The sequence below is a fragment of the Cupriavidus phytohabitans genome (genome assembly GCF_000426345.1).
GTDB lineage: Bacteria > Pseudomonadota > Gammaproteobacteria > Burkholderiales > Burkholderiaceae > Cupriavidus.
On record NZ_AUFE01000023.1, the window covers coordinates 1 to 57,671 of the forward strand.

Consider the following 57,671-nt stretch of genomic DNA (forward strand, 5'->3'; position numbering starts at 1 on the left):
CGCGTGGTGACGCAGTTCCTCGGCCATATCGTGCGCGGCGAGCCGATCAAGCTGGTCGATGGCGGCGCGCAGAAGCGCGCCTTCGCCGATATCTCGGACGGCATCAGCGCGCTGATGCGCATCATCGAGAACCCCGGCGGCATCGCCAGCGGCAAGATCTTCAATATCGGCAATCCGGCCAATATCCACTCGGTGCGCGAGCTGGCCGAGATGATGCTCAAGATGGCCGCGGACTACCCCGAGTACGCCGAGGAGGCGCGCAAGACGCAGATCGTCGAGACCTCGTCGGGCGACTTCTACGGCAAGGGCTACCAGGACGTGCAGCATCGCGTGCCGAAGATCGGCAATACCATCGAAGAGCTGGGCTGGAAGCCCGAGGTCACGATGGAGCAGTCGCTGCGCCGCATCTTCGAGGCGTATCGCGGTCACGTATCCGACGCGCGCACGCTGGTGAACCAGTCTTAGGCTCGGGCAAGCGGCAACGGCCCCAAGCGCGACGAACGAGCCACTAAGCGTCCGCGCGGTCGAACCCCGCCTTGCGCGCCAGCACGATGGCCTGCGCACGGTTCTCCACTTCCAGCTTGGCGAAGATGCTGGTGATGTGGTTGCGTACGGTCTTCTCGCACAGGTCCAGGCGCGCGGCGATCTGGGCGTTGTCGCGGCCCTGGGCGATCAGTTCGACGATATCGCGCTCGCGCCGCGTCAGCGCGGTAAAGGCGGGATCGCGCACCGGCGCCGCGGCCGGCAGGAAGGCACGCACCTCGTCGAGCCAGCGGCGCCAGGCGGGCTCGGTTTCGAGCAGCAGGTGGTTGCCGCTTTCCAGCGGCACGAAGCGCGCGCCGGGAATTTCGCTGGCGATCAGGCGGCCCTCGTCGAACGGCACGCGCGCGTCGCGCACTGCATGCAGTACCAGCGTCGGACACGTGACCCTGGGCAGCAGTGCGACCACGTCGATGTCGTTGAACACGCGCATGAAGCGCGCGGCATTCAGCGGCGACGTGGAGACGCGCTCCAGCTCGTTGAACCACGCATGCTGCTCGGCCGTGCCGCCCGGGATGAACTGGGTCGTGAAGAACTGGCGAAAGGCGGGATTCTCCTGGCCCCAGCCGAGTTCAGCGAGCTTGTTCATCAGCTCGGCTTCCTCGCGCAGGCTTGGGCTCAGGTTGTCGCGCTTGAGCCGCCCGCGCGCATAGCCGCCGTGCAGGATCAGGTGGCTGACGCGGCCGGGGTGCGCCACGGCGTAGGCGACCGCAATGGATGCGCCCTGCGAGATACCCAGCAGCGGGAAATGTTCCACGCCGTTGGCATCGACGATGGTTTCCAGGTCGCGCAACCATGCGTCGAACGACAGGTCTTCGATATCGCGGTCGGACAGCCCGCAGCCGCGTTCGTCATAGCGGATCAGCGTGTGGTGCGCCGACAGCGCCGTGATCATGTGGCTCCACACCGGGCTGCCCACATCGAACTCGAGGTGGCTCATCCAGTTGGCCGCCTTGACCAGCGGCGCGCCGCTGCCCGTGACGGCGTACGCAAGACGAACGCCATCCCGGCTGGTGCACAGGCGTATCTGCTGCTTGAACATCGGCATGTCGGGCCGCGCGGTGCTGGGACGGCCTGCCGGCAGCGCGGCCATCGGGCCTTGCTGCCAGGCGGGCGCGCCGCGTGACTTCACTAGTGTAGGAAAGGATCGGTGCGACCTTGCAGGGGATTGCGCCAGCGCTCACGGCGTTTGCGCGAATGCGGCGGCCCGGCATGAAACCGGGCCGGTGGTCAGGGATGAGCGTGTGCCAGCGCTGGGCACTCGCGTGTCATGACGCGCATGCGGGCGCACATGCGCTGGCATGGTGTGTCACTGAGGCACCCGATTATGCATGGCTAAGGCATTCGCCACTGTCGCGCGAGCCGCTGCGCGCGCCGTCGCTGTAGCCGTCGCGCGAACTGATGCGGGCCCCTTCGGTAAACGGGTCGAACGCTCCCATGCGGGCGCCGTCGGTATATGGATCGGGCCTGCGCATGCCGTCCCGGTACGGATCAAAGCCACGAACCGCGCACACGGACATGCCCTGGCGTGCCACCACGGGCAGCATCGAGGCCTCGGTCGCGGGCCGGTGCGCTCCGGCGGTGAGGGCGTCGCGCTGTCCATGGCGGGCATGCGCGGCGGTCCACGTGGTTTCGCCACCCACCGCGGCGTGGGCCGCCGGGCTTACACCTGCAGCCAGTGCGGCGGCGATCGTGGTGACGGTGAGCAGGGTCTTGGCAAACTTCTGATGCATTGCTATCTCCAACCGGGGATGCCGGCAGCAAGGCTGCTGCGGTCCCTCATGCAGGCGATCACCAACGGAAAGCACGGGCCGCACGGGATCGCCCTTGCCGTGCGGGCCGATTGCCTGGCGCCGGCCGGTTGCCTCGCATCGCTGCAGCGGCGCGGCGCCTGACTCCTGGATCAGGAAGATGGCGGGTGTGGGGGAGCGGGCGCGCCCGGCGCCCCGCTTCGGTCGCTCAACGTCAGTGCAGCCATCCGAACATCGCGATCAGCGGCGCCAGCGGCAGCGGCGGCAGCGGCGGCAGCGGCAGCGGCGGCAGCGGCCGCATCAGCCGCGCCGGACTGCGCCAGCGTGCCGCCAGGCACGCCGACACGCGGTCGGCGGCCAGCTGCACCGCGGTGCGCCAGAGCGCCGCATCCGGTGCCTGGCGACCGCGCAGGGAGCGCGCCAGCGACAGCGCGCGTCCCAGCTCGCGCGCCGGCGCGCCGTGATCGTGGTCCAGCTCGCGCAACGAGGCGAGCCACGACTCCCAGTTCGCGTGTGAATGACAGAAGACGTAGAGCAGCAGCAGAGCCGGCAACAGCAACACCGCGCCGGTGGGCGCGATGCGCTGGCGCAGCATGCGTCGCAGCCATGGCGGCAGCGCACGTCGCGGCAGGCGTGCACGACGGGCTTCGTCGGCATGCCGGCTGGACGGGCGAGACCACTGCTGCAACGAACGCATGGCACGGCTCCTCGAGGAGGTGGACGCCACGAAGGGGTCCTGTGACAGGTTGAGGGTTGCATTGTCCGGCGCGAGGGACGGGCCGCGCATGAGGCCGTGGTCCCGGGCGGGTTGCTTCGACGCCCGGGATTCCGGGACAAGCGCCCCGGGAAGGCGCCGGCGGGTGGCGCATGGCAGATCCGCCCCTTGTCCGCGCTGGCAGCGTGAAACAAAAAGCCCCGGGACACGCCTTGCAGCGCCATCCCGGGGCTTGCAGCGGCGGGCAACGGGCCCGCCGGCTTCAGATCTCGACCTTGGTGCCCAGCTCCACCACGCGGTTGGCGGGGATCTGGAAGAAATCCGACGGCTTGGCGCCGTTTTGATGCATCCAGGCGAACAAGCTCTCGCGCCACATCGGCATGCCCGGCAGCTTGGACGGGATCACCGATTCGCGCGCGATGAAGAACGAGGTCTCCATCAGCTCGAAATGCATGCCGAGCTTGCGGTCGGCCAGGTCCAGCACCTTCTGCACGTCCGGAGTCTCCTTGAAGCCGTATTCCGACTTCAGGATAAAGACGCCGCCGCCCAGGTCCTTGCAGCTGAGGCGATGATCGTCGTCGACATACGGCACGTCGCGCGTGATGAAATGCAGGAACACCACGCGTTCATGCAGCACGCGGTTGTGCTTGAGGTTGTGCAGCAGAGACACCGGCACCGACTCGGTATTGCCGGTCAGGAACACCGCGGTGCCCTCGACGCGGTGGGGCGGGTGCGCCAGCAGGCCGGCGATGAACGGCTCCAGCGGGATGCCGTCTTCCAGGCTGCGCGCGCGCAGCAGCTTGCGGCCGCTGTACCAGGTCATCAGCATGAAGAAGGCCATGCTGCCCAGCAGCAGCGGGAACCAGCCGCCTTCGGCAACCTTGAGCAGGTTGGCGGCGAAGAACGACAGGTCGACCAGCAGGAAGGCCGAGCCGACCAAGGCCACCAGCGCCGTGTTCCACTTCCACACGTTGCGCATGCACACCGCCGCCAGGATGCTGGTAATGACCATGGTCGTGGTCACGGCGATGCCGTAGGCCGCCGCCAGGTTCTCTGACTTCCTGAACGAGATCACCACGCCGAACACCAGCACCAGCAGCAGCCAGTTGACCACCGGCAGGTAGATCTGGCCGATCTCCGCGGCAGAGGTGTAGCGCACGCGCATGCGCGGCACGAAGCCCAGCTGGATCGCCTGGCTGGTCAGCGAGAACGCACCGGAGATAACCGCCTGCGAAGCGATCACCGTGGCGCAGGTGGCCAGCAGCACCATCGGGATCAGCAGCGGCTCCGGCACCATCAGGTAGAACGGGTTCTCAACGCCGGCCGGGTTCTGCAGCAACATCGCGCCCTGGCCGAAGTAGTTCAGCATCAGGCACGGCATCACCAGGATGAACCAGCCCATGCGGATCGGGCGCGCGCCAAAATGACCCATGTCGACGTACAGCGCCTCGGCCCCGGTCAGCACCAGGAACACCGAGCCCAGCACGATGAAGGCCTGCAGCGCATGCTCGACCAGGAAGGTGATGCCGTACAGGGGATTGACCGCCTTGAGAATTTCCGGCGCCTGGACCAAGTTGAACACGCCCAGCGCGCCCAGCGTCAGGAACCATGCCGTCATGATCGGCCCGAACAGCTTGCCCACCGCGTGGGTGCCATGCCGCTGGATCAGGAACAGGCCGGCCAGAATGGCCAGCGTGATCGGTATCACGAACTGCGACAGCTGCGGCGCGGCGATCTCCAGCCCTTCCACCGCCGACAGCACCGAGATCGCCGGCGTGATGACGGCATCGCCATAGAACATGCAGGCGCCGAAGATGCCGAGCATCATCAGGACCTTGGCCTTGCCCGAGCGCGGCGCCACGGAACGCAGCACCAGCGCCATCAGCGCCAGCACCCCGCCCTCGCCGTCGTTGTCGGCGCGCATGATGAACACCACGTACTTGATCGAGACCACAATGATCATGGCCCAGAACAGCATCGAGATGACGCCGAGTACGGCGTCGGTGCTGAAGGCGATGCCATGTTCCTTGCTGAAGCACTCCTTGAGCGCGTACAGCGGGCTGGTGCCGATGTCGCCGAAGACGACGCCGACCGCGCCGAGCACCAGAGCGCGCGTGCTGGGACTCTCGACGAAATAATGGCTGGTTGTGGACTGGGTAGTCATGAGATTGGGTCTGCCCGGCCGGCTCACCGGCGGTTTGGTTGGCTCTGGCAGTCGCCACCCGACGCATGGGCACGGACTGCTGCGACCGATTTACGGCGCTTTTAGCGTTCTATTGCATCGCACAAACCCGCGCAATTCTAGATGAACTGCCCGCCAACGACCACTCCGGATGATTCGGGTGCCGTTTTCGGGACTCGGCAAGCATGGTGGGGAAGTGGCCGGTGGTCAAGGGGCGGATAGGCAAAACAGCAGTGCTTACGCCCGCAAGCTCCGTGGCGGCAAGGCAACATTTGTGCGCCAAAACGCACTCACGAGGATCAGACGCCGAGGTAGCGGTCCAGCGCCTCAGGCTTGCCGGCCAGGTCGGCCGCCGGACCGGCCAGCACCACCCGGCCCTTTTCCAGCACCACCGCGCGGTCCGCGTGCGCCAGCACAAAGCGGAAGTTCCGGTCGACCACCACCGAAGCGATCCCGGTGGCTCGCACAGTGGCGATGACCTCCCAGATCTCGCGCACGATGCGCGGCGCCAGCCCTTCTGTGGCTTCATCCAGCACGAGGCAGTCCGGATTGGTCATCAGCGCGCGGCCGATCGACAGCATCTGCTGCTCGCCGCCGGACAGCTGCTGGCCGCCGTGCGACAGGCGCTCCTTCAGGCGCGGGAACAGGTCGAGCACGCGCGCCTCGTCCCAGTCGTTGCGGCCGTTGCAGCCCTTGCGGGCGGCCATCAGCAGGTTTTCGCGCACCGACAGGCTGGGGAAGATGCCCCGCCCTTCCGGCACATAGGCAACGCCCAGGCGCGCCACCTCGTACGGCTGCGCACGCGACATATCGCGGCCGGCCACGCGGATCCGCCCCTGGCGCTGGCGCACGTGACCCAGCAGCGTGCGCAACAGCGTGCTCTTGCCCATGCCGTTGCGGCCCAGCAGGCCCACGGTCTCGCCCACGCCGACGGTGAAATCGATACCGCGCAGCACATGGCTGGAACCGTACCAGGCGTTGATGCCGGTGGCTTCGATCATCGGCGTGCTGATTGGCGTGCTGATTGGCGTGCTGATTGGCGTGCTGATTGGCGTGGTGACGGGCGTACTCATGCGGCCTCGCTTTCTTCCTCGCCGAGGTAGGCGAGCTGGACTTCGCGGTTGGCCCGGATCGCCTCGGGCGTGCCGGTGGCGATCACCGTGCCGTTGACCATCACGGTGATGCGGTCGGCGACCGAGAACACCGCGTCCATGTCATGTTCGACCAGCAGGATCGCATGGCCCTCGCGCAGGCCGCGCAGCAGCCCCAACATGCGCGCCGACTCTTCCGCGCCCATGCCGGCGAGCGGCTCGTCAAGCAGCAGCGCCACCGGCTGCGTCGCCAGGCACATCGCCACCTCGAGCTGGCGCTTCTGGCCATGCGCCAGGTCGCTGGCAAGCCGGTCCGCCAGCGGCGCCAGTCCGGCGCGCTCCATGGCCTCGTCGGCCAGCGTGGCGCTGGTGCGGCAGCCCTGCGCGCTTTCCCACAGGCGCCAGGCACGCTGCGCACGCGACTGCGCCGCCAGCCGGCAGTTCTCGCGCACGGTCAGCGGCAGGAAGATATTGTTGCGCTGGTAGCTGCGCCCCACGCCGTGCCGCGCCAGCCGCGGCTGCGACCAGCCGGTGACGTCCTCGCCCTTCAGGAACAGGCGCCCGGACGTGGGCGGCAGCTCGCACGACAGCATGTTGATCAGCGTGGACTTGCCGGCGCCGTTGGTGCCGATCACGGCATGGATCTCGTGCAGCGCCAGCGACAGGTCAACGCCGGCCACGGCGGTGAGGCCGCCAAAACGGCGCGTGAGCTGCTGCGCCTGCAGTACCGGCGTATTCATGCGGCCTCCGTATTGCGCGCGTTGCCATCACCGGCCTTGCCGGTCTCACTGGCTTCGGTCCCGTGCCCGCCGTTGTTGCGCCCCGTCTTACCGCGGCGCCCGTGCCGCAGCACCGCGGGCAGGCTCACCAGCCCGCGCGGCAGCAGTGCCACGGCAACAATGATGAAGCCGCCCATCACCAGCTGCCAGTGCTTGGTCAGCGTGCTGAACCATTCGGCGAGCAGCACGAACGAAAACGCACCCAGCACCGCCCCGGCCAGGCTGCCGACACCGCCCAGGATCACCATCAGCATGGCATTGCCCGACTGGTGCCACGATGCGATCTCCGGATTGACGAAGCCGAACTGGATGGCATAGAGGAAGCCCGCCAGCCCCGCCAGCACCCCGCCGGCGACAAAGGCGCCAAGCTGGTAGCGATAGGTGGCATAGCCGGCGGCACGCATGCGCTGCTCGTTATGGCGGATGCCCACCAGCGCGTGCCCGAAGCGCGAGCGCAGCACCAGCGCCAGCAGCGCGACCGTGGCCAGCAGGCCCGCCCACACCAGCCAGTAGAAGTGCATGGGATCGGTGACGGTCAGCAACTGCTCACCCGGCACCGGGAATTCCGGACGGAAATAGATATAGGTGCCGTCGCTGCCGCCCGCGAGCTTGGTGTCATGGAAGACGAAGTACACCATCTGCGCGAAGGCCAGCGTGACCATGATGAAATACACGCCGCGCGTGCGCAGCACCAGCGCGCCCACCACCAGCGCCAGCCCTGCCGAGGCGGCCAGGGCGCCGGCCAGCAGCAGCCAGCCGTTGCCCGGCCCGGATTGCGGCGCGAGCATCGCGGTGGCGTAGGCAGCCATGGCAAAGTACGCGGCATGCCCCAGGCTCACCAGCCCGGTATAGCCGATCAGCAGCTGCAGCGACAACGCGAAGATCGCCATGATCATCACCTTGCTTAGCAGCTCGACATAGAACTTGTGGCTGTCCGCGGTCAACAGCAGCGGCAGCACGGCCAGCACGGAGAAGGCCACCAGCCAGCCCAGTGCGGCAAGCAGCGCGGCATTGCCGCGGGAATGCCGGCGCGCCGGCAATGTTGTCGGATTCATGTCATCCCGCCTTGAACAGCCCCTGCGGCTTCCACAGCAGGATCACCGCCATCAGCAGGTAGATCAGCACGCCGGCCGCCTCCTGCCAGAACACCTTGCCAAAGGTATCGACGAAACCCAGCAGCAGCGACGCCACCAGCGCGCCCTTGACCGAGCCGATACCGCCGATCACCACCACCACGAAGCACACGATCAGCACCTGCCCGCCCATGCCCGGATACACCGACGACACCGGCGCCGAGATCATCCCCGCCAGCACCGCCAGCGCCACGCCAAGGGCGAACACGAAGCGGTACAGCACGGTGATGTTGATGCCGAGCGACTGCACCATCTCGCGGTTGGCCGCGCCGGCGCGGATCATCATGCCCAGCCGCGTGCGCCGGATCACGTAGTACATGGCCCCGGCCACCGCCAGGCACACCGCCGAGATAAAGAGCCGGTACACGGGGTAGGTCATGTCATTGCCGATCGGCAGCGCGCCGTCCAGCAGCGCCGGCACCTGCACGCCGTGCACATCGTCGCCGACCAGGATGCTGCGCAGCTCTTCGAACACCAGGATGAGGCCGTACGTCATCAGCACCTGCTGCAGATGGTCGCGCTCGTAAAGGTAACTGAAGAAGGCCCACTCGAGCACGTAGCCGAACACCACGGCCAGCACAATGCCGAGCGGGATGGCGGTAAACAGGTTTCCGGTCAGCCCGGCGAGCGTGAAGGCAAGGTACGCGCCCAGCATGTAGAAGCTGCCGTGCGCCAGGTTGATCACGCCCATGATGCCGAAGATCAGCGTCAGGCCGCTGGCGACCAGGAACAGCAGCAGGCCGTACTGCACGCTGTTCAGGCACTGGATGAAGAAGGAGACGATGTCCATGCGGGCAATACATCAAGGAACGGAAACGCCACGCATGCTGGTGGCAAGCTCCCCTCCCCCGCGCGCGGGAGAGGGGTTGGGGGAGAGGGCCGGCGTTTGCGCGTGGCGACCTGCCGTTACTTCGTGGAGGCTCCCCTCACCCCCGGCCCCTCTCCCGCGAGCGGGAGAGGGGGAGCAAACCAAGCGATATGGAAAGTTACAGCCTGCACCCGCGCGCCGGATCAGCCAGCGCCTTCACCGCCACCGAGCTGACCTTGTTCTCGCGCCCGTCCACCTTGCGCAGGTAGAAGTCCTGCACCGGGTTGTGCGCCTTCGACAGCGTAAAGGCACCGCGCGGGCTGTCGATCCTGGCCGCGCCCATGGCCTTGTACAGGTCGGCCTTGCGCGTCATGTCGCCCTTGACCGCATTGGCACCGGCCGCGAGCAGCTGCGCCGCGTCATAGCCCTGCACCGCATAGACATCGGGCTGCAGCTTGAAGGCCTTGGCATAGTCCAGCCGGAAGTTCTTGTCGCGCGCATTGGTCAGGCCGTCGGCATAGTGCAGCGTGGTCTCCAGCCCCTGCGCGGCATTGCCCTGCGCTTCCAGCGTGCCGTCGGTCAGGAAGCCCGAGCCGTACAGCGGGATCTTGTCCTTCAGCCCTGCCGCGGCCCAGTCCTTGACGAACTTGACCGCGCCGCCGCCGGCAAAGAACACGAACACGGCATCCGGCTTGAGCGAAGCCACCTCGGTGATCAGCGCCTGGAACTCGACGTTGGGGAACGGCAGGCTCAGTTCCTTCACCACCTTGCCGCCCTTGGCCTCGAAAGCCTCCTTGAAGCCCTTGACCGACTGCTCGCCGGCCGCGTACTTCCACGTCAGCGTCACCACCTTCTTGAGCCCGCGCTCGGCCAGCACCTGGCCCATTGCATAGCCCGGCTGCCAGTTCGAGAACGAGGTGCGGAAGATGTTCGGGCCGCACAGCGGACCCGTGGCTTCGTCGACGCCGGCGTTGGGGATGATCAGCAGCGTGTTGTTTTCCTTGGCGACCTTGACGATGCCCATCTGCACGCCCGAATGCACCGTGCCGACCACCACGTCGACCTGGTCGCGCTTGACCAGCTTGGTGGCGTTTTCCGGAGCCTTGGCAGGGTCGGATTCATCGTCGACCTTGAAGTACTCGATCTCGCGCCCGCCGAGCTTGCCGCCCTGCTGCTGCACATACATGCGGAAGCCGTTCTCGATGGCGGTGCCGAGCGCCGCATAGGTGCCGGTGTACGGCAGCATGAAGCCGACCTTGATCTTGCCGCCCGCCGCGGCCGGCGCCGGCTGTGCGGTCTGGGCGAAGGCGCCGGCCATGGCAAACACGGTGGCGACGGCAAGGCAGGCAGGCGCGAGCCTGCGCGGGGGGATGCGACGCATGTTGTCTCCTGGTGGTCAAGCCGACGGCTCGCTGGACCGTTGCCGGTCCCCCTGCCGCTGCCGTGGCCTGCGACGGCGCATTGTGCGCCGCGGACCCTGCGGAGCGGGCGGGAAGCCCAATTATTTTAGGTATGAAGTATGTGTGTTTATATGCCGAACCGCGGCCTGCGTCAACGCCTCAAACTGGTCCCGGTGTGGCGAGTGCCCGCATCGCGCGAGTTTAAGCAAGGTGGTTTGTGGGGCATATCGATGGATACCCTCGATCTGCGCCATGGTGCCGTACTCGTCGTCTTCGCCCTGCACCGCCAGCACAGGTCCCTTCAGCCCGGACAGCAGCGGGCGCAGGTCCCACTGGCGGAATTCCGGGTCGAGCCAGATATCGTTCCAGCCCCAGAATGCGGAGTCGACATCGTCATGATGGCGCCCCAGCCGCTCGCGCAGGTCGGTGTCGAGGTAGACCTGACGCGTGGCGGCGATGCTGCGCACCGACAGGTCTTCCACCACGATATGCGGTGCCAGCACGGTGATGCCGTCCACGGCCTGCGGAAAGCTCGCGGCATAAATCAGCGCGATGGAACCTCCATCGCTATGCCCCATCAGCCAGGGAACGCCATGCTTGCGGCCGGGGCCGATTTCGAGCGCGTCGAACAATGCCGGCAAGGCCTCGCGCGCCTGGCGGTGCATGAAATCGGGGCGCCACTTCTCGGCATGCGGGCGCGGCGTGGAGCGGCCGTAGCCGTAACGTGAGAACACCAGGCCGCGATAGTCGCCGGCCTCGCAGAAATTGCGCGGGAAATCGCGCCACATGCTGACCGAGCCCAGGCCTTCGTGCAAAAAGACCACCAGCGGACGCTGCGTACGCGCGGGGCGCAGCCACTGGTATTCGATCTGGATACGACGTTCATCGAAGGGGATTTCCACCAGGCCGGCCGGCATCGGCATCTCGTTGTCTTGCATCGCTCTTGCATCGCTTCAGGAAGGCGTTGTCGGGGACTGGCGCGCGGCTTCTTCGCGCTGGCGCAGCCGGAACCGCTGGATCTTGCCGGTGGCGGTCTTGGGCAGTTCCGTCACGCATTCGATCTGGCGCGGGTACTTGTACGGCGCCAGCCGCGACTTGATGAATGCCTGCAGCTCCGCGGCCATGCCGCCATGCCATTGCTGGCCCGGCCGCAGCACGACGAAGGCCTTGGGCTTGACCAGCTCGTCGGCATCGGCCACGCCGATCACCGCGGCTTCCAGCACGGACGGATGCAGCGCCAGCGCGGCCTCGACCTCGAACGGCGAGACGTAGATGCCGCCGACCTTGAGCATGTCGTCGCTGCGCCCGGCATAGGTGTAGTAGCCGTCGGCATCGCGCAGGTACTTGTCGCCGCTGCGCGTCCATTCGCCGACGAAGGTGTCGCGGGTCTTGTCGCGATTGCACCAGTACATCAGCGCCGCGCTCGGGCCCTTGATGTAGAGGTCGCCGATCTCGCCGGGCGCACATGGTTCGCCGCGCTCGTCCAGCAACTTCAGCTGGTAGCCCGGCACGGCCTGGCCCGTAGTGCCGTAGCGTACCTCGCCGGGCCGGTTCGACAGGAAGATATGCAGCATCTCGGTGGAGCCAATGCCATCCAGGATGTCGCAGCCGAAATGCGCCAGGAAACGCTCGCCGATATCGCGCGGCAATGCCTCGCCGGCGGAGGTGCACACGCGCAGCGCCACTTCGTCGCGCGCCGGCAAGTCGGGCGCGGCGAGCATGCCCGCGAACAGCGTGGGCACACCGTAGAAAACGGTGGGCCGCTGCTCGCGCAGGCGCCGGAACACTGCCGTCGGCGTGGGCCGTTCGGCCATCAGCACGGTGGTCGCACCAACCGACATCGGGAAGGTCAGCGCATTGCCCAGCCCGTAGGCAAAGAACAGCTTGGCGGCCGAGAACACGACGTCGTCCTCGCGGATACCAAGCACCTGGCGGGCATAGAGGTCGGCGGTATGGAACAGGTTGCCGTGGGTATGCACCGTGCCCTTGGGACGGCCGGTCGAGCCCGACGAATAGAGCCAGAACGCCATGTCATCGGGGCCGGTGCGCGCGACCGGCGCTGGCGAACGGGTGCGAGCCAGCATCGCGCCCACGCTGCATGCCGGCGCCGCATCGCCGTGCGGAGCGGCCTGGATCACCGTCGGTGACAGACCGCTCTTGTCGATCGCGGCCTGCATCACCGGTAACAACGGCGTCGATACCACCACCGCGCGGGCGCCGCTGTGCTCGAGCATGTAGGCATAGTCGTCCGCGGTCAGCAGCGTATTGACCGCTACCGGCACCACTCCCGCCAGCAGGCAGCCAAGGAACACCGTGGGGAAGTCGACGGTATCGAGCGCGCACAGCAGCAGGCGCTCTTCCTGCCGAAACCCCGCGTCGCGCAGCGCGCCGGCAAAGCGGCGGGCGCGGGCATCGAGTGCGGCATAGGTCAGCGAAGTGGCGTCGTCGACATAGGCGACCTTGTCGCCCCGTCCTGCAGCGAGGTTGCGCGCAAGCAGGTCTTCGGCGGCGTTGTAGCGCGGCGGCAGCACCGCGACGGTGCCGGCGGCGGTCGCGGCAGTATTGGGGGGCGTCATGTCTCCACTCCTTGGTGTCGCAAGCCGCGCGCCACCGGGACCGGTAGCTGCGCGCCAGGCGCCAGGCCAGTCGCAGTTATCGCGATGTCCGGATCACGTTACGTGCCGGCACCGCGCTTTGCGATGCATTTTATTTCATATCAACTATTATGCAAGCAAGGGGATGCACTATAAGACAGCGCCTTGCGGGGAGTCGCTGAGCGGGGAGCCCGACGCGCCACAAGACACCGCAAGCCTGCTCGTATAATGCGCCCTTGTTTTTTTGCCGGGCGGCCCAGGTGCCGCTTGGCCAACATGACCTTCGACACCATGCGCCGCGACCCAGCCCCGCTGCCCGCCATCGATTCCGACGCCCGCCCCGCACGCGACGCGTCCGCGCCGGCCGCCAACAGCGAGCGCGACCCCTACCTGACGCAACTGGGCGACCGCATCCGCTCGCTGCGCGCCTCGCGCGGCATGTCGCGCAAAGACCTGGCGCGCGGCGCCGGCGTGTCCGAGCGCTACCTTGCCAACCTCGAAACCGGCACCGGCAATGCCTCGGTGCTGCTGCTGCGCCAGGTGGCCGGCGCGCTCGACGTGCCGCTGCCGGTGGTGCTGGCCGAGGTGGACGGCCCGAACGGCTTGAACGGCCAGCAGGCGACGGAGTTCGCGCAGATGGTGCAATGGCTCGCGCAGCTGCCGGCCGCGGACCTGGCGCGGGTGCGCGAAGCCTGCCGCCATGCGCTGGCGCCTGAGGAATCCGGTGACGCGCGCCACCGCCGCATCGCGCTGATCGGCCTGCGCGGCGCCGGCAAGTCCACGCTGGGCCGCGCGCTGGCGGCCGCGCGCGATGTACCCTTTGTCGAACTGAACACCGTGATCGAGCAGGAAGCCGGCGCCAGCCTGTCCGAAATCCATTCGCTGTACGGCCAGGCCGCCTACCGCCGCTACGAGATGCGGGCGCTGGAACGCACGCTGCGCGAGAACGAGCGCATGGTGCTGGCCACTCCCGGCAGCCTGGTATCGGAGCCGGCAACTTTCAACCTGCTGCTGGCACAGTGCTACACCATCTGGGTGCGCACCTCGCCGGAAGAGCACATGGCGCGCGTGGTGGCCCAGGGCGACATGCGCCCGATGGAAGGCAACCGCGAAGCCATGGCCGACCTGCGCCGCATCCTGCAAGCACGCACGCCGCTGTACGCCCGCGCCGATATCTCGATCGACACCAGCGGCCTGGATGCCGCGACCTCGCTGCAACAGCTGCGCGCGCAACTGCAGGCCGCCGGCGCCTGACCGGCTTCATCCCCTCCCACCCCGCCGCATTCCGCGCGCGGGGCAATCAGGCATTGCGCCGCGCCTTCCTCTGCACTATATTTCATCAAAAGCCGCAAGGCACTATAGTGCATCAAGGAGACAGCCATGTCCGCGCCGGCACCCGCCCCACGTCAGCCTGCCGCCCAGGCAGCAGCCCCCGCCCCCGTCACGTTCGAGCGCCATCCCGACCAGTACCGCCACTGGAAGCTCAGCTTCAACGGCCCCGTCGCCACGCTGGCGATGGACGTCGACGAGGAAGCCGGCCTGCGCCCCGGCTACGCGCTCAAGCTGAATTCCTATGACCTCGGCGTCGATATCGAACTGCATGACGCGCTGCAGCGCATCCGCTTCGAGCATCCCGAAGTGCGCACCGTGGTGCTGACCAGCGCGCGCGAGCGGATTTTCTGCTCCGGCGCCAACATCTTCATGCTGGGCCAGTCGTCGCACGCCTGGAAGGTCAACTTCTGCAAGTTCACCAACGAGACCCGCAACGCCATCGAGGATGCCAGCGAGCACTCGGGACTGAAATTCATCGCCGCCTGCAATGGCACCACCGCCGGGGGCGGCTACGAGCTGGCGCTGGCCTGCGACGAGATCGTGCTGGTCGACGACCGTTCTTCCGCGGTCAGCCTGCCCGAAGTGCCGCTGCTGGGCGTACTGCCCGGCACCGGCGGCCTGACCCGGGTGACCGACAAGCGCAAGGTCCGGCGCGACCATGCCGATATCTTCTGCACCACCACCGAGGGCGTGCGCGGCCAGCGCGCCAGGGACTGGAAACTGGTCGATGAAGTGGTCAAGCCGGCGCGCTTTGCCGAATACGTCGCCGAGCGCGCTGCGGCACTCGCCGCCACCAGCGACCGTCCGCAGGGCCACCACGGCATCACGCTGACCCCGCTGTCGCGCACCGTCGAGCCCGACGGCTACCGCTACGAGACCGTGCGCGTGCACATCGATTCCGCGGCCCGCAAGGCCACGCTCACCGTATTCGGCCCCGACAAGCACCAGCCCGCCGATCTCGCCGGCGTGGTCGCGGCCGGGGCGCAATGGTGGCCGCTGAAGATGGCGCGCGAGCTCGACGATGCCATCCTGACGCTGCGCACCAACCACCTCGACATCGGCATCTGGGTGCTGAAGACTGACGGGGACCCGGCGCAGGTACTGTCAGCCGATGCGCTGCTGGAAGCCAATGCCGGCCACTGGTTCGTGCGCGAGACCATCGGCATGCTGCGCCGCACGCTGGCGCGGCTGGATGTGTCGTCGCGCAGCCTGATCGCGCTGATCGAGCAGGATTCGTGCTTCGCCGGCACGCTGCTGGAACTGGTGCTGGCGGCCGACCGCAGCTACATGCTGCACCTGCCCGACGCGCCCGACGACGCGCCGCGCATCTTCGTGTCCGCGGTCAATTTCGGCCGCTACCCGATGCCGAACGGGCAAACCCGGCTGGCCGCGCGCTTCTATGGCGACGAGACCGCGCTGGCCGCGGTGCGCGAACACATCGGCGCGCCGCTCGACGCGCTCAGCGCCGACTCGCTCGGCCTGATCACCGCCGCGCCCGACGACATCGACTGGGAGGACGAGATCCGCATCGCGCTGGAAGAGCGCGCCAGCCTGTCGCCCGACGCACTCACCGGCATGGAAGCCAATCTGCGCTTCGGCGGCGCCGAGAACATGGCAACGCGCATTTTCGGCCGCCTGACCGCATGGCAGAACTGGATCTTCCAGCGGCCCAACGCCGTCGGCGAGAACGGCGCGCTGAAGGTATTCGGCACCGGCAACAAGGCGCGCTTCGACTGGGACCGGGTGTAACGCCCGCCTTGCGCCAGCGAGCACAACGAGGAGACACCGTGAGCATCGACTACAGCCAGAAGATCCCCAACAACGTCAACCTGTCCGACGACCGCGCGCTGCAACGCGCGCTCGAACACTGGCAGCCCGCCTTCCTCGACTGGTGGCGCGACATGGGACCGGATGGCTCGCACAATTTCGACGTGTACCTGCGCACCGCGGTGTCGGTCGACCCGTCGGGCTGGGCGCACTTCGAGCACGTCAAGATGCCCGACTACCGCTGGGGCATCTTCCTGCAGCCGGCCGACCCGGAGCGCAAGATCCATTTCGGCGAGCACAAGGGCGAAGCCGCGTGGCAGGACGTGCCCGGCGAGCATCGCGCCAACTTGCGCCGCATCATCGTCACGCAGGGCGACACCGAGCCGGCATCGGTCGAGCAGCAGCGCCACCTGGGCCTGACAGCGCCCAGCCTGTACGACCTGCGCAACCTGTTCCAGGTCAACGTCGAAGAAGGCCGCCACCTGTGGGCCATGGTCTATCTGCTGCACCGCTACTTCGGCCGCGACGGCCGCGAAGAAGCCGAGGCGCTGCTGGAGCGCCGCTCCGGCGACCAGGACAATCCGCGCATCCTCGGCGCTTTCAACGAGCGCACGCCGGACTGGCTGTCGTTCTTCATGTTCACCTACTTCACCGACCGCGACGGCAAGTTCCAGCTGTGCGCGCTGGCCGAGTCGGGCTTCGATCCGCTCGCGCGCACCACGCGCTTCATGCTGACCGAGGAAGCGCACCACATGTTCGTCGGCGAATCGGGCGTGTCGCGCGTGATCCAGCGCACCTGCGAGGTCATGCGCGAACGCGGCATCGAAGATCCGGAACAGGTGCGCGCTGCCGGCGTAATCGACCTGGAGACGATCCAGCGCTACCTGAACTTCCACTACAGCGTGACCATCGACCTCTTTGGCGCGGACCAGTCGTCCAACGCGGCCACCTTCTACAGCGCCGGCCTGAAGGGCCGTTTCGAGGAAGGCAAGCGCGCCGACGACCACGTGCTCAAGGGCGACGTCTACCGCGTGCTGGAAGTGCGCGACGGCCATCTCGGCGAGCGCGAGGTGCCGATGCTCAATGCGCTCAATGAAGTGCTGCGCGACGACTACATCAAGGACAGCATGGGCGGCGTGGCGCGCTGGAACAAGGTGATCGAGAAAGCCGGCATTCCCTTCCGCCTGACCGTTCCGCACAAGGCCTTCAACCGCAAGATCGGCACGCTTGCCAACGTGCACGTGTCGCCGCAAGGCGAGCTGATCTCCGAGGCCGAGTGGAAAGCCAGCGAGCGCAAGTGGCTCGCCACGGACGAGGACCGCGCCTTTGTCGCCAGCCTGATGGGCCGAGTGGTCGAGCCCGGCAAGTACGCCAACTGGATTGCGCCGCCGGCGGTGGGCATCAACCGCCAGCCGATGGATTTCGAGTACGTGCGTTTCAACTGAGCAAGGAGATACCGGAGATAAGCGATGGGCGCCCCCGACATCATCAAGCAGCACCTGATCGACCCGGAAATCTGCATCCGCTGCAATACCTGCGAAGACACCTGCCCGATCGACGCCATCACCCACGACGACCGCAACTACGTGGTCAAGGCCGACGTCTGCAACGGCTGCAACGCCTGCCTGTCGCCGTGCCCGACCGGCGCCATCGACAACTGGCGCACCATGCTGCGCGGCGACGCCTATACCATCGAGGCACAGCTGTTGTGGGACGAACTGCCGGCCGAGGTGCCGCTGCCTGAGCTGGATACCGCGATCGAAGGTGCCGCGGCCGCGGCGCCGGCCGCGCCTGAAGTCACGATCCAATCGGTGGAAACCAGCCGCCACACCTCGCCGCGCGCGCCCTGGTCGGCGGCACACCCGTATGTGAACCTGCACGGCGTGCGCGCCCCGGTCACGGCGACGGTGGCCGGCAACTATCGGCTCACCGCCGAGGACGCGTCCAGCGATATCCACCATATCGTGCTGGACTTCGGCACCCACTTCTTCCCGATCCTGGAAGGCCAGTCGATCGGCATCGTGCCGCCGGGCACCGACGCCGCCGGCAAGCCGCACTACATCCGCATGTACTCGGTGGCCAGCCCGCGCGACGGCGAGCGCCCCGGCTACAACAACCTCGCGCTGACGGTAAAGCGGGTCGACCAGGACCATGCCGGCCGGCCGGTGCGCGGCGTGGCGTCCAGCTACCTGTGCGATCTGGCCAAGGGCGATACCGTGCAGGTGGTGGGCCCGTTCGGCGCCACCTTCCTGATGCCGAACCACGCCGAAGCCAGCGTGATGATGATCTGCACCGGCACCGGCTCTGCCCCCATGCGCGCCATGACCGAGCGCATGCGCCGCAACCTGGCGCACTTCCGCGGGCGCCGGATGCTGTTTTTCGGCGCTCGCAATGCCAATGAGTTGCCCTACTTCGGCCCGCTGCTCAAACTGCCCAGGGATTTCCTCGACATCCATTTCGCCTTTTCGCGCGACCCCGATGCGCCGCGCCGCTATGTGCAGGACGCGATCCGCGAGGCCGCCGATGCCGCGGCCGCCCTGCTCACGGACCCGAACGGCCATGTCTACATCTGCGGCCTCAAAGGGATGGAGGAAGGCGTGCTGGCCGCCTTCGACGCGGTCTGCGCCGGTGCCGGCCGCAACTGGGCCGAACTGGAAGCCACCATGAAAGCCGAGGGCCGGCTGCATATCGAGACCTATTAGCCTGCACGCCTGTCTAACCGATGCCGGCCCGCCAGAATCCGGCGGGCCGGCGCTTTTTGCGCCAAACGCTTCCCTTCTGAAATCGTTCGCCTATAATATTTCTCAAGAAACAGGAGCAAGGCGATGCAATCCAGGCGGATCCCGGAAACAGACCCCGCCGGCGGCCCCGACCCCGGCACCACGCTGACCAAGGCGGTCATGCGCGCCGCCAGCTTCCTCGGCATCAGCCAGGCGGTGGTAGCGAGTGTGCTCGGCATCAGCACGGCTTCTGTATCGCGCATGGCATCCGGCGGCTATGTGCTCGATGCCCACCGCAAGGAGTGGGAATTCGGCGTTCTGTTCGTGCGCCTGTTCCGCTCGCTGGATGCAATCCTCGGCCATGGCGACCAGGCGCGGCTGTGGCTCACCCATGAAAACCTGGCACTCGGCGGCAAGCCCATCGAAATGATCCGCACAACGGAAGGTCTGGTCCGTGTCGTTCACTACCTGGACGCCACCCGCGGTCGCATCTGAGCGCCGGCAGTTCGCGCTCACGCTGTGGCGGGCGGTGGAAGCCCAGCACGTTGTCTCCACCATGCCGCTGGTCGACAGCCTCGAAGAACAGGCTGTGCTGGAAGCCGTGCTAGATGCCGGCAAACCCGCCGTGCCGATCGAGGCACGCCACCTGCACTACCTGCTGTTCACCCCTTTTCGCTATCCGCCATCCCCCTGGGGCTCGCGCTTCCGCGCCGCCCAGGACCCGGGCGTGTTCTACGGCGCCGCGGAGATCCGCACCGCCTGCGCGGAACTGGGCTACTGGCGCTGGCGCTTCCTCAACGACAGCCCGGCATTGCCACGCATCGACGCGCGCGCGCAGACGCTGTTCGAAGTGCGCATCGCCACCGACGGCGTGGCGCTCGACGCCCCGCCCTTCGACCGTGACCGCGACACCTGGACCGACCCCGACCAACATGAGCCCTGCCAGGCCTTCGGCCGCATCGCGCGCGAAGCCGGCCTTGGCATGATCCGCTACGCTTCGGTCCGCGACCCGCTCCGCGGCCTGTGCGGCGCGGTGCTGACGCCGCGCGCTTTCGCCCACCCGCAGCCACTGGCGACCACCACCTGGATGCTGACCGTGCGCCGCGACCGCGTGATCTGGCAGCGCGACGACCTGCAGCAGCGCGACAGCTTCGAGTTCGCCGCTACGCTGTGGCAGCGCACAAGCGATAGTCCCGGCGCGGGCTGAACCTGTTCGCGCACGCGGCGATCTAATCGTTGTGGCATGAGGGTTGTCGCCGTGCCTGATGATATTTCGAATCAGGTGTTGCAATGCGCAACCAAGTGCCCTATAATCTTCTCTTCGACGGACGCGGGGTGGAGCAGTCTGGCAGCTCGTCGGGCTCATAACCCGAAGGTCGCAGGTTCAAATCCTGCCCCCGCAACCAACCGCTTGATGATGCGGTTGGACACTGCAAGTCATCCGATCCGTCCGACAGACAAACCCGCCGCTGGCGGGTTTTTTGTTTTGGCCGCGCCGCTTCGCACAGGCTCCGCACAAACGCCGAGGGCATCATCCGTGCCGCATGCAACCGACCGCATCGCACTACCCTGCTGGCCCGCCCCGGCGCCCTTCGCGAGGGTGATACACTTTCGCCATTCCTCCCGGACGCCCCTCATGAAATTCTGCTCGAACTGTGGCCATGCGGTCGTGTTGCGTGTGCCTGATGGCGACAACCGGCCGCGCAGTGTCTGCGACAGCTGCGGCACCATCCACTATGTCAACCCGCGCAATGTCGTGGGAACGATTCCGGTCTGGGAAGACAAGATCCTGATCTGCAAGCGCGCGATCGAGCCGCGCTATGGCTTCTGGACCCTGCCGGCCGGCTTCATGGAAATCGGCGAGACCACCGCACAAGCCGCCTCGCGCGAGACGCTGGAAGAAGCTGGCGCGCGCGTGCAGGTTGGCGAGCTGTTCTCGATCCTGAATGTGCCGCATGTGCACCAGGTGCACCTGTTCTACCTGGCCACGCTGGACGACCTCGACATCGCGCCGGGCGAGGAAAGCCTGGAGGTCAAGCTGGTGGAAGAAGCCGACGTGCCGTGGGACGAACTCGCGTTCCCGACCGTGATCCACACGCTGCGCTGCTTCTTTGCCGACCGCGCCGCCGGCCGGCTGCAGGACGGCAGCTTCCGGCTGCATAGCCTGGATATCGACAAGCCCATGCGCCCGCTGACCAGCCGGGCCACGGTCACGCCCTGAGCGCCCGGCCGGCGCGCGCAGCACAACTCCCGGCACAGCCCGCATGATCGCCTGGCTGGATCCGCACGACCCGTTTCCGCCGGTGGAGCAGGCGCTCGGCGCCGATTCGGATGCGCCGGGGCTGCTGGCGGCGAGCCGCGACCTGTCGCCTCAGCGGCTGCTGCTGGCGTACCGGCAAGGCATCTTTCCCTGGTATTCGAGCGGCCAGCCGGTGCTGTGGTGGAGCACCGACCCGCGCATGGTGCTGGCGCCGCATGCCTTGCGTGTGTCGGTGACACTGCGCAAGACGCTGCGCCGTGTGCTGCGCGATGCCGACTGGGAAATTCGCGTCGATGACGATTTCCTGGCCGTGATGCGCGCCTGCGCCATCACGCCGCGCGATGGCCAGGACGGCACCTGGATCACCGACGACATCATTGCCGCCTATGGCACGCTGCATCGCAACGGCATGGCGCATTCGGTGGAGAGCTGGTATCGCGGCGAGCGTGTCGGCGGTTTGTATGGCGTAGCGCTGGGCCGGATGTTCTTCGGCGAGTCGATGTTCGCGCACCGCACCGACGCCTCCAAGATCGCGCTGGCGGCGCTGTGCGCCTTCCTCGGCAACCACGGCGTGGCGATGATAGACTGCCAGCAGGAGACCGATCACCTGGCCTCGCTGGGCGCCAGCCCGATCCCCCGCGCGCAATTCGTGGCACATGTGCGCGCGGCGGCGGTGCAGCCCGCGATCAGCCCGTGGCGGTTCGATAAGTCGGTGCTGGAGCGCTGGGCCGGGACACCAGCCGCGCCAGCCGGTTGAATCCAGGGAAGGACGCCGCCACCGCTCACCGCCCGTCCGCCCCCTCGCCCGCATCGTCCCGCCCGGAGCCCCCAGAGTCATGAGCAAGCTGAAGGAACTACCGCTCTCTGCGCTGCAGTTCTACGCCACGGCGCCCTACGCTTGCAGCTATCTGGAAGGCCGCATGGCGCGCTCGCAGGTCGCCACGCCCGCGCACCTGATCAACGCCGACGTCTATTCGCGGCTGGTGCGCGCCGGTTTCCGGCGCAGCGGCATCTTCACCTACCGGCCGTATTGCGACGACTGCCACGCGTGCACGCCATGCCGCGTGCTGGTCGACCAGTTCACGCCCGACCGATCGCAGCGCCGCGCGTGGCGGCGGCACGAGCACCTGCAGGCGCTGGTGGCGCCGCTGACCTACGTCGAAGAGCACTATTCGCTGTACCTGCTGTACCAGTCGATGCGCCACGCCGGCGGCGGCATGGACCAGGACAGCCGCGACCAGTATGAGCAGTTCTTGCTGCAGAGCCGCGTCAATTCGCGCCTCGTGGAGTTCCGCGACCCGCCGGGATCGCCCGAGGCCGGCCGGCTACGCATGGTCAGCATGATCGACGTGCTGGACGACGGTCTCTCGTCGGTCTACACCTTCTATGACCCGCTCGAGCGTAATGCCAGCTATGGCACCTTCAACATCCTGTGGCAGATCCAGCAGACCCATGCGCTCGGCCTGCCGCACCTGTACCTGGGCTACTGGATCGCAGACAGCCGCAAGATGGCGTACAAGGCACGCTTCCAGCCGCTACAGGTACTGACCGGCAACCACTGGCACGCCTTCGAGGAAAAGGACGCCGCGCCCGCGGCCCCCGACACCCCCGAGACGCCTTCCGCGCAGGGGTAGCCCGCCACCGGGCAAGCGGCCCAGCCGCTACAATGCCGGGCTGGAATTCACTCTGTGACGGCCCCGCCGGCCGGCTGCCCCGTGCTCAACGCGCTCTACCCCCTGTTTCGCCCCGCCCTGTTCTCGATGGATGCCGAGGACGCCCACCATTTCACGCTGAACAACCTGCTGCGCGCCCACCGCATGGGCCTGGCCGGCTGCCTCGGCAACAAGATTGCGGATGATCCGCGCACCGTGATGGGCGTGCGCTTTCCCAACCCGGTCGGGCTGGCAGCCGGGCTGGACAAGGACGGTGCGTATATCGACGGGCTGGCCGCGTTCGGCTTCGGCTTTATCGAGGTGGGCACGGTCACGCCGCGCGCGCAGCCGGGCAACCCGCGCCCGCGCATGTTCCGGCTGCCGCAGGCGGATGCGCTGATCAACCGCATGGGCTTCAACAACGGCGGCGTCGATGCCTTTGTCGCCAACGTCAAGGCGTCGCGCTGGAAGGCCGAGGGCGGCGTGCTGGGGCTGAACATCGGCAAGAACGCCGACACCCCGATCGAGCGCGCCAACGACGACTACCTGTACTGCCTGGAGCGCGTCTATCCGCACGCAAGCTACGTGACGGTCAATATCTCGTCGCCCAACACCAAGAACCTGCGCCAGTTGCAGGGCGCGAGCGAACTGGACAGCCTGCTGTCTACGCTGAAGGACGCGCAGCGGCGCCTGGCCGACCAGCACAAGCGCTATGTGCCGCTGGCGCTGAAGATCGCACCGGATCTCGACGCCGACCAGATCGGCAATATCGGCGACGCGCTGGTGCGCCACAAGATCGACGGCGTGATCGCCACCAACACCACCATCTCGCGCGAGGCAGTCAAGGGCCTGCCGCATGCCGAGGAAGCCGGCGGCCTGTCGGGGCGCCCGGTGTTCGAGGCCTCCACGCGCGTGGTGCGCGCGCTGCACGCCGTGGTCGGCGACGCGGTGCCGATCATCGGCGTGGGCGGCATCTTCAGCGGCGCGGATGCGCGCGCCAAGATCGACGCCGGCGCGAAGCTGGTGCAGGTCTACAGCGGGCTGATCTACCGCGGCCCGGCGCTGGTGCGCGACTGCGCCGCGGCGCTGCGCCGCTGACGCTTATCCGCCCCCCGGGGGCGGCCACGCGATCCAACTCGAGGAAAACCTCGAAGCCGGGATGCGCAATTGCATGAAGATCGGATCGCCGCAATCGGGGTAATCCACAGGCAAATCACGAATCCCGCGCAATAATATGCGCCCCGATGGCCGATTGCAGGCTTCCGACAGCATCGGATGCTCTCAATCGGCATGATGACTACGCATTTCGTGCGCGAGAAGTGGTATCCTCGCAGGCTTATCGCTGTCGCATCCGACGCGTCCGCGCACGCTCCCTCCCGCCGCAGGAAGCCCTTGCGCCCGCCGCGGACCGGCACCGCCCGCCCATGCGCGGGTGCGCCAGGACAGCGGACCGAACCATCCGCGGCCGCATCCAATCCAGAACCGAGCTTTCGGGGGAGAACAAGCATGAAGTCCATCAAGGGTCTCGCAGCAACCAAGTCGATCCTGGGCGGCGCCGTGGCGCTGGCCTTGCTGTACGGCGGCGCCGTGCAGGCCCAGACCGTCAAGGTGCTGTCGATCGTCGACCACCCTGCACTGGATGCAATCCGCGACGGCGTGCGCGCCGAGCTGAAGGCCGCCGGTTATGACGCCGACAAGAGCCTGAAGTGGGAATACCAGAGCGCCCAGGGCAACACCGGCACGGCGGCGCAGATCGCCCGCAAGTTCGTCGGCGACAACCCGAACGCCATCGTTGCCATCGCCACTCCGTCGGCCCAGGCCGTGGTCGCCGCGACCAAGACGGTGCCGGTGGTGTATTCGGGCGTGACCGATCCGGTCGCCGCGCAGCTGGTCAAGAGCTGGTCGCCGTCGGGCACCAACGTGACCGGCGTGTCGGACAAGCTGCCCCTGGACAAGCAGGTCGCCCTGATCAAGCGTGTGGTGCCCAAGGCCAAGAACGTGGGCATGGTCTACAACCCGGGCGAGGCCAACTCGGTCGTGGTGGTCAAGGAACTGAAGGAGCTGCTGGCCAAGGAAGGCCTGACGCTGAAGGAAGCCGCCGCGCCGCGCACCGTGGACATCGGCCCGGCCGCCAAGAGCCTGATCGGCAAGGTCGACGTGATCTACACCAACACCGACAACAACGTGGTGTCGGCGTATGAGTCGCTGGTCAAGGTCGCCAACGAATCGAAGATCCCGCTGGTGGCGGCCGACACCGACAGCGTCAAGCGTGGTGCCGTGGCCGCGCTGGGCATCAACTACGGCGACCTGGGGCACCAGACCGGCAAGGTCGTGGTGCGCATCCTGAAGGGCGAGAAGCCCGGTGCGATCGCTTCGCAGACCAGCGACAACCTGGAGCTGTTCGTGAACACGGGCGCCGCCGCCAAGCAAGGCGCCACGCTGTCGCCGGAGCTGATCAAGGAAGCCAAGACGGTCATCAAGTAATCACGGCAAGCCCGTCCCTGCCGTCGTTGGACGGAGGGCGCCCCGCCGGTCCTATCCGGACCGGCAGGGCATGACAGGGCGAGGCGGCAGGCAGCCCCACACGGGCAGCGCTGCCCGCCCCAAAAGCCGGCGCCAGGGTAGCCGCCGGCCCCCGCAACAGGATTCCCCCATGTCCCTTTTTTCCCTTCTGGGCGCCCTGGAGATCGGCCTGATCTTCAGCCTGGTGGCGCTCGGGGTGCTGATTTCCTTCCGCATCCTCAACTTTCCCGACCTGACCGTTGACGGCAGCTTCCCGCTGGGCGGCGCCGTTGCCGCGACGCTGATCGCGGCCGGCCAGGATCCCTTCCTGGCGACCGTGGTGGCGATCGCCGCCGGCGCGCTGGCAGGCTGGATCACCGGCTGGCTCAATGTCCGGCTCAAGATCATGGACCTGCTCGCCAGTATCCTGATGATGATCGCGCTGTACTCGGTCAACCTGCGCATCATGGGCCGCCCGAATGTGCCGCTGATCACCGAGCCGACCCTGTTCACCATCCTGCAGCCGGAATGGATGCCCGACTATGTGTTGCGTCCGCTGGTGCTGTTCATCGTGGTGGTGATCGCCAAGCTCGGCCTGGACTGGTTCTTCAGCTCGCAACTGGGCCTGGCGATGCGCGCCACCGGCGCCAATCCGCGCATGGCGCGGGCGCAGGGCATCCCCACCGGCCGCGCTACGCTGGCCGGCATGGCGCTGTCCAATGCGCTGGTGGCACTGGCCGGTGCGCTGTTCGCGCAGACCCAGGGCGGCTCGGACATCTCGATGGGCATCGGCACCATCGTGATCGGCCTGGCCGCGGTGATCATCGGCGAAACCGTGCTGCCGGCGCGTCGCCTGATCTGGACCACGCTGGCCGTGGTGCTGGGCGCCATCCTGTACCGCTTCTTCATTGCGCTGGCGCTGAACAGCGACTTCATCGGCCTGAAGGCGCAGGACCTGAACCTGGTCACCGCCGCGCTGGTGACGATCGCGCTGGTGCTGCCGGCCACGCGCAAGAAGCTGTTTGCCCGCAAGAACGGAGGTGCCTGAGATGCTGCGCGCACAAGACCTGAAGCTCACCTTCAACCCGGGCACTCCGATCGAGACCCGCGCGCTGCGCGGCCTCACGCTGGAAATCCCCAGCGGCCAGTTCGTCGCCGTGATCGGCTCCAACGGCGCCGGCAAGTCGACCTTCCTGAATGCGATCAGCGGCGACCAGATGGTCGACTCCGGCCGCATCACCATCGATGACACCGACGTCACCCGCCAGCCGGCCTGGGACCGCGCGCACCTGGTGGCGCGCGTGTTCCAGGACCCGATGGCCGGCACCTGCGAGGCGCTGACCATCGAGGAGAACATGGCGCTGGCGATGGCGCGCGGCGCGAAGCGGGGTTTCCGCCCGGCGCTGAACCGCGCCTCGCGCGAGCTCTTCCGCGAGAAGCTGCGGCTGCTGAACCTGGGGCTGGAAAACCGCCTGACCGACCGCATCGGCCTGCTCTCCGGCGGCCAGCGCCAGGCGGTGAGCCTGCTGATGGCATCGCTGCAGCCGTCGCGCATCCTGCTGCTGGACGAGCATACCGCCGCACTGGACCCGAAGACCGCCGCGTTCGTGCTGGAACTGACCGCGCGCATCGTCGAGGAAAGCAGGCTGACGACGATGATGGTGACGCACAGCATGCGCCAGGCGCTGGATTATGGCCAACGCACGGTGATGCTGCACCAGGGGCAGGTAGTGCTGGATGTTTCGGGTGACAAGCGCAAGGGGCTGGATGTGCCGGACCTGCTGAAGATGTTCGAGCAGACGCGGCATGAGCAGCTGGATGATGATGCGCTGTTGCTGGGGTGAAACCCCTGGCGCAAAAAGAAACGGGGAGCTTCGGCTCCCCGTTTCTTTGGCCTGGCGAACCGACGGCTAGTCGATCGTGATACGGCGCTGCTTGATCACTCCCGCCCACCGCGTACTCTCCTTCTGGATGGCCGCAGCCAGCTGCTGCGGCGTACCGCCCGCCGCCTCCATCCCCAGCGTCGCCAGCTTTTCCTTCAGCACCGCATCGGCCAGCACCGCGTCGACGTGCTGGCTGAGCTTGCGCACGACCTCAGGCGGCGTACCCGCCGGTGCCATCAACGCATACCATGACACCGCCTCGAACTTCGGGAAGCCCTGCTCCGCGATCGTCGGCACATCGGGCAGCACCGTCGAGCGCTGGGCGCTGGCCACGCCCAAGGCACGCAGCTTGCCGGCCTTGATGTAAGGCAGTGCCGCCGACAGCTGGGCGAACATCATCGTCACCTGCCCGCCGACCACATCGGTTATGGCGGGGCTCACGCCCTTGTACGGTACGTGGTTCAGCTTGACGTTGGCATCGAGCTGCAGCAGTTCGCCGGCCAGGTGCGCCTGGCTGCCGGCGCCGGGCGAGGCGAAGCTCAGTTCGCCGGGCTTCTGCGCGGCAAGCTTGAGCAGATCCGCCAGCGACCTGACAGGCGTGGCCGCGTTGACCACCAGCACGTTTTCAGCGGTGGCGAGCATCGCCACCGGCGCCAGGTCGGACTGCTTGTAAGGCAGGTTCGGCATCAGCGTGGGATTCACCGCGATATTGCCGACCGGCACCAGCGCGAGGGTGTAGCCATCGGGCGCGGCCTTGGCCACCATGTCGACACCAATGGTGCCGGCGGCGCCGGCCTTGTTCTCGACCAGCACGCTTTGGCCGGTGGCCTTGGCAACGCCTTCCCCGACGGCGCGCGCCAGCACGTCGGCCGGGCCACCGGCGGCGAATGGCACCACAATGCGCACCGGCTTGGCGGGATACGCCGGCGGCTGGGCATGCGCCGCCGCTGCGCCGAACCATGTCGCGCAGGCTGCCGCGCAAGCGAACAGGCACTGCGTGGCAAGGCGCCGGATGTCAGGATTCATGAAAGGATTCAAAGCAGCATTTACAGCGAATTTCATGACGGTTTCCCCAATTTGGCAGTAATCAGGCTATGGCTCCTCCACCGCGCGGGCAGTCTTGTTCTCGCCAATGGCCGTGTGCGGTCCGACGCGTTGCCTAGCCCGTGCCCCGCTCTCCGGCCGCGGGATCGGTCAGCGCAAAGCTCGCCAGATCCGCTTCGTTCGCCATCGCGGGCAGGCAGGCGTAGTCGGCGGGTTGCACCGCGGCGAAGCGCGCCAGCCCCAGCATGGCCAGCAGCGCGGCGCCCGCGGCATCCTCATGCATGCCCAGCAATGCCGCGCGCACGCGCGCACACTGCTGCGGATCGGCTCCCGCCGATGCGACCAGCACCGGGATCGGTGCGGGCGGCGTCAGCGCCAGCGTCTTCAGTTGCGCAACAAGCCCAGGGGCATAGCGGCGCAGCAGGTCCATCACATAGCTGTCGATCACCCCCACCTCAGCATCGCCTGCAAGCACGGCACCGATGACCTCGCTCGGCGTTGGCGTCACCATCGCAGCGGGCCGGTACAGCGCCCGCGTACCCGCCGGTGCCAGCCGCATCAGGTAATGGCGCGGCGCGTTATAGCCCGAGTTCGACTCAGGCAACATGCATGCCAGCCGCCCGCCGAAAGTCTGCGCCAGCGACTGCGCCGGCGCATCGGCGCGCATGATGAACTCCGTGAAGTACACTGGCCGTCCGTCGTAACGCGACCGCGACGGAACCGGCGCGGCCAGCAACTGCGGCGTTACCGGCGCGCTCGCGTACGGATAGCCGCACATGAACACGCAGCCGCAGTCCTGCCTCGCCCACAGCGCGTTAATCGGCTCTGGCGCGGGATGCCCGACATACGGCAACGCCACGCCCGCACGCTCGGACACGCGCGCCAGCAGTGCGCGCCATGCCCCTTCGGCCTGCGGCGTTACCGCGTACATGCGGGCATTGGCGATCATGCGTACACCAGCTTCTGGCCCAGCCCGCGCTGCCCGGCCTTCTTCAGGATGGCGTGTCCCAGCGCGATATCGCTCAGCGACAGGCCGCGGTGCCAGAACAGGTTGGTCTCGTCGTCGCTCTGGCGGCCCGGCTTGCGTCCGGCGGCGATCTCGCCCAGTTCGCCGTATAGCGTCTGTTCCGACAGCTTGCCCGCTTCGACATGCGCGCGCAGCGAGCCGAACATGCCGCCCTTGCACTGCCCCCAGTCGTCCACCACCATCCTCGTCATGATGTCGGTCAGCGACAACTCGACCGCGCTCATGGTGCCGTAGGGCACCACAAACGCGCCGGGCTTGATCCATTCGGTCTTGAGCATTGGCGTCGGGCGTTCCAGGCGCGAGGCCTCGACCACGATGTCGGCGCCACGCACGCACGACTCCCAGTCCTCGGTCACGACGATCTTCTTGCCGAGATCGCGCTCCAGCCGCGCGGCAAAGGCATTGCGGCTTTCCGGCCGGCGCGAATGCACGCGGATCTCGTCGAAGTCATAGAGGCTGTCGAGCAGGCGCACGTTCCAGTACGAGGTGCCGCGCGCGCCGATGTGGCCCAGCACCTTGCTGTCGCGGCGTGCCAGGTGCTTGGCGCCGAGCGCGGTCAGCGCGCCGGTGCGGGCATCGGTGATGAAGGTGGCATCGATCACCGCTACCGGCATGCCGGTGCGCGGATCGAACAGGTTCAGCATGGCCATCTCCGAAGGCAGGCCAAGCTTGTAGTTGTCGACGAAATCGCCGACGACCTTGACGCCGGCCAGCCCCAGCGGCGCCACGTAGCCGCGCAGCACGTTGAAGTGGCCGTTGAAGGCGGGATCCGGCATCAGGTGCACGCGCGGCTCGATCACGGTCTGGCCGTTGCCCTGCGCGACCAGTGCCTGCTCCACCGCCTCGATGATTTCGGCGTCGGTCATTTCCAGCCGCGCAATGTCCCGGCCGTTGAGGTAGGTAAGATGAATATCAGCCATACGGTCGCCGCCCTCCAGATCAGTGTGTGTGGTGTATCGATGGAGTCCAGTTTAGGTATGGCGCCATTGACTGTCATATGCTTATATGTCCGCCACCCTTAACATCAGGTTAATCCCACGAAAATGAACCTGCGCGCAAGCGAGGCGGTCGCTTGGCGAAGTCAAGGCGGTCTTTGAAGGGATCGAGCCTGCTGGCACGAGATGTTCGGCAACGCTGGCGACCGGCCCGGCATGCAGGTTCAGGTCGAGCGGGCCTGTGTGGCGGGGGCTTTGTGCAGGCGGAGCCGCTGTCGCGGCTGTCGCTGGAATTCGTGGAGACGCTGAAGGGATGATGAAGCGTTGCGCGGAAGGGGCCGCTGAAGGGCCCCGGCGAAGCGTTGCGGCCTCAGGCCGTTGCCGCCTTGTCCAGCCAGCGCGCCAGCTGGTCCGTCACCGCGCTGCTCGAGAACGAGCAGCTGTCCTGCGCAAACACTGCCGACATCTCCAGCCTGCGCAGCAGTTCTTCCATCGCCTGCCCATAGACAGGAGGCAGCGTCAGCCCGCTGCCGGCATCGCGCCATGCGCGCACGAGTTCCTGCGCGGGCATCGACCCGGTAACGTGCTGGTCCAGTGCGGCGCGCATGCGCGCCAGCGTTTCCGTGTTGGCTGCGCTCATGAACGCGCCCTCCTTTCCTTGTAGAGTTCGCGGAACGTGCGGCCCGACGGGGCCGGCATGTCGCGGGTTTCGGTCCAGCCCTTGCCGGCCATCGGCAGGCTGGTGATCAGCCGGTTGCCGCCGCCCATGCGGCCCAGCAGCCAGGCACCGATGCGCGTGGCAAAGGCATACAGGTCGGGCCGCTTCGCCACGTAGCCCCAGGCCTTCAGCGCAAACCGCTCCTGCCACGGCCGCAGACCGCGTTCCATCTGCTTCTCGCGCAGCTTGCGCAGCAGATCCGACAGCGGGATAGAAGCCGGGCAGACCCGGTTGCACTCGCCGCACAGGGTCGCCGCCTGCGGCAGGTCCACCGCATTCGCCAGGCCTACGTAGCTGGGCGTCAGCACGCTGCCCATCGGCCCCGGATAGACCCAGCCATAGGCATGGCCGCCGATCTTCTGGTAGACCGGGCAATGGTTCATGCACGCGCCGCAGCGGATGCAGCGCAGCATCTCCTGGAAGTCTCCGCCGATCAGCCCCGAGCGGCCGCCGTCGACCAGTACGAAGTACATATGATCGGGGCCGTCGCGTTCGCCTTCGGCGCGCGGGCCGGTCAGCAGCGAGAAATAGTTGGAGATCGCCTGGCCAGTGGCCGAACGCGGCAGCAGGCGCATGACCGTGGCCAGGTCTTCCAGCGTCGGCAACACCTTCTCGATGCCGGTCACGGCCACGTGCACGCGCGGCATCACCGTGCACATGCCTTCGTTGCCTTCGTTGGTGACCACCGCCACCGAGCCGGTCTCGGCGATGATGAAGTTGCCGCCGGTCACGCCCATGTCGGCGCTCAGGAATTCGGGGCGCAGCACTTCGCGCGCCTCGCGGGTCATCTCCGGGATGTCGGTCAGGCGCGGCTTGTGGTGGACTTTGGCGAACAGGTCGGCGATCTCGTCCTTGTCCTTGTGCACCACCGGCGCAATGATGTGCGACGGCGGCTCCGAGTCGTTGATCTGCAGGATGTACTCGCCGAGGTCGGTCTCGATACTCTGCACGCCCATCTCGCCCAGCACCTGGTTCAGGCGCATTTCCTCGGTCACCATCGACTTGCTCTTGATGACCTTCTTCACGCCGTGCTTCTGCGCGATCTCGGCGACCAGGCGCGCGGCGTCGGCGGTGGTCTCGGCGAACAGCACCGTGGCGCCGCGCCTGGTAGCGTTCTGCTCGAACGTCGCCAGCCAGACGTCGAGGTCTTCGAGCGCGCGGTTGCGGCGTTCCTTCAGCGCCTCGCGCGTCGCGTCGAAGTCGATGTCGCGGATGGCATCGGCGCGTGCCGTGACGAACTTGGTCGAGAGCTTCTTCAGGTTCTGCTGCAGGCGCTGGTCGGCCAGCTTCTGGCCGGCGCGCGCCTTGAATTCCATGCTGTGGACTTGCATCGTGGCGTCTCTCGTGGTCAGGCGTCGCCGGCCAGCACCTGGGCGATATGCAGCACGCGGGTCTGGCTGTCGCCGGTGCGGCGCAGCCGGCCTTCGATATTGAGGATGCAGCCGAGGTCGCCCAGCACCACCGCGCCAGCGCCGCTGGCTTTGATGTTGGCGCACTTCTCGTCGACGATGGCCGTCGAGATATTGCCGTACTTGACCGAGAAGGTGCCGCCGAAGCCGCAGCAGGCTTCGCAGTCCTTCATCTCGGTCAGCTGCACGCCGGGCAGGCGCGACAGCAGCTCGCGCGGCTGCTGCTTGATACCCAGCTCGCGCAAGCCGGAACAGGAGTCATGGTAGGTAATGTGCCCGGCAAAGCTGGACGGCAGCGTCTCGACGCGCGCCACGTTGACCAGGAAATCGGTCAGCTCGTACACCCGTTCCCGCAGGCGCGCATAGCGGCCGTTCAATTCCGGATCGTCGCGCAGCAGGTCGCCGTAGTGGTGGCTGATCATGCCGCCGCAGCTTCCCGACGGGACCACGATGTAGTCGAACATCTCGAACTCGCGCAGGAATTTCTCGGCGAGATCCCGCGAGACGGCGCGCTCGCCCGAGTTGTACGCCGGCTGGCCGCAGCAGGTCTGCGCCTCGGGCACCATGACCTCGTAGCCGGCGGCTTCCAGCAGCTTGAGCACCGAAAATCCGATCTCCGGACGCATCAGGTCCACCAGGCAGGTGGCGAACAGACCGACTCGCATTGTTGGCTTCTCCAGACCCCAAAAACCCCGCAATTATGCGCGCCTTGGACCGCGCGTGGCGCACAAACGGTTCATCGCCGCATTGAATCCGGTGCAAATCAGATCACTTTGCCGGATGACATCACCCCAGGATTCTTACGGTAATGTCATTTCACCTATTGAAATTTTCACGATGCGAGATAGAATCAGGCAAACGCATAAAAATGCCGCAAAGCAACATTTCTCTCTCCTAGCTATGTCCGAAGCAGACAAGTCACCGGGCAAGACGTCCATCCAGGTCATCGAGCGCATGATGACGCTGCTGGACGCCCTCGCCCAGCACGCCGACCCGGTCAGCCTGAAAGAGCTGTCGCTGGCCACAGGCCTGCACCCCTCGACCGCCCACCGCATCCTTAACGACATGGTGGCCTGCCGTTTCGTCGATCGCTCCGATCCGGGCAGCTACCGTCTTGGCATGCGCCTGCTGGAACTGGGCAACCTGGTCAAGGCGCGCCTGTCGGTGCGCGACGCCGCGCTGGCGCCGATGCGCGCGCTGCACCGCGTCACCGGGCAGACGGTCAACCTGTCGGTGCGACAGGGCGACGAGATCGTGTATATCGAGCGCGCCTATAGCGAGCGCTCCGGCATGCAGGTGGTGCGCGCCATCGGCGGCCGTGCGCCGCTGCACCTGACCTCGGTCGGCAAGCTGTTCCTGGCCGCCGACGAGTCGGCGCGCGTTCGCAACTACGCCACCCGCACCGGGCTGGCCGGACATACCCGGACCTCGATCACCGACCTGACCAAGCTGGAGCGCGAGCTGAACTGGGTCCGCACCAACGGCTATGCCCGCGACAACGAAGAGCTGGAACTGGGCGTGCGCTGCATTGCCGCCGGCATTTACGACGACTCGCGCCGGCTGGTGGCGGGCCTGTCACTGTCTGCCCCGGCCGACCGGCTCCAGGACAGCTGGCTGCAGAACCTGAAGGAAACCGCGCTGCAGATCTCGCGCGGCATGGGCTACGTATCAGAAGCCGCTGCCTGAGCGCAGCTTCGTTCCGCCAGCGCCACGACGCGCGGGCCGCCAGCGATGGCGCCCCGCGCGTTTTTTTTGCATCCGGCGCCGGACATATCAGAATCAGGCTCAACACTAACGTTTACCCTTAGTTTTCAGATAACCAGCAAACCTTATAATCGCCCCCCATGCGAACCCGTGCCGTCACCCTCACCGAACAGGTCACCCGCCAGGTGCGCGCCGATATCGAAAGCGGCGCGTACCCGGTCGGCACCCGGCTGCCGACCGGCAAGCAGCTCTCGGAGCAGTACGGCGTCAGCGCCGCGGTGATACGCGAAGTCACCGAGCATCTGCGTTCGCAGGGCTTTGTCGAGACGCGCCAGGGTGTCGGCTGCACCGTGCGCTCGCGCACCGGCGCGGCGGGATTCCAGCTGCCGCGCGAGCCCGATATCGACGCCGCCGGCCTGGCGGACCTGTATGACCTGCGCATCGACCTGGAGGGCGCCGCGGCCGCACTGGCGGCGGTGCGCCGCACCGATGACGACATCGCCGCGCTGGCAGGGCTGCTGCAGCGGCTGCATGCCCACCTCTACGACGGGCAGCCGGCAGCCGATATCGACGCGGCCTTCCATATCGGCATCGCCGCGGCGACGCATAACCCGTACTACCGCCAGTTGCTGCAGTACCTGAACCTGCAGCTGCACCAGGCGGTCGCCACCGCGCGCGCCAACACGCTGCGCCAGCCTGGGCTGGCCGAAGGCGTGCATGGCGAGCATGAAGCCATCGTCGACGCGATCCGCCGCGGCGACGCCGAAGCGGCCCGGAGCGCGGCGGTCACCCACCTGCAGAACGCGGCGCGGCGTCTTGGCCTGACGCTGCGCGCGCGTGCCGCCACCCCGTCCCTCGCACAGTCCTGACACCACGGAAACACGGAACAACATGCAAACCGCTCAACTCGCCCAACGCCTCACCGAAGCGCTCGGTGCCGACACTGTCCTGACCAACCCGGACGACATCGCACCGTGGCTGTCGGACTGGCGCGGCATCTATCGCGGGCAGGCACAGGCAGTAGTGCGTCCGCGCAATGTGGAACAAGTCTCGCGCACACTGGCGCTGTGCCAGCAGGCAGCGGCACCAGTGGTGCCGCGCGGCGGCAATACCGGCCTGTGCGGCGGCGCCACGCCCGACGCGCAGGCCGCCAACGTGGTGCTGAGCCTGGACCGCATGAACGCGGTACGTTCGCTCGACACCATCGCCAATACCATGGTGGCCGAAGCCGGCTGCATCCTCGGCAACCTGCGCCGTGCCGCACAGGAAGCCAACCGGCTGCTGCCCCTTTCGCTGGCGGCCGAGGATTCGTGCCAGATCGGCGGCAACCTTGCCACCAATGCCGGCGGCGTCAACGTGGTGCGCTACGGCATGACGCGCGAACTGGTACTTGGCGTGGAAGCCGTGCTGCCCAACGGCGAGGTGTTCAACGGCTTGCGCACGCTGCGCAAGGACAACACCGGCTACGACCTGAAGCAGCTGCTGATCGGCTCGGAAGGCACGCTGGGCGTGATCACGGCGGCGGCGTTGCGGCTGTTCCCGCGCACCGATACGCGCAGCGTGGTACTGGCGGCGGTTGCCTCGCCGGCGCAATCGCTGGAACTGTATGCACTGCTGTTCGCGCAATGCGGCGCGCGCCTGCAGGCGTTCGAGTTCTTTACCGGCGATTGCCTGGACCTGGTGCTGGTGCACGCGGAAGGCGTGCAGGAACCGTTCGCGCAGCGCTACCCGGCCTATGTGCTGGTGGAACTGGCGGACACCACGGATGAGGACGCACTCAACGCGCTGCTGGAGCGCGTGATCGGCGAAGCGCTGGAGCGCGAACTGTGCCTGGACGCGGCGGTCTCGGCATCGCTGGCGCAGTTGCAGGCGATGTGGAAACTGCGCGAGGAAATCTCCGAAGCGCAGCGCGCCGATGGCCCGCACCTGAAGCACGACGTGTCGCTGCCGATCGAGCAGATCCCGGCGTTCATGACGTCAATGGAAAGCCGCCTGCGCGCGCTCGACCCGGCGATCCGGCCTTTTGTCTTCGGCCACTTCGGCGATGGCAACCTGCACTACAACCTGTCGCGCCCGGCCGGCGCCACCAGGGACTGGGCAGCGACCCATGGCGATGCGGTCACTGACGCGGTGCTGGATGAAGTGATGCGCTACGGCGGCAGCATCAGCGCCGAGCACGGCATCGGCCAGCTCAAGCGCCATGCCTTCCTGGCGCTCAAGGATCCGCTGGAGTTGCGGCTGATGCGGGAGATCAAGGCGGTGTTCGATCCGGCCGGGATCATGAACCCCGGCAAGCTGCTCTGAGCGCTGTCGCGCTGGCAAAAAAAACGCGCCGGGCTCCGGCGCGTTTTCATTGCAGGTCAGCGATCAGATGCCGCGAGCCTGCTGCGAAGCCAGGATCGCGTGCGCGCCGCCCGGGCGCTGCGTCAGGTTAGGGGAAGAGGGAAAGCCGTGCGGCTGCGACGGCGAATGCTCGAGCCAGTCCTTGACCCGGTTGGCATCGGCAAAACGCGACAGCTTGCCCGCCGAATCCAGGAACACCATCACCACGTTGCGGCCCTGCACGCGCGCCTGCATCACCAGGCACTGGCCTGCCTCGGAGATAAAGCCAGTCTTCTGCAGGCCGATCTCCCAGTTGCCGCCGCGCACCAGGCGGTTGGTGCTGACATAGTGCTGCGTGCGGCCCATCACGTTGACTTCATGCTCGGTCTGGGTCGAGAACTCGCGGATGGTCGGGTTGCGGTACGCGGCATTGACCATGCGCACCAGGTCCATCGCGCTCGACACATTGCTGCTCGACAGGCCACTCGAGTCGACGAAATGGCTGTCGTTCATGCCCAGCTCGCGCGCCTTGCGGTTCATCGCCTGCACGAAAGCCGGCAGCCCGCCCGGATAGTGGCGGCCCAGCGCCGAGGCGGCGCGGTTCTCGGACGACATCAGCGCCAGCAGCAGCAGTTCCTGGCGGGTCAGCTGCGTACCGAAGCGCAGGCGCGAGCTGCTGTGCTTCTCGGTGTCGCGATCGTCCTCGGTGATGGTCAGCACCTCGTCCATCGGCAGGCGCGCGTCCATCACCACCAGCGCGGTCATCAGCTTGGTGATCGAGGCGATCGGCAGCACGGCCGAGGCGTTCTTCTGGAACAGCACCTCGTTGGAGCCCTGGTCCATCACCAGCGCCACGCTGGAGCGCAGCGCCAGTGCGTCTTCGGTATCGCGCAGCCCCATCGCCTCGCCCAGCGACGGCTTGGCCGGCGTGAACACGGCGCGCACCGGCGCGGCGCGATGCGCGGCCACGACCTGGCGCTTGCCGTTTTTCAGCACGATCACCTTGCGGCCGGAACCGGCTTCACTCCTGGCGACCCTGCTGCTGCGCGACTTCGCGGACACAGTCTTGGAAGCGGATTTTTTGGTGACTTTAGCGGTAGTTGCCTGCTTTTTAGACGCTTTTTGCGTACTTGCAGACTTGCTGGCAGCCTCAGCGACGGGAGCTGCAACCATCGACACCGACACCAGCACCGCGGCGGCAACGGCGGACAAGGGCGTGGAGCCGAAGAATCTGGAAAAAATGGAATCAGACCGAAACATGATTCGTTCAGCGCATCAGGAATGGCGCTAGTGTAGGAAATTAAGAAATTGTTAGCAAGATTAAAGACTTACAGACGCTCCTTAAAGTTCGATTTGCAAACATTTCCACATGGTGGAAAAAGTTGACCTCAGGTCACGTTCGCAAACGAACTGCATTCGCTCCGCCTTGCTCACCCCAGTAACAATTGCGGCCAGTACGGCATTTCGCTCTCTATATCGGCAGCAATCGTTACACATTGATACAAACCTCTCTATGAGAGGAAACGCGCAAACCCGCTTACCGGCTCCCGTTCGGTGGCCAGGCGGTTTTCCGGCGCGTCCGGATCCGCAAACCCCAGCGACATGCCGCACACCACCATTTCTTCGGGTGGCAGCAGCAAATGGCTGCCAATGATCTTGTGGAACTGCGTGAACGCCGCCTGCGGGCAGGTATCCAGCCCGCGCCCCCGCGCGGCAACCATGATGCTTTGCAGGAACATGCCGTAGTCGAGCCAGCTGCCCTGCTCCATGATGCGATCGATGGTGAAGATCATGCCCACCGGCGCATCGAAGAAACGGAAATTGCGCGCGTGCTGCTCATGCATGCGCGCCTTGTCCTCGCGGCTGATCTCAAGCAGGCCATACAGGTCCCAGCCCACCTTGCGCCGCCTCGCCAGGTACGGGTTGGCCCATTCGCGGGGATAGTACGGGTATTCCTCCAGGTACTTGGCATCGCGCTCAGGGTCGTCGTAAGCGGCAAGGACATCGGCGCACAGCTTTGCCTTGGCCTCGCCCGACAGGACATAGACCCGCCAAGGCTGCGTATTGGTGCCGGAGGGGGCGCGGCTGGCGACGGCCAGGATCTCTTCCACGGTCTCGCGCGGCACGGGCGTATCGAGAAAGGCCGGCACCGAACGCCGCGTCAGGATCGCGCGATCCACACACGCCACGGCGTCCTGCGAACCCGGTTGCATCTCGAGGGACATCTTGTTCGTCTCCATCGCCCCGCCCTCACCCTTGCGCGCCTGCGACCGCCAGCGGCAGCAGCGCCTCGCGCAGCGGCGCCGGCAGCGGTACCGGCCGGCGCGTGGCGCGATCGACATAGACGTGGATGAAATGCCCCTGCGCGGCGGCAACCTCGTTGTCGCCGCTGAACAGGCCGACCTCATAGCGCACGCTCGACGTGCCGAGCCTGGCGACGCGCAAGCCTGCGACCACGGTCTCCGGGAAGCTGAGCGACGAGAAGTAATTGCACTGCGTCTCGATCACCAGCCCGATGGTCTTGCCCGACTCGAGATCGAGCGCCCCCTGCCGGATCAGGTAGGTATTCACCACGGTGTCAAAATAACTGTAGTAGACAACGTTGTTAACGTGGCCATAGACATCGTTATCCATCCAACGCGTCGTGATCGGCTGGAAGTACGGATAGGCACTGCGCGGCTCGGCTTGTGGTTTCATGGGGCGAGGAAGGAACTGGGCAGGAACGGAAAGTGGAATCGGAGTGCGCCAGGGCAACTGTTGACGCGTTCGCAACCGCAACACGAACGCACCAGCGCTACCTGCGGATGACCAGTGCCACGCCTAACGCAGCAAGCACCATGCCGGCGGCGGCGAGCGGCGGGAAGCGTTCGCCGAAGAGCAGCCAGGCCATCACGGCGGTGGTCGGTGGCGTCAGATACATGAGGCTAGACACCCTGGTCGCCGCACCTTGGCGGATCAGCAGGAACAGCAGCGAGATGGCGCCGATCGACAACGCCACCACCAACCACGCCAGCGCGCCGATCATGGCGGCGGTCCACTGCACTTCGCGGGTCTCGAACAGGAACATGAACGGCAGGCAGGCCAGCGCGGCGGCGCCGAACTGGATCACGGATCCCATGCGCAGGTCGAACACCGGGCAGAAGTGCTTCTGGTAGACGGTGCCGACGGTAATGCTGATCAGCGCGCCGACCGCCAGCGCCAGGCCTGCCGGCGTCAGCGCGCTGGTGCCGAGCTTGTTGGCCACCACCAGCGCCACGCCGGCGATGCCCAGCAGCAAGCCCAGCCACTGGTGCCCGCTGATGCGCTCGCCCAGCCGTGCGGCGATCAGCGCGGTCAGGATCGGCTGCATGCCTGCGATCAGCGCCGACACGCCGGCCGGCATGCCGAGCCTGATCGCCGCCCACACGCCGCCGAGGTAGCCGGCCTGCAGCAGCAAGCCCGCCACGGCAAGATGGCCGACCATGCGCCAGTCGGCATGCGCCGTGCCCGCCGCGCGCGGCAACGGCACGCCGGCCAGCAGCACGAACGGCACCATCAGCACCAGCACGCCGACAAAGCGCAGAAACAGGAATGTCATCGGTTCCGCGTACGGCATGCCGTACTTGGCGACGATGAAGCCGGTGCTCCAGATCAGCACGAACAGCCACGGCATCGCCGCCACCCATGCCGTCCGGCGGGCGGCGGCATCGGCCGTGCGGCCGGGTTCTGCGGCGGCGCTCATGACGCCGCCGCCAGCACGCCGTGGCGGGCATGGTATTGCGCGGCCAGGCGCACGGTCTGCGCATGGACCGCGACCGTGTCTTCGATCTGGTTACCGTAGCCGCCGGCCATCGCCACCGCTACCGGGAGGCCACGCGCCATGGCGGCGTCGAATACCAGCCGGTCACGCCGTGCCAAACCAGCGAAGGTCAGTTTGAGCCGCCCGAGCCGGTCGCCCTCGTGCGGATCGGCGCCGGCCAGGTAGATCAGCAGGTCGGGCGCGAAGCGGCTGAACAGCGTATCCAGCGCCACCTGCAACGAATGCGCATAGGCGTCGTCGTCGCAGCCGTCCGGCAGCCCGACGTCGAGGTCGCTGGCTTCCTTGCGGAACGGATAGTTCTTCTCGCCGTGCAGCGACAGCGTGAACGCAGAGGGATCGCCTTGCAGGATCGACGCCGTGCCGTTGCCCTGGTGCACGTCGAGATCGACCACCGCCACGCGGCGCACGTCGCCGTCGCGCTGCAGCACGCGCGCCGCGATGGCCGCGTCGTTGAACACGCAGAAGCCGCCACCCTTGTCGGCATACGCGTGGTGCGTGCCGCCGGCGAGGTTCACGGCAATGCCTTCGCGCAAGGCTGCCCGGCACGCTTCAATGGTGGCGCCGGCGGAGCGCCGCGAGCGCTCGACCATGGCTTCGGACCACGGGAAGCCGATTTCGCGCTGGCGGGCAGCATCCAGCGTGCCATCGGAAGCGGCCTGGACGTATTCCGGCGTATGCGCCAGCAGCAGCGCATCGTCGCCGGCGCGCGGCGCCTCGGCCAGGCGCAAGCCAGGGATCTGGGTTGCAACTGTGTCGCGCAGCATGCTGTACTTGCGCATCGGGAAACGGTGTCCCGGCGGCAGCGGCAACACGAAATGGTCGGCGTAGAAGGCAAGCATGGATCGGCCTGTGCGGTTCTGTTCACGTCTTGTCGGTTTCGCAGGCGGCGGCCAGCCGTACAGCGAGGGAATCCGCGATGGTAGCACCGCTCACCGCACCTCGCCGCCTAGCCAAAATGGCTGCTGCGGCACAAATACCAGCACAGCGGCCCAATATTTTTGTGCAACGCACAAAATGCGCTTGACATTAAACCTGGCTTCCCTAGAATTGGAATTGTTGCGGCGCATCAAACCATCGGGCGCGGCACACAACCACCCACCTACGCCTGGGCTGGCCGAAGCGGGACACACCGTCACGGCCTTGACATCTAGGCGGCTTATTTTTGCTTGACCTTGAAGTTCACCACTGGAGACCAGCAATGATCCTGACCCCGGAACAAGTCGCAGCAGCGCAAAAAGCAAACCTGGAAACGCTGTTCGGCCTGACTACCAAGGCATTTGAAGGCGTCGAAAAGCTTGTCGAACTGAACCTGCAGGTCGTGAAGACCACGTTGGCCGAAAACGTGGAAAATGCCAAGAAGGCCCTGTCGGCCAAGGACGCACAGGAACTGCTGGCCCTGCAGGCCGCAGCCGTGCAGCCGGTCGCCGAGAAGACCCTGGCTTACACCCGTCACCTGTACGAAATCGCTTCGGAAACCCAGAGCGAGTTCACCAAGGTGGCCGAGGCCCAACTGGCCGAAGGCTCGAAGAACGTGCAGGCGCTGGTCGAGAACTTCGCCAAGAACGCCCCGGCCGGTTCGGAATCGACCGTGGCCATCGTGAAGTCGGCGATCTCGGCTGCCAACAACGCCTACGAGTCGGTGCAGAAGGCGACCAAGCAAGCCGTGGAAATCGCTGAAACCAACTTCCAGGCCGCTGCTTCCGCCGCCACCAAGGCTGCCCAGCAAGCCAGCGCCACGGCCCGTACGGCCACGGCGAAGAAGGCTACGGTTGCCTGATAGCTGTTTGCCTTGACGATGGACCGGCTCCGGCCGGTCCGTTGGCAAAGCGCATTGATACGGCATCTTGCCGGTGCGTTTTGCCAACGATGATGGTGGTGTCCCGACCGAGGATAGCGGCACTGCCTAGTCTGCCGATGTCTCCTCGGTACCGCGGTCTCCTTGTCCAAAGGTATCGTTAAAGCCTGGCCTGCAGAGGCCGGGCTTTTTTTTTGCCCGTTTCGTTCTTCCTTCCCGCTTGTATAAGGCCCCGCCCCGCTGGCTCCATCCGTTGGTGGGTTTGACTTCTGGCGGTTAATTGCATTAACAGGGCAAAAAAGAACCCGCCCGAAGGCGGGTTCTGCGTTTCCGTCGGGAACGCTCAGCGCTTGCGCGGCGGCGGCACGTCGGTACACGTGCCTTCGTAGATCTCCGCCGCCATGCCGATCGATTCGCCCAGCGTCGGGTGCGGGTGGATGGTCTTGCCGATATCCACCGCATCCGCGCCCATCTCGATCGCCAGGCACACTTCGCTGATCAGGTCGCCGGCATGCATACCGACGATACCGCCGCCGATCACGCGATGCGTTTCCTCGTCGAAGATCAGCTTGGTAAAGCCCTCGTCGCGGCCGTTGGCAATGGCGCGGCCCGAAGCGGCCCACGGGAACACACCCTTGCTGTACTTGATGCCCTGCGCCTTGCACTCGTCTTCGGTCAGGCCGGCCCAGGCCACTTCCGGATCGGTAAAGGCCACCGACGGGATCTGCTTGGCATCGAAGAATGCCTTCTCGCCATGCGCGGCTTCCGCGGCCACGTGGGCTTCATGCACCGCCTTGTGCGCCAGCATCGGCTGGCCCACGACGTCGCCGATCGCGAAGATATGCGGCACGTTGGTGCGCATCTGCTTGTCGACGTTGATAAAGCCGCGGTCGGTCACGGCCACGCCCGCCTTCTCGGCGGCGATGCGCTTGCCGTTGGGCGCGCGGCCCACCGACACCAGCACCAGGTCGTAGCGCTGCGCCTCGGACGGCGCCTGCTCGCCCTCGAACTTGACGTAGATGCCATCCGGCTTGGCTTCCACCCCGACGGTCTTGGTATTCAGCATGACCTTGCCGAAGCGGTCCTTGTTCTTCTTTTCCCAGACCTTGACCAAATCGCGGTCGGCACCGCCCATCAGGCCCGGCAGCATTTCGACGACATCGATCTCGGCGCCCAGCGTGCTGTACACCGTGGCCATTTCCAGACCGATGATGCCACCGCCGATGACCAGCATCTTGTTGGGCACTTCCGGCAGTTCGAGCGCGCCGGTCGAGTCGACGATGCGCGGGTCTTCCGGAATGAACGGCAGCTTCACCGGCTGGCTGCCGGCGGCAATGATGGCCTTCTCGAAGCGGATCACGGTCTTCTTGCCAGTGCTGCGCTTGCCCTCGCCCTCGGTCAGCTCGACTTCCATGTGGTGCGGATCGAGGAAGTTGCCGATGCCGCGCACCACCTGCACCTTGCGCGCCTTGGCCATGCCGGCCAGGCCGCCGGTCAGCTTGCCGACTACCTGGTTCTTGTAGTGGCGCAGGCCGTCGAGGTCGATCTTGGCTTCGCCGAACAGGATGCCGTGGGCGGCCAGCGCCTTGGCTTCGTCGATCACGGCGGCGTTGTGCAGCAGCGCCTTGGAGGGGATGCAGCCCACGTTCAGGCAGACGCCGCCAAGCGTGCTGTAGCGTTCCACCAGCACCGTGTTCATGCCCAGGTCGGCAGCACGGAAGGCGGCCGAGTAGCCGCCAGGGCCAGCGCCCAGCACCAGCATGTCGCACTGGATGTCGGCACCGCCGCCATGCGTTGCCGCGGCCGGTGCCGCGGCGGCCGGCGCAGGGGCCGGAGCCGGAGCTTGAGCGGGCGCCGGTGCAGCGGCGGCTGCCTGGGCCTCCACGGTGCAGATCACCGCGCCCTGGCCGACCTTGTCGCCCACCTTGACCTTGACCTCCACCACCTTGCCTGCTGCCGACGACGGCACGTCCATGCTCGCCTTGTCGGACTCCAGCACGATCAGGGACTGCTCCAGCTCGACCGTATCGCCGGCCTTGACCAGTACCTCGATCACTTCCACCGCGTCGAAATCGCCGATATCCGGCACCTTGACTTCGATCACACTCATATTTGCTCCTCAATACGCGCCCGCCTCTCGGCTTCAGGGCGCGCCGTCGTTGTTGGTTGCCGCATCCGCCCCCGGGGCTGCGCCATTGTCTGCTTCGTGCAGCTGGACCGTATGGACCTCGATCGGCCCCGATGAACTCTTGTCGAACTCCACGCCCGCATCGACGCCGATGCGCGCGATCTCGCCCGCATCCAGGTCCGGCCGGTCATACACCGCGTGCATTGCGCCCAGCGCGTAGTTGCGGCCCGAGCCGATGCCCCAGAAGCGGTCGAACGAAAACACCTCGCGATACGAGTAGACGCCGAAGATGCCCGCCGGATTGGCGATCAGGCAGACGATCTGCGACGACTCGTAGGGATCGTCCTCGTCTTCCTTGGTGTTGACGAAGTAGTCCGTCTTCAGCTTCTCATGCACCTTCAGGAAGGTGCGGAACACGTCGTCGCGCGAGCCCAGCCTGCACTCCTCACCCAGGCCAGCCAGCAGCGTGCGCATGACCGGGAAGTGCGCGGTCGTCCCGGCCAGCGCGATAAAGCCGTCGCCGACCGGAAAGACCTTCTGGTTGCGCTCATACGCGCGCGACAGCCGCGTATCGCCGAAGGTGACCAGCGCGTCCGCCGCGATCGCCACCTCGGCGCCCTTCTTGACGACAACACAGGTAGTCATGGCTCGCTCCTATCGTCCGGCTTGGGCGCACACCGGCAATGCCGGTGCGCGCTGCCGAGTTAGAGCAGGATACGGCGGAAGTCCGCCAGCAGTTGCGCGAAGTACGTGTTGAAGCGCGCGGCCTCGGCGCCGTCGATGACGCGATGGTCCCACGACAGCGACAGCGGCAGCGTCAGGCGCGGCGCAAACTGCTTGCCGTCCCACACCGGCTTCTGGAACGACTTGCACACGCCCATGATGGCCACTTCCGGCGCATTGATGATGGGCGTGAAGTACGTGCCGCCCAGGCCGCCCAGCGACGAGATCGAGAAGCAGCCGCCCTGCATCTGGTCCGGCTTGAGCTTGCCGTCGCGCGCCAGCTTGGCCAGCTCGCTCATTTCCTGGCTGATCTCCAGCACGCCCTTCTTGTCGGCGTCCTTGATCACCGGCACGACCAGGCCGTTCGGGGTGTCGGCGGCGAACCCGATGTTGAAGTACTTTTTCAGCACCAGGTTGTCACCGTCGAGCGACGCATTGAAGTTCGGGAACTTCTTCAGCGCCGCGACCGTGGCCTTGATCATGAAGGCCAGCATGGTCACCTTGATGCCGGACTTTTCGTTTTCCTTGTTCAGCTGCACGCGGAAGGCTTCCAGCTCGGTGATGTCCGCTTCGTCATGGTTGGTGACGTGCGGGATCATGACCCAGTTGCGGTGCAGGTTGGCGCCGGAAATCTTCTTGATGCGCGACAGGGCCTTGCTTTCCACCTCGCCGAAGCGGGTGAAATCGACCTTCGGCCACGGCAGCAGGCCGAGCTCGCCACCGCCGCCGCCAGCCGCGGCAGCCTGGGCCGGCGCGGCGGCCTGGCCGGTCATCACGCCCTTGACGTAGTTCTGCACGTCCTGCTGGGTGATGCGGCCCTTGGGACCGGTGCCGGCCACGCGCGACACGTCGACGCCCAGCTCGCGCGCGAACTTGCGCACCGAGGGGCTGGCATGGGCGGTCTTGCCGCTTACGCCAGCGACGGCCGGTGCGACGGCAGCCGCTGCTGCCGGAGCCGGAGCTGCAACCGGTGCCGGGGCGGGCGCGCTGGCAGCCGCCGGTGCCGGAGCCGCCGCGGCAGCCGGAGCCGGTGCTGCGGCCGCGCCAGCGCCTTCCAGGATCAGCAGCAGCGTACCCTCGGACACGTTGTCGCCAACCTTGACCTTGACTTCCTTGACCACGCCGCCCTGCGGCGAGGGCACGTCCATGGTGGCCTTGTCGGACTCCAGCGTCACCAGCGCGTCTTCCGCGCTGATGGTGTCGCCCGGCTTGACGTGGACTTCGATGACCGGCACAGCGTCGTAGTCGCCGATATCAGGCACCTTGACTTCGATGGTGCCGCCACCGCTCGCGGCTGGGGCTGCCGCGGGAGCTGCTGCCGGCGCGGGAGCGGGCGCGGGCGCGGGTGCTGCGGCAGCCGGCGCCGGAGCCGGCGCTGCGGCCGTGGCAGGCGGTGCTGCAGAGGCCTCGTTGGCCGCTTCCAGCATCACCAGCACCGAGCCTTCGGACACGTTGTCGCCCACCTTGATGCGGACGTCCTTGACCACGCCGGCCTGCGGCGAGGGCACGTCCATGGTGGCCTTGTCCGACTCCAGCGTCACCAGCGCGTCTTCCGCGTTGATGCTGTCGCCGGGTTTCACATGCACTTCGATGACGGGGACGGCGTCATAGTCGCCGATATCCGGCACCTTGATTTCAATTGCTTGACTCATACAGTGTCTCCTGGGCAGGCCGGCGCGCGCGACATCCGCAAGCGGCGAGATTACCTTCGCCGCCCGCTTCTGTCACGCCGCCATGCCGCAAGGCGCCAGCCGGCGGTTTGCCGGGGCGCCCGCGGCACGGCGTCGCCGTACTGCGGGGGTGGGTGCAGGCTGCCGGATCAGACCGACATCGGGTTGGGCTTGCTCGGGTCGAGGTTGTACTTCTTGATGGCCTCGGCCACCTTGTCACGGCTGATGGCGCCCTCGTCGGCCAGCGCCTTGAGCGCGGCCAGCGTGACCCAGTGGCGGTCCACTTCAAAGAAGTGGCGCAGCTTCTCGCGGGTATCCGAGCGGCCGAAGCCGTCGGTGCCCAGCACCACGTAGCGGCGCGGCACGAACGGACGGATCTGCTCGGCGAAGGCGCGCACGTAGTCGGTCGAGGCGATCACCGGGCCGCGGGCTGACTTCAGCTTCTGCGTGACAAAGGCTTCGCGCTGGGCTTCGGCCGGGTGCAGCAGGTTGAAGCGCTCGGCAGCCTGGCCTTCGCGGGCCAGCTCGGTGAAGCTCGGGCAGCTCCACAGGTCGGACTCGACGCCCCAGTCCTTCTTCAGCAGTTCGGCGGCGGCGACCACCTCGCGGAAGATCGTACCCGAGCCTAGCAACTGCACGCGCGGCGCGTTGCTGTTCTCGACGCCCTTGCGGAACTGGTACATGCCCTTGACGATGTCCTTCTCTACGCCAGCCGGCATTTCCGGATGCTCGTAGTTCTCGTTCATCACCGTCAGGTAGTAGTAGACGTCTTCCTGCTCGGCGTACATGCGGCGCAGGCCGTCCTGCATGATCACCGCCAGTTCGTACTGGTAGGTCGGGTCGTACGAGATGCAGTTCGGGATCGCGGCGTGGAACACGTGCGAGTGGCCGTCTTCGTGCTGCAGGCCTTCGCCGTTCAGCGTGGTGCGGCCGGCGGTGCCGCCCAGCAGGAAGCCACGCGAGCGCATGTCGGCAGCGGCCCAGCACAGGTCGCCGATACGCTGGATGCCGAACATCGAGTAGTAGATGTAGAACGGGATCATCTGCACGCCGTGCGTCGAGTACGACGTGGCGGCGGCGATCCAGTCGCACATGGCGCCGGCTTCGTTGATGCCTTCCTGCAGCACCTGGCCAGTCTGCGATTCCTTGTAGAACATCAGCTGGTCATGGTCTTCCGGCACGTACTTCTGGCCTTCCTGGTTCCAGATGCCGACCTGGCGGAACAGGCCTTCCATGCCGAAGGTGCGCGATTCGTCCGGCACGATGGGCACCACGTGCTTGCCGATCTGCTTGTCCTTGAGCAGCGTGTTCAGGATCCGCACGAAGGCCATGGTGGTGGACACTTCGCGGCCTTCGCCGGTGGCTTTCAGCAGCGCGTCGAACGCGGACAGCTGCGGGATCTGCAGCGCTTCGGCCTTCTGGCGGCGGGCCGGCAGGTAGCCGCCCAGGTTCATGCGCGCCTGGCGCATGTATTCCAGTTCCTTCGAGCCTTCTTCGAAGGTCAGGTACGGCACCTCGTCGAGCTTGTCGTCGGGCACGGGAATATTGAACTGGTCGCGGAACTTGCGGATCGCGTCCACCGGCATCTTCTTCTGCTGGTGGGCCACGTTCATGGCCTGGCCGGCATCGCCCATGCCATAGCCCTTGATGGTCTTGGCCAGGATCAGCGTCGGCTGGCCCTTGTGCTCGCTCGCGGCCTTGTAGGCGGCGTAGATCTTGTGCGGGTCGTGGCCGCCGCGGTTCAGGCGCCAGATGTCCTCGTCGGACCAGTCGGCGACCATCGCCTTCAGCTCAGGCGTGTTGAAGAAGTGCTCGCGGACGTAGGCGCCGTCCTTGGCCTTCATGGTCTGGTACTCGCCGTCCACGCAGTCCATCATGCGTTTCATCAGCAGGCCCTTGGTGTCGCGCGCCAGCAGCGAATCCCACTTGCTGCCCCACACCACCTTGATCACGTTCCAGCCGGCACCGCGGAACTCGGATTCCAGTTCCTGGATGATCTTGCCGTTGCCGCGCACCGGGCCATCCAGGCGCTGCAGGTTGCAGTTGATGACGAAGACCAGGTTGTCGAGCTTCTCGCGGCCAGCCATGCCGATCGCACCCAGCGATTCCGGCTCGTCGGTCTCGCCGTCGCCCAGGAAGGCCCAGACCTTGCGATCGCCGGCCTTGGCCAGGCCGCGGCTGTCCAGGTACTTCATGAAACGGGCCTGGTAGATGGCCATGATCGGGCCCAGCCCCATCGACACGGTCGGGAACTGCCAGAAGTCCGGCATCAGCCACGGGTGCGGGTATGACGAGATGCCCTTGCCGTCCACTTCCTGGCGGAAATTGTCGAGCTGGTCCTGGGTCAGGCGGCCCAGCAGGAAGGCGCGCGAGTACACGCCCGGTGCCGAGTGGCCCTGCACGAAGACCAGGTCGCCGCCGCTCTGTTCCGAGGGGGCGCGCCAGAAATGGTTGTAGCCGACGTCATACAGCGTGGCCGCCGAGGCAAACGAGGAGATATGGCCGCCGACGTTGGTGTGCTTGTTGGCGCGCAGCACCATCGCCATGGCGTTCCAGCGGGTGTACGAGCGGATGCGGTGCTCGATGTCCTGGTCGCCGGGGATGCGGGCCTGCTGCTCCACCGGGATGGTGTTGATGTACTGCGTCTCGGCGTGGAACGGCTGGGTCACGCCGTTCACGCGTGCGTACTCGATCTGCTTGTCGATCAGGAACGCGGCGCGCGCCGGTCCCTCGGCTGCGAGGACGCCCTGCAAGGCATCCAGCCATTCATGGGTTTCCTGGGGATCGGCGTCGTTGGCGCTGGATGCGCCGAGAATCTGCTCTGGTACGGCGGACATGACTGTCTCCTGGGTGAATTCGTGCTTCCGTGCCTGCGCTTCCGGCGCCGGCTCTGGGGGCTCTACGGGTTGACTCGCACCGTTGCGGGTTCGGCGCTGCCGCGCCTTGCATCGGGCCGCCGCCGGGGTACCTGTTCCGGTTCCTCCGCACGGCAGGCGCATGGCTACCGCCCGCATTCTTGGGTCGAACCGATTCTATGGAAGCCTATGGGGCAACACAAGTGAAATTTTCAAATTGCGATATCGTTTTTTACAATGCGAAATAATACCGCAGCGCATCAAGAGCCATGCCCCGACCCGCATGGCGCCAGACGCAAGGGCGCCCGCGCGGACAGCGCCGACGGGGATTTCATTGGCGCTTTCCCCAAGCGACGCACTGCAATAATCTCGGTACACTGAACGGTCAGCCGTCAATACCTCCCATGCCGTTCCTCGATCGCTTCCTTTCCCGCCTGCGTGCAGCCATGCTTTCGCCCGATGCCTCGGGCACAGCCAAGGCCGCCGGAGGCGATACCGGCCACACCCCTTCCGCGGCCGCCGGGCTTGGTCCGATCGACACGCTCGGCCCGGACGACGGCGCGCCGGTGGCGGCCCCGCGCGGCCTGTGGTGGCTGCGCTGGCGCAACCTTGTCGCCACCAGCTGGTTCATGTTCATCCCGCTGGTCGCGATCGTGCTGTTCACGGTGGCGATGGGCGTGATCCTGTGGTCGCTGCACGAGACCGAGCGCCAGCAGCAGCGTGATGCGCTGTACCGCGACGCCGCCTGGGCGCAGCAGCGCGTGCGCCTGTCGCTGCTCAGCAACCAGGACCAGCTGGCCTCGCTGGCGCGCGACATCGCCGCCGCGCAGCTGGAGCAAGGCGCTTACCGCACCGCCGCCCAGGAAATCCTGCGCGAGAACCCGGAGATCGTCTTTGTCAACTGGCTCGACGCCACCAAGCGCGGCCGCTGGTCGCTGCCGTCGACGTCCGAATTCGCGGTGCGCCTGCGCGAGAACCAGGACCAGCCGCTCGAGCCGGAAGTGCTGGACACCTTCGATGCCGCGCGCGAGACCCAGCGCGTGGTCTACTCGCGCCCGCTGGTCAACGACCGCGGCGACAGCTTCATGCTGATGCAGGTGCCGATCGTGCGCGACAACGAGTTCCTCGGCACGCTCGGCGCGCTGTACTCGATCAACGGCATCCTCACGCACCTGCTGCCGCCGGAGCTGACCGAGCGCTACCGCTTCTCGCTGATCGACAAGAACAACCAGACCCGCGCCAGCACCTCGCTGCGGCCCGTGCCCGGCAACGCGCTGTCGTACGAAGTGCTGCTGGACCCGCCCGGCCACTCGCTGTCGCTGCGCGCCGACGCCTACCCGCCGCCGTCGAACCTGCCCAACAACATGCTGCTGTGGCTGGTGGTGGGCCTTTCCTGCTTCCTGCTGTGGAGCCTGTGGAGCATGTGGCGCCATACCAGCCGCCGCTCCGAGGCGCAGCGCGCGCTGCTGGCCGAGACCTCGTTCCGGCGCGCGATGGAAAACTCGATGCTGATCGGCCTGCGCGCGCTCGACCTGAACGGCCGCATCACCTATGTCAATCCGGCCTTCTGCCGCATGACCGGCTGGCAGGAGAACGACCTGGTCGGCCGCCTGCCGCCCTTCCCCTACTGGCCGCCGAACGACCAGCAGGAGATGCAGAAGCAGATCGACCTGACGCTGCAGGGCAAGTCGCCCGCCGGCGGCTACGAGATGCGCACGATGCGCCGCGACGGCAGCAGCTTCTACGCGCGCATGTACGTGTCGCCGCTGGTCGACAGCCGCGGCCGCCATACCGGCTGGATGAGCTCGATGACGGACATCACCGAGCCCAAGCGCGCGCGCGAGGAACTGGCCGCCGCGCATGACCGCTTCACCACGGTGCTGGAGAGCCTGGACGCCGCGGTGTCGGTGCTCGCCACCGACAAGGCCGAGCTGCTGTTCGCCAACCGCTATTACCGCCAGCTGTTCGGCTGGGAGGCCGAGGGCCACCTCAAGCTCGCCGGCGACGATCTCGACAAGGAACAGGTCTCGAGCGACAACACCGATTACGTCGACGCCTACGCCGGCCTGCCCGCTTCCGAGTTGATGCCCTACGCGTCGGACGCGCGCGAGGTGTTCGTGCCCGACATGCAGAAATGGTTTGAAGTGCGCCGCCGCTATATCCAGTGGGTCGACGGTCACCTGGCGCAGATGCAGATCGCCACCGACATCACCGTGCGCAAGGCCGCCGAGGAAATGGCGCGCCAGCATGAAGAACGCCTGCAGTTCACCAGCCGCCTGACCACCATGGGCGAGATGGCGTCGTCGCTGGCGCACGAGCTGAACCAGCCGCTGGCGGCGATCAACAACTACTGCATGGGCGCGGTGGCACGGCTGCGTTCGGGCCGCAGCACGCCGGAGGACCTGATCCCGGTACTCGAGAAAACTTCCGCGCAGGCCGTGCGCGCGGGCACCATCATCAGCCGCATCCGCGGCTTTGTGAAACGCAGCCAGCCGCAGCGGCGCGAAGCGGCGCTGCACGATATCGTCGCCGATGCCGTGGGCCTGGCCGACCTGGAGGCGACCCGGCGCCGCGTCACCATCCTGACCCGGCTGCCGGCGCCGCCGGTGGCAATCTATGTCGACCCGGTACTGATCGAGCAGGTGCTGGTGAACCTGCTCAAGAACGCGGTCGAAGCCATGGCCGGCCTGCCGGCGTTGCGCGCCGGCGGCGTGGTGCGCCTGCATGCGCGCGTGGAGCCGGGCGAGATCGGCGACAACATCCATATCGACGTCATCGACCAGGGTCCGGGCGTCGACGAAGCCACCAAGGAGCGCCTGTTCGAGCCCTTCTTCAGTACCAAGTCCGACGGCATGGGCATGGGGCTGAATATCTGCCGCTCGATCATCGAGTCGCACCAGGGCCGGCTGTGGGTGGAGAACAATGTCGACGGCATTGGCTGCACCTTCAAGATCATGCTGCCGCTGCATCCCGTGATGGCTGAGCAATAACCCCGCATTCCACCGCTGTCCGAATCGTTCCGGACATCCCCGGCAGGCCGGCGCCAGACTCCCTGCGCATGTGGGGGCCCTGTCTCGCCACAGAGGCCCCGGGGCGGTTACACTTCGCAGCAATGAATTGTTGTCCCGAGGAGACTACATGACCGCAACGCCAAACCCCACGCCCCACCGCGGCGAGACCGTGTTCATCGTCGACGACGATGAAGCCATGCGCGACTCGCTGACCTGGTTGCTGGAGGGCAATGGCTACCAGGTACGCAGCTTTACCAGCGCCGAGCAGTTCCTCGCCGCCTACGACGCCAGCCAGGTGTCCTGCCTGATCCTCGATGTGCGCATGCCCGGCATGAGCGGCCCGGAACTGCAGGAGCGGATGATCGCCGAGAATATCAATATCCCGATCGTCTTCATCACCGGCCACGGCGACGTGCCGATGGCGGTATCGACCATGAAGCGCGGTGCCATCGATTTCATCGAGAAGCCGTTCGACGAATCCGAGCTGCGCGCGCTGGTCGAGCGCATGCTGCAGAAGGCCCGCACCGACCATTCCGCCGCACGCGAGCAGCGCGCCGCCAAGGATTTGCTGGGCAAGCTGACCACGCGCGAGCAGCAGGTGCTGGAGCGCATCGTGGCTGGCCGCCTGAACAAGCAGATCGCCGATGACCTGGGCATTTCCATCAAGACAGTGGAGGCGCACCGCGCCAACATCATGGAAAAGCTCAACGTCAACACGGTGGCAGACCTGCTGCGCCTGGCGCTGTCGCGCAACAGCTGACGCCGCCGGGGCCCGTCAGCACCATGCGCTGGCCCTGTCATGTGGCCGCCCGCCTCCCGGGCGCGCGCAAGCGCCCGCTTTCTGCCTAGTTCTTCAGGTATTCCTCGTCCCGGAAGGTGACCACCCATTGCGGCCGGTAGACCACAAAGATGGCCACCAGCATGCCGGTCAGGAACGCCTCGCCAAACGCCAGGATCACCGTTGCCGTCAGCGTATCGGCCACGGTGAACGGCAGTCCCGGCGCCATCACGTGCCGCCACGCCGCCTGCGCCGCGCTGGCGCCCAGCGCCGCCACTCCCGCGGTGAAATAGCCGTGCCCCAGGATAAAGACGAACGGATGACGCGGCAGCCAGCGCCGCAGCAGCGCCTGCAGGCCGGCCGAGATCAGTGCCGGCACCAGCGCCAGCCAGGTATAGCGCACCCACAGCGAGGGCCAGTCGAACAGCGCCCAGCTGTGCCCGGCCAGGTATTCGAGCCCGAACAGCGACACTAGGTCCACCACGAACAGCGACAGCAGCGCCAGCGGCAGCCCGAACAACGTCACCATCAGCGTGGCGCCCAGCAACTGGATCACCAGCCCGCCGACCAGCGTGGCGCGTACCGTCCACAGCAGCGCCACCAGCACCATCGCCCCCAGCCAGGCGTGCTGCAGCGAATTGCGCCGCAGCAATTGCCACGGGCGGCGTGCCAGCGCCCACAGCAGTCCGGTGAGGGACACGACGACCAGCAGCGGGTCTGACAGCAGGGACGGGAGCGCGGTGTGCATACATCCGATGCTACCAGCCCTGCACCCGTACCAGCCTTGCATCCGATCAAGCTGCGCGCGCCAGCCCGCACCGACCCTTTATAATTCGCCTTTGATCCGCATGCCCGCATGACGGGCGCACGCCACCCGCGGCCAAAGCAATCTGCCGGATCCGTTCAAATTCGCACAAACCCGCCCAAACCGGTCTTTTCCTCCATGTCTGCCCAACTGATCGACGGCAACGCCCTTGCCAAACAAATCCGCTCCGAAGCCGCCCAGCGCGCCGCCAGCCTGACCGAGCGCGGTCACCGCCCCGGCCTGGCCGTGATCCTGGTCGGCGAGGATCCGGCCAGCCAGGTCTACGTGCGCAACAAGGTCAAGGCCTGCCAGGACAACGGCTTCCACTCCTCGCTGGACCGTTACCCGGCCGACCTGTCCGAGGCGGAATTGCTGGCCCGCATCGACGCGCTCAACCAGGACCCGAGCATCCACGGCATCCTGGTGCAGCTGCCGCTGCCCAAGCACATCGACAGCCACAAGGTGCTGGAAGCGATCGCCCCGGAAAAGGACGTCGACGGCTTCCACGTTGCCAATGCCGGCGCGCTGATGACCGGCGCCCCGCTGTTCCGCCCGTGCACGCCTTACGGCTGCATGAAGATGCTGGAGTCGATCCAGTACCCGCTGCGCGGCGCGCGTGCCGTGGTGGTCGGCGCCTCCAACATCGTCGGCAAGCCGATGGCGATGCTGCTGCTCCAGGCCGGCGCCACTGTCACCATCTGCAACAGCAAGACGCGCGATATCGGCGCCCACACCCGCGAGGCCGACGTGATCGTCGCCGCGGTCGGCAAGCGCAACCTGATTACCGCCGACATGGTCAAGCCGGGCGCCGTCGTGATCGACGTGGGCATGAACCGCGACGACAACGGCAAGCTGTGCGGCGACGTTGACTTCGCCGGCGTGCGCGAGGTGGCGGGCTACGTCACGCCGGTGCCGGGCGGCGTCGGCCCGATGACCATCACCATGCTGCTGGTCAACACGCTGGAAGCGGCGGAACGCGCCGCGGGCTGACGCGCCCGCGCGTTCGGCGTACATCCGGCGCACATCCGACGTACAGTACGCCACAAGGGGTGCTGGAAATGCCCGCCCCCCGCCCCCATCTGCGGGGCATCGACCTTTGAGGCCAGCCAACCGAGAACACGCCATGGACCAAGCCGCACAAGCCACCCCGGCCAACAATCCGCTGCTGGACTTTTCCGACCTGCCCCGCTTCGCCGAGATCCGGCCCGAGCACATCAGCCCGGCGCTGGACGTGCTGCTGGAACGCGCGCAGCAGGCCGTCGCCCGTGCCGAGGACCCTGCCACGCCAGCCGACTGGGCCAACGCCGTGCAGGCACTGGAAGCCGCCACAGAGCCGCTGGGCCGCGCGTGGGGCGTGGTCAGCCACCTGAGCGCCGTCGCCGACACGCCGGCGCTGCGCAAGGCGCACGCCGACAACCTGCCGCGCATGACCGAGTTCTGGTCGTCGCTCGGCCAGAGCCTGGCGCTGTATGAAAAGTACAAGGCGCTGGCCGCCAGCCCCGAATTCGCGGGCATGAGCGCAGCCCGCCACCAGCTGATCGACAATGAGCTGCGCGGCTTCCGCCTGGGCGGCGCCGAGCTGCCTGAAGACCAGAAGCCGCGCTTCGCCGAGATCCAGGAGCAGCAGGCGCAGCTGTCCAAGGCCTTCTCCGACCACGTGCTCGACGCCACCAACACCTACGCACTGGTTATCGAGGACGAGGCACGCCTGGCCGGCCTGCCCGACGATGCAAAGGAAGCCGCCCGCCACGCCGCCGGGAAAGACGGCAAGGCCGGCTGGAAATTCACGCTGCACTTCCCCTCATACTTCCCGGTGCTGCAGTACGCCGACGACCGCGCGCTGCGCCAGACGCTGTACGAGGCCAATGTCACGCGCGCCTCGGAACTGGGCGCGCAATACGGCCAGGGCCAGGGCGAGTGGGACAACACGGCCAACATGCGCGACCAGCTGGCGCTGCGCCGCGAAGAAGCGCAGATGCTCGGCTACCAGTGCTACGGCGAAGTCTCGCTGGTGCCGAAGATGGCCGAATCGCCGGCCGAAGTGCTGAAGTTCCTCGACGAGCTCGCCGTCAAGGCACGGCCCTTCGCCGAGAAGGACTGGGCCGAACTGAAGGCCTTCGCCGCCGCCGAACTCGGCCTGTCCGAACTGCAGCCGTGGGACGTGGCCTACGCCTCGGAAAAGCTGCGCCAGCAGCGCTACGCGTTCTCCGAGCACGAGGTCAAGCAGTACTTCCCGGAGCCCAAGGTACTGGAAGGCCTGTTCGGCGTGGTGCAGAAACTGTTCTCGGTACGCATCGAGGCCGAGCCGGCGCAGACCTGGCACGAGGACGTGCGCTTCTTCCGAGTGACCACCGCCGACGGCACGCTGCTGGCCCAGTTCTACATCGACCTGTACGCGCGCGAAGGCAAGCGCGGCGGCGCGTGGATGGACGACGCCCGCGGCCGCAAGGTGCTGGAGCACGGCGGCGTGCAGACGCCGGTCGCGTACCTGACCTGCAACTTCTCCGCGCCGGTGGGCAACAAGCCCGCGCTGTTCACGCACGACGAAGTGATCACGCTGTTCCATGAGTTCGGCCACGGCCTGCACCACATGCTGACGCAGGTGGGCGAGCTCGGCGTGTCGGGCATCAACGGCGTGGAATGGGATGCGGTGGAGCTGCCGTCGCAGTTCATGGAGAACTTCTGCTGGGAATACGAAGTGCTGACCGGCATGACGCAGCACGTCGACACCGGCGCGCCGCTGCCACGCGCGCTGTTCGACCGCATGCTGGCCGCCAAGAACTTCCAGAACGGCATGATGACGCTGCGCCAGATCGTGTTCTCGTCGTTCGACATGCACCTGCACACGGACTTCGACCCGGCCGGCGCCGCCTCGGTGCTGGATCTGTCGCGCCAGATCAATGACCGCGTGCACGTGGTGCCGCAGCATCCGCTGTCGCGCTGGCCGAACACCTTCAGCCATATCTTTGCCGGCGGCTACGCGGCGGGCTACTACAGCTACAAGTGGGCGGAGGTGCTGTCGGCCGACGTCTACGCTGCGTTCGAGGAAGCGGCACAGCTGTCGGGCACCGTGCTCGACAGCGAGACCGGCGCACGCTACCAGCGCGAGATCCTGTCGGTGGGCGGCAGCCGCCCGGCAATGGAATCCTTCGTCGCCTTCCGCGGCCGCGCGCCGCAGATCGATGCGCTGCTGCGCCACGGCGGGATGGCGGCATGAGCGCGGTTGCACTGCCCACCACCGGTCCGCTGCGGATCGCCAGCTGGAATGTCAATTCCCTGAAGGTGCGCCTGCCGCAGGTGCTGCAATGGCTGGCCGAGCAGGACCAGGCCGGCGCGCCGATCGACGCGCTGTGCCTGCAGGAACTGAAGCTGCCGGACGACAAGTACCCGCTGGCCGAACTGGAGAATGCCGGCTTCCACAGCATCTATACCGGCCAGAAGACATACAACGGCGTTGCCATCCTCGCCCGCGACGCCAGCATGCCCGGGCCGGTCGACGTGGTGCGCAACATCCCCGGCTTCGAGGACGCGCAGCAGCGCGTGATCGCCGCCACCTACGGCGACCTGCGGCTGGTCTGTGCCTACTTCCCCAACGGCCAGTCGCCCGAGTCGGAGAAGTTCACGTACAAGCTCAAGTGGCTGGAAGCGATGACCGCGTGGCTGCGCGAGGAAATGCAGCGCCATCCGCGCCTCGCGCTGCTGGGCGACTTCAATATCGCGCCCGAGGACCGTGATGTGCACGACCCGGCCAAGTGGGTAGGCCAGAACCTCGTGTCGCCGCCGGAGCGCGCCGCCTTTGCCGCACTGGTGGAGTTGGGCCTGGCCGATGCCTTCCGCAG

General features: G+C 66.7%; 50 protein-coding genes and 1 tRNA gene (1 of these 51 running past the window's edge). 24 read left to right on the forward strand and 27 right to left on the reverse strand.

Annotated elements, in window-relative coordinates; all coding sequences use genetic code 11:
- On the forward strand, positions 1–465 hold a 465-nt coding region (locus K309_RS36745; protein WP_035877796.1), incomplete at its 5' end, for an NAD-dependent epimerase/dehydratase family protein.
- Between the two features lie 43 nt (positions 466–508).
- On the opposite strand, the gene K309_RS0117675 is transcribed toward K309_RS36745, so the two are convergent.
- From K309_RS0117675 to K309_RS0117730, 11 genes are all read right to left on the reverse strand, one after another.
- Entirely contained in the window at positions 509–1,633 is a 1,125-nt protein-coding gene (locus tag K309_RS0117675) for an alpha/beta fold hydrolase (RefSeq protein ID WP_232232412.1), read from the reverse strand.
- Between the two features lie 232 nt (positions 1,634–1,865).
- The gene (locus K309_RS0117680; protein ID WP_029047665.1) at positions 1,866–2,273 is read right to left on the reverse strand and encodes a hypothetical protein; all 408 of its coding nucleotides are present in this window, start codon (positions 2,271–2,273) and stop codon (positions 1,866–1,868) included.
- A 232-nt stretch (positions 2,274–2,505) separates the two neighbouring features.
- Entirely contained in the window at positions 2,506–2,988 is a 483-nt protein-coding gene (locus K309_RS36750) for a hypothetical protein (RefSeq protein ID WP_232232413.1), read from the reverse strand.
- Between the two features lie 280 nt (positions 2,989–3,268).
- The gene (locus tag K309_RS0117695) at positions 3,269–5,170 is read right to left on the reverse strand and encodes a potassium transporter Kup (protein WP_029047666.1); all 1,902 of its coding nucleotides are present in this window, start codon (positions 5,168–5,170) and stop codon (positions 3,269–3,271) included.
- A 317-nt stretch (positions 5,171–5,487) separates the two neighbouring features.
- Positions 5,488–6,189, reverse strand: coding sequence for an ABC transporter ATP-binding protein (locus K309_RS0117700; protein ID WP_035877812.1), 702 nt, complete (start codon positions 6,187–6,189; stop codon positions 5,488–5,490).
- A gap of 68 nt (positions 6,190–6,257) precedes the next feature.
- Positions 6,258–7,019: an ABC transporter ATP-binding protein gene (locus K309_RS0117705; RefSeq protein ID WP_029047668.1), complete on the reverse strand. Its 762-nt coding sequence runs from the start codon at positions 7,017–7,019 to the stop codon at positions 6,258–6,260.
- Positions 7,016–8,113, reverse strand: a complete 1,098-nt coding sequence (locus K309_RS0117710) for a branched-chain amino acid ABC transporter permease (protein WP_029047669.1) — start codon at positions 8,111–8,113, stop codon at positions 7,016–7,018. Before K309_RS0117710 ends, K309_RS0117705 begins: the two co-directional genes overlap by 4 nt.
- Before the next feature lies 1 nt (position 8,114).
- On the reverse strand, positions 8,115–8,981 hold the full coding sequence (locus K309_RS0117715; protein ID WP_029047670.1) for a branched-chain amino acid ABC transporter permease: 867 nt from the start codon (positions 8,979–8,981) through the stop codon (positions 8,115–8,117).
- 196 nt (positions 8,982–9,177) lie between these two features.
- Complete coding sequence (locus K309_RS0117720) at positions 9,178–10,380, reverse strand: ABC transporter substrate-binding protein (protein ID WP_029047671.1); 1,203 nt, start codon at positions 10,378–10,380, stop codon at positions 9,178–9,180.
- A gap of 120 nt (positions 10,381–10,500) precedes the next feature.
- Complete coding sequence (locus K309_RS0117725; protein WP_035877798.1) at positions 10,501–11,337, reverse strand: alpha/beta fold hydrolase; 837 nt, start codon at positions 11,335–11,337, stop codon at positions 10,501–10,503.
- A 15-nt stretch (positions 11,338–11,352) separates the two neighbouring features.
- The gene (locus tag K309_RS0117730; protein ID WP_029047673.1) at positions 11,353–12,975 is read right to left on the reverse strand and encodes a benzoate-CoA ligase family protein; all 1,623 of its coding nucleotides are present in this window, start codon (positions 12,973–12,975) and stop codon (positions 11,353–11,355) included.
- A 309-nt stretch (positions 12,976–13,284) separates the two neighbouring features.
- Between K309_RS0117730 and K309_RS0117735 the strand changes: the two genes are divergently transcribed.
- The 14 genes from K309_RS0117735 (at position 13,285) to K309_RS0117800 (ending at position 27,070) form a co-directional block, all read left to right on the forward strand.
- On the forward strand, positions 13,285–14,247 hold the full coding sequence (locus K309_RS0117735; protein WP_029047674.1) for a helix-turn-helix transcriptional regulator: 963 nt from the start codon (positions 13,285–13,287) through the stop codon (positions 14,245–14,247).
- Positions 14,248–14,373: 126 nt separating this feature from the next.
- A complete protein-coding gene (boxC, locus tag K309_RS0117740; protein WP_029047675.1) occupies positions 14,374–16,074 on the forward strand; it encodes a 2,3-epoxybenzoyl-CoA dihydrolase in 1,701 nt (566 codons plus the stop codon).
- Positions 16,075–16,112: 38 nt separating this feature from the next.
- The gene (gene boxB, locus K309_RS0117745) at positions 16,113–17,537 is read left to right on the forward strand and encodes a benzoyl-CoA 2,3-epoxidase subunit BoxB (protein ID WP_029047676.1); all 1,425 of its coding nucleotides are present in this window, start codon (positions 16,113–16,115) and stop codon (positions 17,535–17,537) included.
- A gap of 24 nt (positions 17,538–17,561) precedes the next feature.
- The gene (boxA, locus tag K309_RS0117750) at positions 17,562–18,794 is read left to right on the forward strand and encodes a benzoyl-CoA 2,3-epoxidase subunit BoxA (protein WP_029047677.1); all 1,233 of its coding nucleotides are present in this window, start codon (positions 17,562–17,564) and stop codon (positions 18,792–18,794) included.
- Positions 18,795–18,917: 123 nt separating this feature from the next.
- On the forward strand, positions 18,918–19,307 hold the full coding sequence (locus K309_RS0117755; protein ID WP_029047678.1) for an MbcA/ParS/Xre antitoxin family protein: 390 nt from the start codon (positions 18,918–18,920) through the stop codon (positions 19,305–19,307).
- Positions 19,267–20,019 (forward strand): RES family NAD+ phosphorylase, encoded by a 753-nt coding sequence (locus K309_RS0117760; protein WP_029047679.1) that lies wholly within the window; start codon positions 19,267–19,269, stop codon positions 20,017–20,019. Before K309_RS0117755 ends, K309_RS0117760 begins: the two co-directional genes overlap by 41 nt.
- Before the next feature lie 122 nt (positions 20,020–20,141).
- Positions 20,142–20,218, forward strand: a tRNA-Met gene (locus K309_RS0117765).
- A gap of 230 nt (positions 20,219–20,448) precedes the next feature.
- Positions 20,449–21,033 (forward strand): NUDIX hydrolase, encoded by a 585-nt coding sequence (locus K309_RS0117770; protein WP_029047680.1) that lies wholly within the window; start codon positions 20,449–20,451, stop codon positions 21,031–21,033.
- A 43-nt stretch (positions 21,034–21,076) separates the two neighbouring features.
- Positions 21,077–21,829, forward strand: a complete 753-nt coding sequence (gene aat / locus K309_RS0117775) for a leucyl/phenylalanyl-tRNA--protein transferase (protein WP_029047681.1) — start codon at positions 21,077–21,079, stop codon at positions 21,827–21,829.
- A gap of 79 nt (positions 21,830–21,908) precedes the next feature.
- Positions 21,909–22,706 (forward strand): arginyltransferase, encoded by a 798-nt coding sequence (locus K309_RS0117780; RefSeq protein ID WP_029047682.1) that lies wholly within the window; start codon positions 21,909–21,911, stop codon positions 22,704–22,706.
- Positions 22,707–22,787: 81 nt separating this feature from the next.
- A complete protein-coding gene (locus tag K309_RS0117785) occupies positions 22,788–23,822 on the forward strand; it encodes a quinone-dependent dihydroorotate dehydrogenase (RefSeq protein ID WP_029047683.1) in 1,035 nt (344 codons plus the stop codon).
- A 408-nt stretch (positions 23,823–24,230) separates the two neighbouring features.
- Positions 24,231–25,208, forward strand: coding sequence for an ABC transporter substrate-binding protein (locus tag K309_RS0117790; protein WP_029047684.1), 978 nt, complete (start codon positions 24,231–24,233; stop codon positions 25,206–25,208).
- A 169-nt stretch (positions 25,209–25,377) separates the two neighbouring features.
- Positions 25,378–26,274 (forward strand): ABC transporter permease, encoded by an 897-nt coding sequence (locus tag K309_RS0117795; RefSeq protein ID WP_029047685.1) that lies wholly within the window; start codon positions 25,378–25,380, stop codon positions 26,272–26,274.
- 1 nt (position 26,275) lies between these two features.
- Positions 26,276–27,070 carry an ABC transporter ATP-binding protein gene (locus K309_RS0117800; protein ID WP_029047686.1) on the forward strand — a complete coding sequence of 265 codons (795 nt, stop codon included), beginning with the start codon at positions 26,276–26,278 and terminating at the stop codon, positions 27,068–27,070.
- A gap of 66 nt (positions 27,071–27,136) precedes the next feature.
- Here K309_RS0117800 and K309_RS0117805 read toward each other — a convergent pair whose 3' ends face one another.
- From K309_RS0117805 to K309_RS0117830, 6 genes are all read right to left on the reverse strand, one after another.
- Positions 27,137–28,135, reverse strand: a complete 999-nt coding sequence (locus tag K309_RS0117805; protein ID WP_035877802.1) for a tripartite tricarboxylate transporter substrate binding protein — start codon at positions 28,133–28,135, stop codon at positions 27,137–27,139.
- Positions 28,136–28,268: 133 nt separating this feature from the next.
- Entirely contained in the window at positions 28,269–29,102 is an 834-nt protein-coding gene (locus K309_RS0117810; RefSeq protein ID WP_029047688.1) for a phosphate/phosphite/phosphonate ABC transporter substrate-binding protein, read from the reverse strand.
- Positions 29,099–30,100: an ornithine cyclodeaminase family protein gene (locus tag K309_RS0117815; protein ID WP_029047689.1), complete on the reverse strand. Its 1,002-nt coding sequence runs from the start codon at positions 30,098–30,100 to the stop codon at positions 29,099–29,101. The genes K309_RS0117810 and K309_RS0117815 overlap by 4 nt, the downstream gene beginning before the upstream one ends.
- Before the next feature lie 385 nt (positions 30,101–30,485).
- Positions 30,486–30,755 carry a hypothetical protein gene (locus K309_RS0117820; RefSeq protein WP_029047690.1) on the reverse strand — a complete coding sequence of 90 codons (270 nt, stop codon included), beginning with the start codon at positions 30,753–30,755 and terminating at the stop codon, positions 30,486–30,488.
- Positions 30,752–32,164 (reverse strand): LutB/LldF family L-lactate oxidation iron-sulfur protein, encoded by a 1,413-nt coding sequence (locus K309_RS0117825; RefSeq protein ID WP_029047691.1) that lies wholly within the window; start codon positions 32,162–32,164, stop codon positions 30,752–30,754. Before K309_RS0117825 ends, K309_RS0117820 begins: the two co-directional genes overlap by 4 nt.
- Before the next feature lie 17 nt (positions 32,165–32,181).
- On the reverse strand, positions 32,182–32,907 hold the full coding sequence (locus K309_RS0117830; protein ID WP_029047692.1) for a (Fe-S)-binding protein: 726 nt from the start codon (positions 32,905–32,907) through the stop codon (positions 32,182–32,184).
- 235 nt (positions 32,908–33,142) lie between these two features.
- Between K309_RS0117830 and K309_RS0117835 the strand changes: the two genes are divergently transcribed.
- The 3 genes from K309_RS0117835 (at position 33,143) to K309_RS0117845 (ending at position 36,250) form a co-directional block, all read left to right on the forward strand.
- On the forward strand, positions 33,143–33,928 hold the full coding sequence (locus K309_RS0117835) for an IclR family transcriptional regulator (RefSeq protein WP_029047693.1): 786 nt from the start codon (positions 33,143–33,145) through the stop codon (positions 33,926–33,928).
- A gap of 158 nt (positions 33,929–34,086) precedes the next feature.
- Positions 34,087–34,815: a FadR/GntR family transcriptional regulator gene (locus tag K309_RS0117840; RefSeq protein ID WP_029047694.1), complete on the forward strand. Its 729-nt coding sequence runs from the start codon at positions 34,087–34,089 to the stop codon at positions 34,813–34,815.
- Between the two features lie 22 nt (positions 34,816–34,837).
- Positions 34,838–36,250 carry an FAD-binding oxidoreductase gene (locus tag K309_RS0117845; RefSeq protein ID WP_029047695.1) on the forward strand — a complete coding sequence of 471 codons (1,413 nt, stop codon included), beginning with the start codon at positions 34,838–34,840 and terminating at the stop codon, positions 36,248–36,250.
- A 63-nt stretch (positions 36,251–36,313) separates the two neighbouring features.
- On the opposite strand, the gene pbpG is transcribed toward K309_RS0117845, so the two are convergent.
- The 5 genes from pbpG to K309_RS0117870 all read right to left on the reverse strand — a co-directional run bounded on the left by pbpG (position 36,314) and on the right by K309_RS0117870 (position 40,906).
- Positions 36,314–37,528, reverse strand: a complete 1,215-nt coding sequence (pbpG, locus tag K309_RS0117850; protein WP_156914389.1) for a D-alanyl-D-alanine endopeptidase — start codon at positions 37,526–37,528, stop codon at positions 36,314–36,316.
- A 251-nt stretch (positions 37,529–37,779) separates the two neighbouring features.
- The gene (locus K309_RS0117855) at positions 37,780–38,493 is read right to left on the reverse strand and encodes a nitroreductase (protein WP_156914390.1); all 714 of its coding nucleotides are present in this window, start codon (positions 38,491–38,493) and stop codon (positions 37,780–37,782) included.
- 25 nt (positions 38,494–38,518) lie between these two features.
- Positions 38,519–38,965: an acyl-CoA thioesterase gene (locus K309_RS0117860; protein WP_029047698.1), complete on the reverse strand. Its 447-nt coding sequence runs from the start codon at positions 38,963–38,965 to the stop codon at positions 38,519–38,521.
- Positions 38,966–39,062: 97 nt separating this feature from the next.
- Positions 39,063–39,989 carry a DMT family transporter gene (locus K309_RS0117865; protein WP_029047699.1) on the reverse strand — a complete coding sequence of 309 codons (927 nt, stop codon included), beginning with the start codon at positions 39,987–39,989 and terminating at the stop codon, positions 39,063–39,065.
- Positions 39,986–40,906: a histone deacetylase family protein gene (locus K309_RS0117870; RefSeq protein ID WP_029047700.1), complete on the reverse strand. Its 921-nt coding sequence runs from the start codon at positions 40,904–40,906 to the stop codon at positions 39,986–39,988. The genes K309_RS0117865 and K309_RS0117870 overlap by 4 nt, the downstream gene beginning before the upstream one ends.
- A 359-nt stretch (positions 40,907–41,265) precedes the next feature.
- Here K309_RS0117870 and phaP1 point away from each other — a divergent pair, with 359 nt between their 5' ends.
- Positions 41,266–41,844, forward strand: coding sequence for a TIGR01841 family phasin PhaP1 (gene phaP1 / locus K309_RS0117875; RefSeq protein WP_029047701.1), 579 nt, complete (start codon positions 41,266–41,268; stop codon positions 41,842–41,844).
- Between the two features lie 361 nt (positions 41,845–42,205).
- Here phaP1 and lpdA read toward each other — a convergent pair whose 3' ends face one another.
- The 4 genes from lpdA to aceE form a co-directional block, all read right to left on the reverse strand.
- Positions 42,206–43,972 carry a dihydrolipoyl dehydrogenase gene (gene lpdA / locus K309_RS0117880; RefSeq protein ID WP_029047702.1) on the reverse strand — a complete coding sequence of 589 codons (1,767 nt, stop codon included), beginning with the start codon at positions 43,970–43,972 and terminating at the stop codon, positions 42,206–42,208.
- 33 nt (positions 43,973–44,005) lie between these two features.
- Positions 44,006–44,635, reverse strand: a complete 630-nt coding sequence (locus tag K309_RS0117885; protein WP_029047703.1) for an Ntn hydrolase family protein — start codon at positions 44,633–44,635, stop codon at positions 44,006–44,008.
- A 59-nt stretch (positions 44,636–44,694) separates the two neighbouring features.
- Positions 44,695–46,365 (reverse strand): dihydrolipoyllysine-residue acetyltransferase, encoded by a 1,671-nt coding sequence (gene aceF, locus K309_RS0117890; protein WP_029047704.1) that lies wholly within the window; start codon positions 46,363–46,365, stop codon positions 44,695–44,697.
- 167 nt (positions 46,366–46,532) lie between these two features.
- The gene (gene aceE, locus K309_RS0117895; RefSeq protein ID WP_029047705.1) at positions 46,533–49,220 is read right to left on the reverse strand and encodes a pyruvate dehydrogenase (acetyl-transferring), homodimeric type; all 2,688 of its coding nucleotides are present in this window, start codon (positions 49,218–49,220) and stop codon (positions 46,533–46,535) included.
- Positions 49,221–49,642: 422 nt separating this feature from the next.
- Here aceE and K309_RS0117900 point away from each other — a divergent pair, with 422 nt between their 5' ends.
- Both K309_RS0117900 and K309_RS0117905 read left to right on the forward strand, forming a co-directional pair.
- A complete protein-coding gene (locus K309_RS0117900; RefSeq protein WP_029047706.1) occupies positions 49,643–52,228 on the forward strand; it encodes a PAS domain-containing sensor histidine kinase in 2,586 nt (861 codons plus the stop codon).
- Between the two features lie 148 nt (positions 52,229–52,376).
- Positions 52,377–53,009, forward strand: coding sequence for a response regulator transcription factor (locus tag K309_RS0117905; protein WP_029047707.1), 633 nt, complete (start codon positions 52,377–52,379; stop codon positions 53,007–53,009).
- 85 nt (positions 53,010–53,094) lie between these two features.
- On the opposite strand, the gene K309_RS0117910 is transcribed toward K309_RS0117905, so the two are convergent.
- Complete coding sequence (locus tag K309_RS0117910; RefSeq protein ID WP_029047708.1) at positions 53,095–53,775, reverse strand: hypothetical protein; 681 nt, start codon at positions 53,773–53,775, stop codon at positions 53,095–53,097.
- A 195-nt stretch (positions 53,776–53,970) separates the two neighbouring features.
- Here K309_RS0117910 and folD point away from each other — a divergent pair, with 195 nt between their 5' ends.
- The 3 genes from folD to xth form a co-directional block, all read left to right on the forward strand.
- Positions 53,971–54,822, forward strand: coding sequence for a bifunctional methylenetetrahydrofolate dehydrogenase/methenyltetrahydrofolate cyclohydrolase FolD (gene folD / locus K309_RS0117915; RefSeq protein WP_029047709.1), 852 nt, complete (start codon positions 53,971–53,973; stop codon positions 54,820–54,822).
- 133 nt (positions 54,823–54,955) lie between these two features.
- The gene (locus K309_RS0117920; RefSeq protein WP_029047710.1) at positions 54,956–57,049 is read left to right on the forward strand and encodes a M3 family metallopeptidase; all 2,094 of its coding nucleotides are present in this window, start codon (positions 54,956–54,958) and stop codon (positions 57,047–57,049) included.
- On the forward strand, positions 57,046–57,671 hold the 5' portion of the coding sequence (gene xth, locus K309_RS0117925; RefSeq protein ID WP_198030827.1) for an exodeoxyribonuclease III. 205 nt of this gene lie beyond the right edge of the window; the window shows 626 of its 831 coding nt (coding positions 1–626); the start codon lies at positions 57,046–57,048; its stop codon lies beyond the right edge, outside the window. The genes K309_RS0117920 and xth overlap by 4 nt, the downstream gene beginning before the upstream one ends.

Coding starts and splice junctions, on each gene's coding strand:
- K309_RS0117675 (WP_232232412.1), bottom strand. CDS start 1,633: ATGGCCGCGCTGCCGGCAGGCCGTCCCAGCACCGCGCGGCCCGACATG.
- K309_RS0117680 (WP_029047665.1), bottom strand. CDS start 2,273: ATGCATCAGAAGTTTGCCAAGACCCTGCTCACCGTCACCACGATCGCC.
- K309_RS36750 (WP_232232413.1), bottom strand. CDS start 2,988: ATGCGTTCGTTGCAGCAGTGGTCTCGCCCGTCCAGCCGGCATGCCGAC.
- K309_RS0117695 (WP_029047666.1), bottom strand. CDS start 5,170: ATGACTACCCAGTCCACAACCAGCCATTATTTCGTCGAGAGTCCCAGC.
- K309_RS0117700 (WP_035877812.1), bottom strand. CDS start 6,189: ATGATCGAAGCCACCGGCATCAACGCCTGGTACGGTTCCAGCCATGTG.
- K309_RS0117705 (WP_029047668.1), bottom strand. CDS start 7,019: ATGAATACGCCGGTACTGCAGGCGCAGCAGCTCACGCGCCGTTTTGGC.
- K309_RS0117710 (WP_029047669.1), bottom strand. CDS start 8,113: ATGAATCCGACAACATTGCCGGCGCGCCGGCATTCCCGCGGCAATGCC.
- K309_RS0117715 (WP_029047670.1), bottom strand. CDS start 8,981: ATGGACATCGTCTCCTTCTTCATCCAGTGCCTGAACAGCGTGCAGTAC.
- K309_RS0117720 (WP_029047671.1), bottom strand. CDS start 10,380: ATGCGTCGCATCCCCCCGCGCAGGCTCGCGCCTGCCTGCCTTGCCGTC.
- K309_RS0117725 (WP_035877798.1), bottom strand. CDS start 11,337: ATGCAAGACAACGAGATGCCGATGCCGGCCGGCCTGGTGGAAATCCCC.
- K309_RS0117730 (WP_029047673.1), bottom strand. CDS start 12,975: ATGACGCCCCCCAATACTGCCGCGACCGCCGCCGGCACCGTCGCGGTG.
- K309_RS0117735 (WP_029047674.1), top strand. CDS start 13,285: ATGCGCCGCGACCCAGCCCCGCTGCCCGCCATCGATTCCGACGCCCGC.
- boxC (WP_029047675.1), top strand. CDS start 14,374: ATGTCCGCGCCGGCACCCGCCCCACGTCAGCCTGCCGCCCAGGCAGCA.
- boxA (WP_029047677.1), top strand. CDS start 17,562: ATGGGCGCCCCCGACATCATCAAGCAGCACCTGATCGACCCGGAAATC.
- K309_RS0117755 (WP_029047678.1), top strand. CDS start 18,918: ATGCAATCCAGGCGGATCCCGGAAACAGACCCCGCCGGCGGCCCCGAC.
- K309_RS0117770 (WP_029047680.1), top strand. CDS start 20,449: ATGAAATTCTGCTCGAACTGTGGCCATGCGGTCGTGTTGCGTGTGCCT.
- aat (WP_029047681.1), top strand. CDS start 21,077: ATGATCGCCTGGCTGGATCCGCACGACCCGTTTCCGCCGGTGGAGCAG.
- K309_RS0117780 (WP_029047682.1), top strand. CDS start 21,909: ATGAGCAAGCTGAAGGAACTACCGCTCTCTGCGCTGCAGTTCTACGCC.
- K309_RS0117790 (WP_029047684.1), top strand. CDS start 24,231: ATGAAGTCCATCAAGGGTCTCGCAGCAACCAAGTCGATCCTGGGCGGC.
- K309_RS0117795 (WP_029047685.1), top strand. CDS start 25,378: ATGTCCCTTTTTTCCCTTCTGGGCGCCCTGGAGATCGGCCTGATCTTC.
- K309_RS0117800 (WP_029047686.1), top strand. CDS start 26,276: ATGCTGCGCGCACAAGACCTGAAGCTCACCTTCAACCCGGGCACTCCG.
- K309_RS0117805 (WP_035877802.1), bottom strand. CDS start 28,135: ATGAATCCTGACATCCGGCGCCTTGCCACGCAGTGCCTGTTCGCTTGC.
- K309_RS0117810 (WP_029047688.1), bottom strand. CDS start 29,102: ATGATCGCCAATGCCCGCATGTACGCGGTAACGCCGCAGGCCGAAGGG.
- K309_RS0117815 (WP_029047689.1), bottom strand. CDS start 30,100: ATGGCTGATATTCATCTTACCTACCTCAACGGCCGGGACATTGCGCGG.
- K309_RS0117820 (WP_029047690.1), bottom strand. CDS start 30,755: ATGAGCGCAGCCAACACGGAAACGCTGGCGCGCATGCGCGCCGCACTG.
- K309_RS0117825 (WP_029047691.1), bottom strand. CDS start 32,164: ATGCAAGTCCACAGCATGGAATTCAAGGCGCGCGCCGGCCAGAAGCTG.
- K309_RS0117830 (WP_029047692.1), bottom strand. CDS start 32,907: ATGCGAGTCGGTCTGTTCGCCACCTGCCTGGTGGACCTGATGCGTCCG.
- K309_RS0117835 (WP_029047693.1), top strand. CDS start 33,143: ATGTCCGAAGCAGACAAGTCACCGGGCAAGACGTCCATCCAGGTCATC.
- K309_RS0117840 (WP_029047694.1), top strand. CDS start 34,087: ATGCGAACCCGTGCCGTCACCCTCACCGAACAGGTCACCCGCCAGGTG.
- K309_RS0117845 (WP_029047695.1), top strand. CDS start 34,838: ATGCAAACCGCTCAACTCGCCCAACGCCTCACCGAAGCGCTCGGTGCC.
- pbpG (WP_156914389.1), bottom strand. CDS start 37,528: ATGTTTCGGTCTGATTCCATTTTTTCCAGATTCTTCGGCTCCACGCCC.
- K309_RS0117855 (WP_156914390.1), bottom strand. CDS start 38,493: ATGTCCCTCGAGATGCAACCGGGTTCGCAGGACGCCGTGGCGTGTGTG.
- K309_RS0117860 (WP_029047698.1), bottom strand. CDS start 38,965: ATGAAACCACAAGCCGAGCCGCGCAGTGCCTATCCGTACTTCCAGCCG.
- K309_RS0117865 (WP_029047699.1), bottom strand. CDS start 39,989: ATGAGCGCCGCCGCAGAACCCGGCCGCACGGCCGATGCCGCCGCCCGC.
- K309_RS0117870 (WP_029047700.1), bottom strand. CDS start 40,906: ATGCTTGCCTTCTACGCCGACCATTTCGTGTTGCCGCTGCCGCCGGGA.
- phaP1 (WP_029047701.1), top strand. CDS start 41,266: ATGATCCTGACCCCGGAACAAGTCGCAGCAGCGCAAAAAGCAAACCTG.
- lpdA (WP_029047702.1), bottom strand. CDS start 43,972: ATGAGTGTGATCGAAGTCAAGGTGCCGGATATCGGCGATTTCGACGCG.
- K309_RS0117885 (WP_029047703.1), bottom strand. CDS start 44,635: ATGACTACCTGTGTTGTCGTCAAGAAGGGCGCCGAGGTGGCGATCGCG.
- aceF (WP_029047704.1), bottom strand. CDS start 46,365: ATGAGTCAAGCAATTGAAATCAAGGTGCCGGATATCGGCGACTATGAC.
- aceE (WP_029047705.1), bottom strand. CDS start 49,220: ATGTCCGCCGTACCAGAGCAGATTCTCGGCGCATCCAGCGCCAACGAC.
- K309_RS0117900 (WP_029047706.1), top strand. CDS start 49,643: ATGCCGTTCCTCGATCGCTTCCTTTCCCGCCTGCGTGCAGCCATGCTT.
- K309_RS0117905 (WP_029047707.1), top strand. CDS start 52,377: ATGACCGCAACGCCAAACCCCACGCCCCACCGCGGCGAGACCGTGTTC.
- K309_RS0117910 (WP_029047708.1), bottom strand. CDS start 53,775: ATGCACACCGCGCTCCCGTCCCTGCTGTCAGACCCGCTGCTGGTCGTC.
- folD (WP_029047709.1), top strand. CDS start 53,971: ATGTCTGCCCAACTGATCGACGGCAACGCCCTTGCCAAACAAATCCGC.
- K309_RS0117920 (WP_029047710.1), top strand. CDS start 54,956: ATGGACCAAGCCGCACAAGCCACCCCGGCCAACAATCCGCTGCTGGAC.